The following is a 57,671-nucleotide window of genomic DNA, read 5'->3' as shown; positions in this document are numbered from 1 at the left end:
GCCATTTATATTTGTACAATTGGCTAATCATAAAGTGAAAAATACTGAACCTGTTTTTAAAGATGAATGGGCTTCTTTACGTGAAGCACAATTAATGACATTGAAAGTGCCAAATACAGGTATGGCTGTAACTATAGACATTGGCGAAGCCAATAACATTCACCCAAAAAACAAGCAAGATGTAGGTAAACGATTGTTTTTAGCTGCTAATCATATTGCCTATAATAACATTACAGATACATATTCTGGCCCTATTTATCAATCTATAAATGTTATTGGTAGCGAAGCTGAAATTAGCTTCACACATATTGGTAAAGGGCTAATAATTAAAGGTGATACACTGACTGGCTTTGCTATTGCTGGTGCAGATAAAAAGTTCTACTGGGCTAATGCCAAGGTGAAAGATGATAAAGTAATTGTAAGTAGCAGTTTGGTGCCAAATCCTGTTGCTGTAAGGTATGCCTGGGCTAGTAATCCCGATGCTTTGCTTTATAATATTGATGGCCTGCCTGCATCACCATTTAGAACTGATGATTGGTAGGTCAATAATATATATTAAAGATTGTAGCTCAAATTGAATTAGACAATATCTCAATAGTATTCATAAAAAAGACTGCCAAAACTGGCAGTCTTTTTATGTTACTCAAAAGAGTAACACATTTTTAAACCGTAACTATTAACCTTTTTCAATAGAGGCCATTTTAGCCCTTTTATCTTTCATCTTTTTAGCCCCATAACCAACACCTGCTGCTACTAACAAAGAAATACCACCATCAATTGGTACATTTTCAGGATCTTGAGGCAATGTTGGTGGTGGTGTCTCTTGTGAAAAAACAGTAATACTGCACACTAGTAATACAAATAATATTAGTGAACCTTTAAATATTTTAATGTTATTTTTCATGTTTTATTTTTTAAAATTTTGCATTGTTACATGCGGTTAATAATTTTTTATTACTTGTAACTTATCAATAGGTGTAAAATCAGCTTGTTTTAAGCGCTTATTGCTTTATAAAAAACAAGGTCTTAATACCACCTTCATCAGTATATTGAAGCAAATAATTACCTGCCTTTAAAGCATTGCTTAGCGCAAATGATGTCTGTTGCACATTACTATTAACAACTATTGTTTGCAATTTTATGCCAGCAATATTTATCACTGAAAGGGTTGCCTTGCCCTGTGGCACACCGTGTACTATAGTGATATTGCTAGTAGCAGGGTTGGGATATATTAATAAGCGATTACTAGCTTTACTTTTAATAACAACTATAAAACTGTATTGAAATGAGCCGTCTTTGTCAATCATTTTTAGTCGATAATATGCAACATCTTCTGTAGCATTATTATCGGTAAACGAGTAGCTGTTTACAAGATTGTTATAAGCATTTACTGTAGCTATTCTATTAAAACTGATGCCGTTGTTGCTTTTCTCAACACTAAAATTGCTCACGTTTACCTCATTGGTTGTTTTCCAATAGAGCTGAGCCGAACCACCTTGCAAGGCAGCAGAGAAGCTTATTAAATTCAACGGTAGATAATCTGTGATACCTTCAGGATCGTTAGGTAACGTTGGCGGGTCATCACTTTGAGCATAACTAGATGCTAGAAACAAACTGCAAACTAATACCAGAGTCGTTTTTAAAAATAATTGACATTTCATTATTGTAGAATTGAAACTTAAAATATTAAGTACCGTAGGTTATAGTTTAACCAATTTCATTACAACCATTGGCTCATTATCGTTAAACAAGCGTACCATGTAAGTACCAGATTGTAAAGAGTTAAGTTCGCCCATTCTTGTATCGCCTTGATATACGTTTTTAAACATACCTGTAGATACCACACGACCACTTAAATCCACAACCTGCCAGTTAGCAACTTGAGCATCGCTACCAAAATGTATAGCAAATTGATTGTTGCTTGTAGGGTTACTTAATAGATAGGTTTTACTTGTTGCAACTTCATCTATTACACTTGTAAGCTTTTTGCGAACTTCTAACTGAAATCTACCTTCTGATTTAGACAAATCATCAGTAGTTACTTGGAAGCTGTGAGATAGGCCTTCTTTAATCAATACCGCAGTGCCTAAATAATTATCTACAAGATAGGCTTCGTTGTTTCTATCCAATGCTTTAGGCATAGACACATCAAAGCTGTAAGTACCTAATCGTAAATTTTTAGTACCTAGTTTATAGGAACGTATTTCTGCATTTTTGGGTAAATCTGCACCGTTAAAAATGGCATATCTAGTGCCTTCTTTATCTACAATAGATAAATCGTGTGTACCACTAGCACCTAAATCATAGGCATCTAAGTCATTATCAAAACCTTCGGTTGCTTTACTAAATCTACCCCACACAAACACCACTTCATCTGTAAATGTATTTGCGCCTTTAAGGCTTATGCGTATAGAGTTATAATTATCATTAGCACCCATTAGTGTAACACCGCCAGAAGTACTACCTACAGCATCAGTTGTTTTATCCGCATCTCTAACGACTAAGCTTGTACCAGCATTAGCTGCACGTACAAAAAATGCCGCACCGTTTTCAATTACATTGCTACCACCATTGATACCAGTACCACTACCAGCCACATAACTTGCAAAAGAGTAGGCACCAGCACCTAATGGGCGCACACGGTAAATAGTATTAGAATTAAGTACGCCATCATTTGCTGGATTACTAACAATTGAGTTAAAACTAATGTTAGATAAAAATGGATTTGCAATTAAATTCCAACCATTACCACCAGCTGTTTTAGATAAAGGAATGTTTTGATCAACAGTATTTATAAACCCTGTTAGGCTTAAAACAATAGGCGAAGCACTGTTTCTACTACCATAAAATAGTAAACCTCTGTCTGGTGAAATACTGTCGTTATTAGTAGTAAAAGATTTCCAACCAGCATTTGCACCGCCAGAACCTGCCCCATATTGCCCATTATCTAAGGTATCGTTAAAATAATACGCTTGTGCAGGCGAAGCTGTAAAACTGTTCATATAAATTTGAAAAAGAGTAGAAGTGCCATTACCTGCATACAATTTAGTAGGTGCAGCAGTAGATAATGGAATACCAATAGTGCGCCATGCCGCATTGCGACCTATGAAGCGCTGCATAGTTACACTATTTTGAAAAAGAGACCCAGTACTAGAAATACTGCCAATAGAACCTGTACCAGTTGTATCAGACTCAACTAAAAAGTTACTATTATGTGAAGTTATAAATCGTGCAGCATCTATTAAATTAAGCCTTCCAGTTGGCTTTATGGTAAACTTTGTATATGAATTTTGAGTTCTTAGGGTTAAACTATCACCTAGGTTTACAGTAGCACCATTGTTAATTGTAAAATTCGTAGGGTTAGCGCCAGAAGTTGGAGCGCCTATTAAAAAATTGGGGTTAAGTACAGTTGTACCGTTTAAAGATCTATCTACTTTAATGGTTGTATTACCGGTAAAGTTTATATTAGTATTTGAAGTACTAGTAGCAGAAGTACCATTTGGTCCAACAACAAATTGAAGTGTACCACCTGCACCTGTATTAGCAGCACTAGTAGCTAAGTTTACATCACCATATATAGTTGTGTTTAACGGTCCATTATACCCTGCAGCAGTTTGTGCACGAAGAAAAACTGAGACATTTGGGACAGCTGCGGTACTTCTTAAGTTAATTCTGTTAAAACTATAGGCAGAATCTAATATGATATTATTATTTAAATTGGTGAGTGTAATTAAAAGGGTATCAGTATTTATTGTTAGACTGTCTAAAAACATTGTTGGAAAAGGGCTACTATTGGCAAACACAGTATTGCTTCCAACCCTCATACGCTGTATATTCAATCCACCATACGTTCTACCCATAATATACATAGAGCTAAAACTTTGAATGTAAAAATTATTTGAAACGCTACTATTATTACCAGTATTAAATCTACTACCTCTTAAAAATTGCGCTATACCAGAGCCCCATGCAGTAGCAAATGGATTAACAAGTCCAATTAAATTAGAATTTGAACCTGTGTTATTGTTAAAAATTGACCCACTTTGAAATACGACTTGATTTAATTGTGATGTATCTGCACCTGACCCAAACGGGGTAAGACCAGCAGTTGTATTATTTCTAGTATTTACATTACAAGTAGCACCACTTGCAAAAACCCACGAGGCAGAATCGCTACCTTTAAGTTGATTCACTTGACTACTAGAAATAGAATCTTGTGAAGGCGCATTGCCAGAGTAGAAACCACTAAGATGGATTGTTTTACCATTTGGTACAACAGCTCTATTATTGGCTAATACCTTTATAATAATACCAGAATTGGCAACAGAAGTTCTCATTGAATTGAGAGTTAAAGAATTAATACTTCCGGTAAAACGCAGTGCATTTAGGCTATACTCACCAGTAGTGGTACCACCTAAATTTATGGTTGATACAATAGCAGTTGGCGTTGCATTTTTAATAGCAAAAAATACGTTAGCGCTTCCAGCAAAAGTAATTACTCTAGCACTTGCATTGCCGCCATTAAAATAAACAGGGCCAACTACGGTATTATTAAAAACTACTGTATCGCTAGATGTAGGTATAGTAGTTGCACTATTGTCAGAAGTAAGTTTCCAATTGGCAGCTGTATGCCACATAGAATCGCCACCTGATACAGGCGACCAAGTTTTGCTTTGCGCTTGCACCACAAGTATGCTAGGCAGCAAGAAACAAATAAATAAGTACATTTTTTTCATGTTGTGTTTTTTATTGTGATTGATAGTTGAATAATTATTTTTTTCTAATTTCTAGCTGAAATCTTCCCTCGGCTTTAGATGCTGCATCTGTATTTACTTGAAAGTTGTGTAACAAACCTTCCTTAACCAATATCTCTGTACCTAAATAAGTATCTATAAGGTAGGCTTCATTAGTTTTATCTAAAGCTTTAGGCGTGGAAACTGCAAAAATATATGTGCCTAATTGCAGGTTTTTTACAGCTAGTTTATACGTACGTGTTTCGGTATTTTTTGGTAAATCAGTACCATTAAAAATAGAGTAGCGAGTGCCTTTAGTATCTATAATGGCTAAGTCGTGTGTACCACTTGTACCTAAGTCGTATGCATCAATATTTGCATCAAAACTTTCTGTTACTTTATTAAATCTGCCCCATACAAATACGACTTCGTCAGATTGTTTATTGACACCATTAAGGCTTATTTTAATACTGTTGTAATTATCTTTTGCACCTAATAAAGTAACTCCACCTGAAGTTGTGCCTACAGTAGCATTAGTTTTATCACTTTGTCTTATTACCAGGATTTTATCAAAGTCTGCTGCTTTTACAAAAAACGCCGCGCCATTCTCTATAATTTTAGAGCCGCCATTAACGCCCGTACCAGTACCAGCCACATAACTACTAAAAGAGTAGCCACCACCGCCTAAAGGATTAACACCATATACAGTATTAGCACTAAGCACACCAGCATTTGCTGGATTTTGTGTGATATTTTCAAAATCTATATTGGATACATAAGGGTTAGCTATCAAGTTCCAACCTTTACCATTTGGTATTTTAGATAAAGGAATTGATACATCACCATTACTAAAAAAACCTGTGAAACTTACAGTTTGGTCGCCTATGCCTCTGCTACCATATATTAGTAAGCCCCTGTATGGTTGTATGCTATCGTTTTCGGATGCCATTTTTGTCCATCCAGCATTTACGCCTGCACCTACACCATATTTGCCATTATCTAGAGTGTCGTTAAAACTGTACGCATGAGACTGATCGAATATGTTATTTAAGAAAATATTAGCAGCGTTAGATAGACTATTACCGCCCTTAACTTTTGTAGAAAGAGAAAACGGTATACCAACTAATCGCCAAGCGGCGTTACCTTTTATAAAACGTTGTACTGTACCACTATTAATAATTGTACCATTGCTCTCACCTATAGTACCTGTACTAGCTGCACTAGATTCAATATTGAAATTATTATTATGATTTGTTGTAAATACAGCGTTATCAATAAGTGTGAGCTTACCAGTAGGTTTAATAGTTAATGTAGAATATGAGCCACCCGTTCTTAGTGTTAAACTATCCCCGAGATTTAATGTAGCACCATTATTAATAGTAAAATTGGTAGGCATTGTAGTACCACCAGTTGGGCTGCCAATAATAAAATTAGGATTTGTAACTGTAGAGCCTTTTGTAAGTTTTATAGTAGTATTGCCTGTAAAATTAATATTGGTTTGCGCTAGTGAACCACCCGTAGAATTAGGACCTACAACAAACTGAAGTAAACCAGCAGTGGTATTAGAGTCAGTAGCAATTAAATCTATATTGCCAGAAATATTAACACTAGTAGCAGCTGTAGCACCAGCGATGGTACTACCACGTATAGCAAAAGTATTACTAGGTGTTGCTAGCATACTCCTTATTTTTATATAATTAAAACTAAACGTAGGACTAGCAGGCGTTGTAGCATGACCTACTAATGTAAGGTTAAAAGCCTGCTTATTATCTACAATAAAGCTATCTAAAAATGAAGTGGTAGTAGTAGAACTATTTGTGTATACCGATGGCGCTCCCGTAGCAATACTCATATTACCTACTATAAATCCGCCATAGGTTCTACCCTGCCAATAATTAGAAAATGTAGTAGAAGCAGAACCAGAAATAGCAATAGTAGTTGCACCCGTACTTACATTAAACTTACTACCACTTAAAAACTGCGCATTACCAGCACCACTAGCCGTGTTAAAAGGATCAAGAAAGCTAGAAGTAACATTATTTAAAGAAGAACCACTTTGAAACACAATACCATTAGTTGCTGAACCTGCAAATATTGTTGAGCTGCCTGTACCATTATTTCTTTGGTTTACAGTAACTGCACCACCATTACTAAATATTACAGAACCTGCATCAATACCCACTATTTTATTAACCTGGCTACTAGAAATAGAATCTTGCCCAGGAAGGGTTGAAGCATTACCACTTAAATGGATTGTTTTATTGATGGTTGCTTTGTTTCCAGTTAATATAGTTAAATTAATACCACTGTTTGCGGCAGAACTTCTGTTCGTATTTAGGGTTAAAGAATTAGTTGTACCTATAAAACGTAGTGCGGTATTGTTATAGTGTTGAGGTACTGTACCGCCTAAACTAATAGTACGTACTGTACTAGCAGTAGCACCTTTTAGTGCAAACATTACATTAGCACTTCCTCTAAAATTTATCAGTTTTGCATTTGCATCTGCATTAAAATAAACAATTAGCAAACTAGTATTAGTAAAATTAACACTGTCGGAAGAAGTTGGTACCAGATTAGTGCTCCAGTTACCCGCTGTGTTCCAAGTTGTATCACCAGCAGCGCCGGTCCATGTTGTTTGTGCTTGCACTGTTACAGCTGTTAATAGTATACAAACAAATAGGTAAACCTTTTTCATATTATTTACATTTTTGTATCGTGATTGATTAATAGATTGTGCATCTAAGAGAGCAGCTTAAAAAAAGACGTAAGTAGTTGCGAAATCGTTAGAGAACAAGCATTATTATCTATGCAATATTCATTCTTAAACTACGAAACATATGGGTGTGTATTAACCAAAAAAGCGGTGCAAACTGACCAAAATTCTGCTTCAGTCTTAAAAAAAATTTAATAAACTAATCAAAATGGCGGACAAACGGAAACGATTACGTAAAGCGTGCTATATAACCTATAAATGCAAATTGCCCATACCAAATTGGTATGGGCAGTTATGTGCTTGAACAACGATTCTAAATTTTAATCTTTCTGCTTCATATATTCAGATGGTGTAACGCCAAATTGTTTTTGAAAAGTCTTTCTGAAATTTTTAAGATCGTTAAAGCCTGAACTGTAAGCAGCCATACTAACAGTATATTCACCAGTTTTTAATAGCTGAGCGCTTCTTTTTAATTTAATAAGACGTATAAAATCTGAGCCTGACATGCCAGTTAATGCTTTTAGTTTTCTGTAAAAGGTAGAGCGACTCATGTTCAATTTAGTTGCTAGCTCATCTATTAAAAATTCATCTTTTTCTATATTTTCTTCTACATATCTAATGGCGTTTTTAATAAATTCTTCATCAAATGAGCTTACTTCAACCTCACTTGGTCCTAAACTAAGTTTTTGCGTAAATAACTCTTTTAGCTTCTTTCTAGAACTGATGATATTTTTAATATGTGATAATAGAAGCGCTGGTTTAAAAGGCTTACCGAGATAAACATCTGCACCTAATTTAATACCTTCTATATGCGATGAATCATCTGACTTTGCCGTTAATAATATCACAGGTATGTGCGATGTTCTATTGTCATTTTTTAGTGTCTGGCAAAACTCGTAACCATCCATTTCTGGCATCATAACGTCACTTACTACCAAATCTGGTATGGCTTTAAAAGCTTTTTCAAGGCCTTCTTTGCCATCTTTGGCCGTAATAACATTGTAAAATTTACCTATTGTTTTACACAGATATTGATTTAAATCGTCGTTATCTTCTATTATAAGTACTATTGGCAACTCTTTACTTTCTGCCTCTTCTTCATCATCTAATATAATATCGTCTTCTGCGTCATCCGTTTCTACAATTTTGCCACTAGAAGCATTTTGCTCTGATAATGGCAGTTTTATTTTGAAAATAGAGCCTTGAGGTTGATTGTCTGTTAATTCTATCTCGCCTTTGTGCAATTCAACCAAGTCTTTTACAAACGCTAAACCAATACCTGTACCCACATATTTGCCAGGTTCAGCCTGCGTAACTTGGTAAAATCTATCAAATACTTTGGCCTTATCTTCTGCTGTAATGCCTTTACCTGTATCGGCTACTACAATTTCGCATACATTATCATTACCTTCAATCTGCGTTACCGATAGCTTTATTTCGCCGCCAGATGGTGTAAACTTAAACGCATTAGACAATAAATTGTACATAATACTTTCTACCTTTTCTTTATCTATTGATAGGTAAATTTCTTTTTTATTGGTACTAAATGTAAAGTGAATGCCTTTCCTATTTGCTTCTTCATCGAATGTTGCATGTATAAATTTCAACATTTTTACAATATCATTAAACGCTGCATTTAGCTTCAATGCATTAGTTTCTGCTTTATGAAAATCTAATAATTGATTAATAAGACTCAGTAATCGCTTCGCCTGATTTTGAATTTTATGTACGGTTTCTTTTATAGTTGAGTTAAGCTTATCATCTTCAATTAAATCTTCAAGTGGGCCTATCATTAAAGTAAGCGGTGTTCTAAACTCATGCGAAATATTTGCAAAAAACTTATTTTTTACATCTGCAATTTCTTTCTCTTTTTGGTAGTTAATATTGGCAATTTCAAGTTTATTCTTAAGATTAATACGATTAAGTTTCATGTAGCGAGAAAGCCACAACAAGCCACCAATAATGAGGAAATAAATAGTATAAGCCCACCATGTTTTCCATGGTGGTGGCAAAATGGTAATTTGTATTGTTGCAATATTGTTGCCCCAAATTTGATCACTATTAGAACCCTTAACCTTAAATGTGTAAGTACCAGATGGTAAGCTTGTATAAGTTACCGTTCTATTCGATCCTGCATCTACCCATTTTTCATCAAAGCCTTCTAATATATATTGGTATTGATTTTTATCGGGTGCATGATAATCTAACGATGCATAACTAAAAGCAATGATATTCTCTTTGTAAGAAATTTCAATTTTATCTGTGAGAAATACTGCCTTTGATAATATAATATCATTTTTTACAACTTTACCTACACCTACATCTTTATTGTTTACTTGTAAGTTGGTAATATAAACTGGCGAAACATAGTTATTTAAACGAATACTATCTGGAAAGAAATAAGTAATGCCATTAATGCCACCAAAAAGCATTTCGCCATTTGGTTTTGAAAATGAAGAATTTTCTGAAAAAGCGTTAGAACCAACACCGTCTCTTGTATCAAAATTTCTAAAGCTGTTACTACTTTCAATAAACTTTGTAATGCCTCTATTAGTACTCATCCACACATTATTCTCACTATCTATTAGTATAGCATGTATGTAGTCGTTAGGAAATCCTGCAGTTTGAAAATAACTCTTAATCTCTATTTTACCAGAACTAGTAAATGATACTTTATTTAAGCCCTGCTGTGTACCTACCCAAATATTGCCATAGCTATCTTCAGCCATTGTAAGAATGGTACTATTTGACAATCTATTGCCATTACTTGTTGCAGAAACAAGTTCAAAATTATCTTTTTGCCTATTGTATAAATGCAAACCATCGTATGTACCCACCCACAAATGGTTTTTTCTATCTACTAGCATGCAACTAACCCTATCATTTTGTATCGCACCAGCTATACCTATTTTTTCAGGATAACGTTTAAAAATGGGCATATCACTTTTAAAACCTACTACTCTGTTAAGCGCATTTTCTTGCGTACCTACCCAAATAATGCCGTTCTTATCTTTTACAATTGCCGAAACCTTAGGACCACTAATAGATGTGCTATCATCCTTTAGTTTCTTTACCAAAATGGTTTTGCCATTGCGTTCGTAATCTTTAAATATTGCCAATCCATCGCCTGTACCTACCCACAAATCGTTGTTATTTTCAAAAAAACAGATTGTACGTATAGTATTACCAACTATATCTTTTCTAGTAAAATTTTTCTTATCTATTGAAAAACTTAAACCACCCCCTCTAGTACCTAGCCACAAACCACCATTTTTACCCTCGTAAATGGCAGATACATGCGTATTTCCTGCGCTTGCATTATCAACACCAAAACTTGCTATGGTATTAAACTTTTTTCTATAAGGGTCTATTTTGCATACACCACCACCATCTGTACCTATCCAAATAATACCAGACTTGTCTTGCATAATGGATAAAACGATGTCATAATCTTTGTTAAAAACGTTGAGTGGCTTTATAGCAAAGTTTTCAAATCGCTCTTTGGCAATGTCAAACTTTCTCAATCCAGCACCCCATGTACCCACCCATACTTGTTCATCTTTATCTATAAATACCCGATAAGTATTATTAATAGCAACACTATTTAGCAAAGATGTATCGAGGTATTTCTTAAATGTTTTTGTATTTATGGTATATTTTATCAATCCATTTTTCCAACTACCTAAATAAAGATTTTGCGATTGTTTATCAATGGCAATAGAAGTAACAAAAAATTTAGTATCGCCCAAATCCACCAAATCTATTCTTTTAGTAACAGGATTGTATTGATAAAAACCATAATTGGTGCCTACCCAAATACGGCCTTGTTTGTCTTTAGCTAATGCAGATATTGATAGTGATTTATCAACAACTGTAAATTTTCCTTTACTTAAAATGTATAGCCCATGCAATGCACCAATAAATAAATCGCCATTGTCATCTACCAAAAGAGATTTTATCTCCTGAATTTTTATTAAATCGGTAGCGTTGTAATGTGTAATAGAGTCTGATAAAATATCATACCTATTTAATCCACCAATTTTATTACCTATCCATAACGTGTTTTTGTATTCTGCAATTACCTCTACCGCCTGATTAGAAAGATTGTTGCTTGATAAAGGTGTAGACCGCAAAGTGGTAATATCGTAACCATTGTACCTATTAAGCCCACCTCTAGTACCAAACCACAAAAAGCCATACGCATCTTGGTGAATAGCGGTTACTTCATTATTTATTAAACCATTGTCAATGGTAATGTTGTTGCCTGTGGCAGTTTGCGCAATTACAATGCTGTAATTACTTAATACGATACTAAATAGAAGTTGAACTCGAAAAAGGATTTTTTTCTTATACTGAAGCATAAAGGCTATTAAATGGCTAGCAAAAAGTCAATATTGTTAATCGTTAGAACCTAATTTGTAATAACGAGTAAAACAAGATTAAGTTGTCTATAATATTAATAAGCCCTCAAGTTAAAATTTTAAATTAAAAAGAAGAAGTGCTTTAATACTAATTGACTGATACGCCCCCCTGAAATGAATTGTTGCCCCCGCAAACACTGATTAATTAACATGAACCTTTGAAGCATTAAGATCCGAGTTTTTTACTCGCATACGAACCAATACAAAAGACCATGTGTAAAAAATTAAGATTAAAGCGATTAGCCAAAGTATTGTGCTTCACTATGTCTACTAGCTTTATTACTGCTACTACAGCTTTCTCTCAATCTTCTAGAACCATAACCGAGCTAAAAACTGATTGGCTATTTATAAAAAAGGATATTGCAAATGCTGCCGAAACATCATTAAACGAAAAAGACTGGAAAAAAGTAAATGTACCACATGATTGGGCTATCAGCGGGCCATTTAGTGTAGAGAACGACCTACAAAAAGTACAAGTAACAGAAGATGGTGAGCAAAAGGCCACCTTGAAATCTGGCAGAACCGGCGGCTTGCCTTATATGGGTGTAGGCTGGTATAGAAAACATGTGGTAATAAACAAAGAAGCTAAAAACAAAAATTACTACTTAGAATTTGATGGCGCCATGAGCAACGCCAAAGTGTATGTAAACAGCCGTTTTGTAGGCGAATGGCCTTATGGCTACTCATCTTTTAGCTTCAACATTACCCCATTTATAAAACTTAATGCTGATAATGTAATAGCAGTAAGGCTAGAAAACTTTACAGAAGCCTCAAGATGGTACCCTGGCGCAGGTATTTACAGAAATGTGCGCTTGGTACAAAGCAATCCTGTGCGAATTGCGCCTTGGGGCACTTTCATTACCACACCTAAAATTACAAAAAATGCAGCGCAAGTAAATATTGAAACGAAGCTTGAGTTTACCAACGGAAAAATAAGCGACTATAGCCTAGTTACCTGTATTTACAACCACCTCAATGAGAAAATTGCCACCAATACCATTAGCGCAGCAAGTAAAAAGAATCTTCAAAACTTAACCATTAAGGACCCGCTTTTTTGGACGGCTGAAAAACCACAACTGTATTATGCCATTAGCACCATTAAAAAAAATGGACAAACAGTTGATGAGTATAGAACTGAATTTGGAGTAAGAACAATTGCATTTACCCCTGAAAAAGGTATGCTTATAAATGGAGAAGTAGTAAAACTAAAAGGCGTTTGTCTGCACGATGATTTTGGTCCACTTGGTATGGCTGTCAATAAATCGGTGCTTGTAAATCGACTAAAAATGCTGAAAGAGATGGGTTGTAATGCCATTAGAGGCACACACAACCCTCACACACCAGAAATGCTAGAATTGTGTGACCAAATGGGTTTTTACTTTATAGACGAAGCTTTTGACGAATGGAAAAGCCCCAAAGTAAAAAATGGCTATCACCTAATATTTGATAAATGGGCGCAAAAAGATGTTGAGGCTATGATTCTGAGAGACAGAAATCATCCAGCCTTAATTATGTATAGCATTGGTAACGAAGTAAAAGAACAAGGTGAAAAAGATGGTGCTGTTGTTGCTAAATTTCTCACCAAAATTTGCCACAATCTAGATTCTACAAGACCTGTAACCGCAGGCTTTAACAATATGAACCAAGCTATTATTAATGGCCTAGCAGATGCGGTAGATATTCCAGGGTGGAACTACAAACCAGAAGCTTATGCAAAGCTTCATGCACAGCACCCTAAATGGGTAATTCTTGGTAGCGAAACAGTTTCAACTGTTAGCTCAAATGGCGCTTTTAAATTACCTGCAAAAACTGGTAGTATGAAATTGTGGCCAGACAATCAATCTACTGCTTACGATTTAGAATATTGCAGTTGGTCGCAATTGCCAGATACCGAATGGAAATTTCAAGAAAATGACTTTGTTGCAGGCGAGTTTGTATGGACCGGTTACGACTATCTAGGCGAGCCTACACCTTACGGTTCTAGCTGGCCTAGTAGAAGCTCGTACTTTGGCATTATAGACTTATGTGGTATTCCTAAAGACCGCTATTATTTGTACCAAAGTAAGTGGACTAATAAAAAAGTATTACACGTATTACCACATTGGAATTGGAAAGGTGAAGAGGGAAAAATAGTACCTGTATTTGTGTACACCAATTACCCTTCTGCTGAAGTTTTTATAAACGGTATTAGTTACGGTAAAAGAACTTTTAACAAAGAAAATTTATTAGACAGATATCGGTTAAGATGGGAAAACACAAAATATGAAGCAGGTGAATTAAAAGTAGTAGCCTACGATAAAGATGGAAAAATAGCAGAAACAAAAAACATAAAAACGGCCGCACAACCAAGCCAAATAACCTTAAAGGCAGATAGAACAAGCCTTACAGCAAACGGTGAAGACATTGCATTAGTAACCGTAACAGTTACCGATAAAGATGGTAATTTATGTGCACTAGCAGATGATTTGATACATTTTGAAGTTACTGGCGCCGCTACTTTAAGAGCAGTAGGCAACGGTGATGCAACAAGCCTTGCCTCATTTGAAGTGATGCAAAGTAAGGCATTTTATGGAAAATGTATGGCTTATGTTCAATCTAAAACTAGCGAAGGCGATATCACATTAAAAGCTTGGGGCGAAAATTTAGCACCTACAACTATTGTTTTAAAAGCTACAAAATAAGCAACATGTGTAAGTTTTATTGTGTTAATGTAGCGCTATTTTTGCTTTTACTTTGCCAGTCTATATCTGCTCAAAAAAAGGCCCAGCCTAATGTAATTATTATTTACACAGATGATGTAGGCTATGGTGATATTGGCTGCTATGGAGCAACTAAAATACACACACCCAACATTGATAGAATTGCCAAAGAAGGCATCATGTTTACGAATGCACATGCTACATCTTCTACCTGCACACCCTCAAGATATGCGATGCTTACAGGTGAATATCCTTGGCGAAAAAAAGGCACAGGTATAGCCGCAGGTGATGCTGGTTCTATTATTGATGAAAATCAATTTACCCTTGCTAAATTATTTCAAAATGCTAAGTATCAAACAGCTGTTATTGGCAAATGGCATTTAGGCTTAGGTGGTAACAGTGGCCCAAATTGGAACGGCAGTATTAAGCCTAACCCAAATGAATTAGGCTTTCAATATTCGTTTATAATACCTGCAACACCAGACCGTGTACCTTGTGTGTATGTAGAAAATGACAAAGTAAAAAACCTTGACCCAAGCGACCCGATTGAAGTTGATTACAAAGCACCAATAGGCAATGACCCCATAGGTACAGAACACCCTGAGTTTTTATTAATGAAAGCAGACAAACAACATAGCGGTACTATTATAAATGGTGTAAGTAGAATTGGGTACATGAAGGGTGGTCATAAAGCCTACTGGAACGATGAAACAATGAGTGATGACCTTACCAGTAAAGCATTACAGTACATTGCTGGCAATAAAGCAAAGCCATTTTTTCTCTATTTTGCTATTCAAAATATTCATGTGCCACGTGTGCCAAACCCTCGTTTTGTAGGCAAAAGTGGTATGGGACCAAGAGGTGATGCGTTACTTGAATTAGATGACAATACTGGTAAAATTCTACGTACTTTAGATAGTTTAAAACTCACTAAAAACACCCTTATTATCTTCTCAAGCGATAATGGTCCAATAATAAATGATGGCTATGAAGATAATGCACAGCAAATGCTAAACAATCACAACCCAGGTGGTGATTTTAGAGGTGGTAAGTATAGCAAGTTTGATGCTGGTACAAGAGTACCTACGCTAGTTAGATGGCCAAATGTTATTAAACCTAATAGCATTTCAAATGCACTGATTGGGCAAAATGATTTTATCGCTTCCATGGCAGCCTTACTAAAGCAATCTCTACCTACAGCTTCAGCACCAGATAGTGAAAACATGTTTGAGGTTTTACTGGGCAAATCGCAAAAAGGTCGTAATGCTTTTGTAGAACAGGGCTTAACAGGATTTGCCATTATTCAAGACGATTGGAAATATATTCCTACTTCAAATGGCGGCCCAATGATGAAAGATAAAAACATGGAGACAGGTAACAACGCTAAGCCACAATTATATAATCTTAAAAGTGATAGTGGCGAACAAACCAACTTGGCGGCGCAATATCCTGACAAAGTAGCTGCACTATCGAAATTACTAGCTGAGATTCAAACCTCTAAGAAATAAATACCTAGTGCTTATATAAACCATTGCAATATGAAAGTAACACCACTGTATTTACTAATAACACTGCTTTTAATACAAGTTGGTTACCATTTGCAAGCACAACAAAATACTATTACAGGCCCTGCCAAAAAGCCCAATATCATATTCTTTTTGGTTGATGATATGGGCTGGCAGGATTGTTCTGTACCATTTTACAAAGACACTACCTCACTTAATAAAACCTATCGTACACCTAATATGGAACGGCTTGCAGCCATGGGTGTAAAGTTTACAAATGCTTATGCCAATTGTGTATGTACACCATCAAGAGTAAGCTTACAAACAGGTATGAATGCTGCGAGACATCGTGTTACTAACTGGACATTTTATACGAAAGATCACCCTACTGACGAACCCTATAATGGCATTACATTTCCTGAATGGAACTACAATGGTTTAAGCCCTGTAGCAGATTCGCCACATACTGTTTACGCAACAACTATAGCAGAAATATTACGCAACAATGGCTACTTTACCATACATGCTGGAAAATCGCACATGGCCTCTTTTCCTACATTAGGTTCTAACCCTATCAATCTTGGCTATGATGTAAATATTGCAGGTTCAGCTATTGGCGGGCCTAACAGCTACCTTGGTACAGAAAATTTTGGCAACGATGTAAAAGCTGGTGCAAGAGCTGGCATTCCTGGTTTAGAAATGTATCATGGCAAAGACATTTTTTTATCTGAAGCGTTAACGTTAGAAGCAAAAAAAGCATTAGATAAAGCTCGTTTGCTTAAAAAGCCATTCTATTTGTACATGAGCCATTATGCAGTACATGCAAAATATAAACCTGATAACAGATTTTACCAGTATTATCTAGACAAGGGATTAAGTACCGAAGAAGCCATGTACGCATCGCTACTAGAAGGCATGGATAAAAGCTTAGGCGATTTGATAAACTACCTTGAAGAATATAAAATGATGAAAAATACCATCATCATTTTTATGAGTGATAATGGTGGGCTTTCGTTAGTGCCGCCACGAGGTGGCAAGCCATTTACACACAACTTACCGCTTAAATCGGGCAAAGGGTCTGCCTATGAAGGTGGTACTAGAGAACCCATGATGGTGTATTGGCCAGGTATTACAAAGCCTAATAGCACCAATAGTCAGTACGTCATTATCGAAGACTTCTTTCCTACCATTTTACAAATGGCAGGTGTAAAAAACTACCAAACAGTACAAACTGTAGATGGTAAAAGTATAGTGCCCTTTTTAAAAAACAATAACAAACGAGATACTAGCAGGGCTATCATTTGGCACTTTCCTAACAACTGGGAAGAAGGTGCTAGAAAAGCTAAACAATATAAAATGGTAGCAGAGAATGAAGGCATGGGGCCTTACAGTGCTATACGAATTGGCAACTGGAAACTCATTTATTTCTACGGGCTTCACAAAACCGAATTGTACAACTTGAAAGATGATATTGGCGAGCAAAATAATCTAATTACTCAATATCCTGATAAAGGCAAAGCCTTAATACAGCAATTGAACAAGATGCTTAAAAATGAAAAAGCACAATTTCCAACCGATACCCAAACAGGTGCATTAATGTATCCAGAAATAATAGCTGATTAAGATTTAGTATTTTTTAAATTATTGCTTTAGTTTCTTATATTGTCCTATGCAATAAACTTTCAATTGGCGAAAAACAGCATAACTTACGTAACAACTTATTTATTTTTATACACTCTTATATAATCAATATAGGCCTTATCTATGCCGCCACTTTTAATAAATGTATTTTTGCGTATATCACCATCTACCCAATTGTTTTCACCAAAACAACTACCAGAAAAAATAATAAATTCAGCTACATGCGGTATTAACTTAGGGTCTTTCATTTCTCTTACTATTTTTCCATCGTAGTAAAACTTCAAATATGTAGCTGCCCATTCAAAGCCGTAGGTATGGTATTCCTTTTCATGTATTGCTGGTGTATTTATAAGCCCACCGTTAGATTTATGTGCTGGCTTTGCATAACCATCCCAGTGTAACCCTAAAGAATAAGCATCGGCTTTTGTTCCTTCAATAATGTCTATCTCGGCACCATCATTTGCTGTGCCATCAATGCCTTCGGGTTCTTTCATACCATTTCCTACTGGCATCATCCAAAATGCCATTTGATGCCCATTTGGTTTTACTATGTGCATTCTCGTTTCTAAAAACCCATAGGTTAGTGCATACTTACCTTTAGAGTTAAAACGACCAGCATAATATGAAGTATCGTTAATTTTAGTCGCTTTACTGTAATAAATATATATGTTACCATTTTTTTCTTCTACTTGATTGTTATCGGAAAATAAAGTAACGTCAACTCTTTTTTTAGTAGCATTTTCAACAGTCCATTTGTTAGCATCTACTGTATTATCGTTAAATTCATCGGAAAAAACCAATTTCCAATTATTCAAGTTTACTCCATCCGTTACTACATTATTTATCAAAGGCTTTGCAGTGCTTGGTGTTTGTGCATCTACAAACGAATAAGCAGCCTTTGGCAGCTTTTTATTTGCGCTACAACCTAATAGTATTATTACAAACAAAGTAGCTGTTAATATTGATTTCATTCCGCTAACTTCTTTTTTGTATGTTCCTTGATTAAATTAATATTTAGTTTTTTAAAAACTGTTACATCCCAAGTGTCTTTCCATTCTATTACAGGCAGCCCATTTTTAAAAATTAGTGGTAACCAAACGTACAAGCCATTAATGGGCATGTCTGGTTTCCAAATATCAAACATGGCTATGTAAGCATTTTTTTGCCCTTCAACCTTTAGTATATAATTAATTTGCCCGCCAAATGTCTTGTCTGCATTAATACCATTTTGTGGATTTAGACCTGAGCATGGGTTACCTAAATCAGTAAAAACACCATTTAAAGAATCGGCAACAAAAGCTCGAGTTTTGTTAGGTTGCCAACCTGTAGAGCCTGAGCCAAGTAAATAGTATTTATTGTTGTGAAAAATAACCGCTGGCGCTTCGGTATGTGAAGTAATACCTTTAGCTGGCTCGTATTTTTCGGTAGCTAGCATTTTACTAGCCTGAAGCTGACCTATAACAAAGGTTTTGTCGGGCTTTCTTACCGTTAAGTGATACAATTTTTTGTCTGTGTTTTCAAACATAGCAAAATCGCCAGAGCCGTATTCTGAATTTGCCCCTAAAAATTTATGTTTAAATGTAAATGGGCCACTCGGCATTTTACTGGTGGCTACACCAATGTAGCCTTTTAAGTAACCAGTGCCTCTTGGGTAATATTTAAAATAAGCAATAAACAGTTTTTGTTTTTCATCGTACACCACTTTAGGACGTTCAAGAATACAACCATAGGCAAGATCGCTGGTTGTATCTTTGTATTTTACCGATAAAACGATGCCTTCATTATCCCAATTCATTAAATCTTTTGAAGAATAGCAGTGAATACCACCATCAGCAAATTGGGCTTCAGATTTCCCAGCAATTTTATGCTCACCATACCAATAGTATTTATTTTGATAAAATAAAACATTGCCGCCGTGTGCATTAATAGCAACACCATTATTATCTAGCCATAATTTACCAGGGGCAAAAGCCTTGTTTTTACCTAATGATTGTGCTTTAATTGATGTAAAAGATAACAGTATTGTAGTACTAATAAAAATAAATAATTTCACGTGTGCTATTTTATAAATAAGAGAGCGGTTTTCATTATTCGTCAATAAGATTTTAACTATTTTTCTTGATCAGAATAATGTTTTGTACTTAAAGACTTTAATTTTTCAGCAGCATACTCAGGTGTAATATCTCTTTGAGGATTGGCCAGCATTTCGTACCCTACCATAAACTTTTTAACGCTGGCACTGCGTAACAATGGCGGATAAAAATGCATGTGCCAATGCCATTCAGGATGTTGTTCACCATCAACCGGTGCTTGGTGCATACCTGCTGAATATGGAAATGAAATATTAAAGAGGTTATCGTATTTGGCTGTTAATTGCTTTAAAATTTTGGCAAAAGACGTTTTTTCAGAAACATTAAATTCAGTTATATGTTGCACTTGTCTTTTACTAATAATCATTGTTTCGTAAGGCCATGTTGCCCAAAAAGGTACTAACGCTACAAAATCATTATTCTCTACTACAATTCGTTCGTTCTTTTTTAATTCTACATCTAAATAAGCTGATAAAAGGCTATGCTGATACTTTTCGTAATATTTTTTTTGTTGCTTGGTTTCTTTTGCTACTTCCAATGGTATAGACGAAGATGCCCATATTTGCCCATGTGGATGTGGATTACTACAGCCCATTACTTCACCTTTATTCTCAAATATTTGTATGTATTTTATTGCAGCGTTCGCTGCCAGTTCTATGTATTCATTTTGCCACAGCTCAATCACTTTTTCAATATTTTCTATCTCTAATTGTGGTAAAGTCAAATCGTGCCGCGGCGAAAAACAAATCACTTTGCAAATACCACTTTCACTATTGGCAACCAATACATTATTTTCGTTCACTGTACCATTTGGTGTATCAGCCAAAAGAGATGAAAAGTCGTTGGTAAACACAAAAGAATTTTCATAATTAGGATTAACGCTGCCATCCATTCTTTTGTTTCCAGCACATAAATAACAAGTTGCATCGTAAGTAGGCCGATTATCTTTTGGCACATCTTCAACTTTCCCCTGCCAAGGTCTTTTCATTCTATGTGGCGAGACCAATAACCATTCACCTGTTAAAATATTTAATCTAGTGTGCGAGTGTTCCTTTATATCAAACATAATTATACATTTATTATTTGAGTGCCATCTTCAATAGAAGCTACGTAATACGATAAAGGCAGGCCTGTGGCTGCTTCGTAATCGGGTTTTAAAGCTGCAATTAAGGACTCAATAGCTGCTTCTTTTATCAGGTTTATGGTACAGCCGCCAAAACCACCACCCATCATTCTAGCACCAATTACCGCATCGTTATTTTTTACATAATTAACCAACCAATCCAGCTCTTTGCAGCTTACAGCATACATACTTGTTAAACCTTCGTGTGTGGCATACATTTTTTTACCCAACGATTGTATATCGTCATTTTGTAAATCAATACAGCTAGTTACCAAACGATTAATTTCTTGTACTACAAATCGGCTTCGTTTATCAATTAAACTATCTTTTGGCAATACATATTTATCTAGCATTGCTTCGGTAACATCTCGTAAAGAATTAACGGCTGGCTCATATTCCTTCACCCATTTTACAGCTTGGCTACATTCGTTACGGCGGGTATTGTATTCTGATGAAGCCAACGAATGTTTTACGTTAGTATTTAGTAATAATACTTTTATGCCATCAAGCTTAAAGGGTACATATTCATATTCTAGTGAACGACAATCCAATCTAATCACATGGTCTTTTTTGCCCATCATCGATGCAAATTGATCCATAATACCACACATTACACCAGCAAATTCATGTTCTGCTTTTTGTGCCATTTGCACCATGGTTAGGCGATCTAAATTGGTATGTAACAACTCATTTAAGGCATAAACAGTCGCACATTCTACCGCTGCCGACGACGATAAACCAGCACCTATTGGTACATTGCTAGTAAGTATAGCATTAAAGCCTTTTACGTTCACGCCACGTTTTAGAAACTGTGCTACAGAACCCAAAACATAGTTAGGCCAGCTAATATCAGTAATTGGTTTAAGGTTGGTAATACTACTTGTAAAAGTTTCATGAATATCCTGAGCTATTAAATGTATTTCATCATCGTTTCTAAAATTGATAGCTAAATAAGCAGCTTTATCTATAGCTGCTGGCAGTACAAATCCTTCATTATAATCTGTGTGTTCGCCAATGATATTAACCCGCCCTGGCGATTTTACAATTATTGGTTCTTGCTGAAACGTTTGTATAAAAAGTTCCTTCAAATTTTTCAAGGTAGCACTCATTAGTTTATTTTAAATCATCACATTCAAGCAGAACATATTGTATACTTTACATGCGCAAGTCTGCTTTAATTTTCAAAATCAATATTAGAACATCTTTAAAATGTAAGGGGGGCTGAATGAATCAAAAGACGGTAACTATTAGTTCAGAAGCAGAATAATTTTTTTGCAAACACAATAATGCATTTTGCCATTTCAAATATTGAAGTTTATAAATATTGAGTATTTAGTTTGCTAACTTATTCTTTAAACCTTGTTGACGGTAGCTTTGAAGAAACAGAAGGCTAAAATTAAAAAAAATGCCTTATCTGTAATTGTAAAATTGACCTAAATGCACCTATAAAATGAACGTATTTGCCGCTATGCTGTGTGCAGTAAACCTTAATTTTACAGATAGAATTAATTAATTCTATTATAGATTTTGCTACCATTATTTGTATCTTGAAGAAATGCTCTCTTTGCCATACTTTATAATGCAATATTATATGCACTAACAAAATTATTATATCGAAATGAGAGCAACCAACTACAATATTAATTCAATATAAATGTTTTTACCCTTTTAAAAAATGCCATACTTGCTAAAATACTACTTCAAATACAAAAAGAAGTATTTATACAATATAAACATTAACTAACAATTGTTATTCTGCTCATGAAAAGAAAACCCACGCTGTTTATTAGAAACATTGTCGTACAACTAAGTTTTTCTATTGTCAATTTTTCACCAAAGCGGTTGTATGCATTTGCGCTTGTAAGTCCATTATTTATTGCCAGCCTTTCTATTGCTCAAACCACATCTATTTCTGGTAAAGTTACTAGCGATAAAGGGGGCAATGTAGAAGGTGTTACGGTGCGTGTAAAAGGTGCTAATACTGTTACACAAACAGATGCTAAAGGTAATTTTACTATTAAGGCCGCTAAAGGGCAAACCTTACTTTTCACATCGGTATCTTATACCGATTATGAGGTTGTAGTTAAAGACGCCAAATCTTTAACTGTAAACTTAGTTACTAAGGTAGATGAACAAGAGGAAGTAATTGTAGTGGGCTATTTGCAACAAAGAAAGCCCGATGTATCTACGGCAGTAACAGTTGTTGCGCCTAAGAATGCTGAAAAAGGTGGCTATTCTAATTTTCAACAAATAATAGGTGGTAGAGCAGCAGGGGTGAATGTGATGGAAAATAACTCAGAACCTGGTGGCGGCATTAGTATTGAGATTAGAGGCGTGAGCTCTATATCTGGTTCTACACAACCGTTGTACGTCATTGATGGTGTGCCTATTGAACAACCGAATATGAACTTGAATGGTAGTAGCTTGATATCATCATTTTTTGGAAATAACCTTACAGCAAACCCTCTATCCATGCTAAACCCAAACGATATTGAGAATATTGAGATTTTAAAAGATGCAGCAGCTACCTCTTTGTATGGTTCTAGAGGTGCAAATGGTGTGGTAGTAATTACCACTAAAGCTGGTAAAGTAGGCAAGGCAAAAATTGTTGTAAATGTTAATCAAGCAGTAAATAATCCACAAAAGAAAATTAATATTTTACAAGCCCAAGACTTTGCTGCTTTCGCAAATGAAGCGTGGGCTGTAAGAAAACTTAGAGGTATTACTACCAATACAGCCGATACACCTTATTTAGCGAGAGAAGTTCCTTTATTAAATAACTACGATCATCAAGAAGAACTATCGGGTTCGTCTGTTACAAGAGATGTGTCTATCAATATAAGTGGTGGTGCTTTTGGGGGTGCCAAATATTATGTATCTGGTCAATATTATGAACAAGGTGGTGTTATTCCTGGAACATATTTAAAAAGATATAGTGGTAGGGTTAATTACGAAATACCGGTAGCCTCTAAATTAACCTTAAACGTGAATTTAGGCGTAACTGCAACTGATAGATTTGGCTCGCCTACACAAACTTTAACTTCAAGGGCACTTAACTGGTCGCCAACTACTCCTCTTTTAAATCCAGATGGAAACTTTAATTTTCTGTGGGATTATCGATATGGCAACGGTGACGCAACATTTCTTGACCCCACTTATGGAAATGTATTTTACAATTCACGATTTACAAAGTCTGAAATTAATACAGCATTAGGGGAAGTAACTTCTAGTCAATCTAGGCTTAATCCGTTATTACTTACATCAGAAAGAGGGGTTAAAAATGCAAATACTTCTACCCAAGTTTTAGGTACAGTTAGCTTAAAATATAAACTTAATAATGATTTGAATATTCAAGGAAAAGTCAGTATTAATCAATTTAATTCTTTGCTACAAACGTTTATCCCTATTGAAATTCCGCTGCCATTTACTAATTATAGAGGCGAGGCTAATGCGGGAAATTCACAAAACAATAGTTTTTTGTACCAGCTAAACTTAAATTACAGTAAAAAACTGAGTTTAAATCATACTATCAATGCAGCATTAGTATTTAGTGCCGAAAAGTTTTTACAAACATCGCAGAGAGCAGTTGTCGGCAATTTTATCAATAACAATACAAGCTATTTTAATTTGAGTTCTGGTACTCCACAGTCTACTACGTCTGATTATTCTGCTTACCAATTAGTTGGAAATGTACTGCAATTTAATTATTTGTACAAGAAAAGTATAGTAATAAACCTTTCAGCAAGATACGATGGTGTATCTAAATTTATCGAAGGAAGTAAATTTGGTTTGTTTCCAGCATCAAGTATAGCATGGAAAATTGATCAAGAAAAATGGTTTAAATCAGTAAAACGAATAGTCAATGAAACTAAAATTAGGGCAAGTTGGGGGCTAGTTGGTAATCAAGCTGTAAGTGCATACCAAACACAATATACCCTCGTGCCTAATTTTAACGTTTGGGGAAATGGCTTTACAACAGTTGGTTTTTCTTCTGCACGTCTTGGGAATCCTAATTTAACATGGGAGTCAACAAGTAACTCCAATTTAGGTATTGACTTAAGCTTATTTAATAACTTCATTACAGCAACGGTTGATGTATATCAACGAAGGACAAAAAATCTTTTATTGCAAGTTAATACTCCAACTTCATCTGGGTTTTCATCAATGGCTGATAACGTAGGTACATTACTAAACCAAGGTATTGATGTAACGTTAGGAATTAGAATTATAAATAAAAGAAATTTCAAATGGCGGGTTGAGGGAAATATCAATTTTAATAAAAACTTAGTTGAAAAACTTAGAACTGATAGTCCAGATGAATTTTATACTGGTGGAAATTTATCAAACAATATACCAACCTTACGTATTGCCGCTGGTCGTTCTTTAGGCGAATTTTATGGTCTCAAATCTTTGGGTTTGTGGGATAGTGCAAGTTTAGCAAATGCCTCTGTAGGGTTAAGGGGGGCCGCAAGAGAAGGCGAGAGAAAATACGCAGACCTGAATGCTGACGGCTTGTTGAATGATTTGGATAGAACATGGCTAGGTAGTGCTTTGCCTAAAGGTTTTGGCGGTTTTAATACAACGTTTAACTATAAAAATTTCGAGCTGTCTGCTTTTTTCAGTTTTGCATATGGTCACAAAGTGTTCAACCAGTATCAGATAAATTGGGGTACAATGACGGGCTTAAATAATGTACGAAAAGACGCCTATGATAGCAGATATAGAGTAGTGTTACCTGGTACTGATCCTAAACTAGCAGATGAAATTAGAGAAAGCAATAAGCGAGCAACTGCTGTAACACCTGGCACTACTGCCGATCAAAGAGAATCAACGGATTATTTTATAGAAAATGCAGATTATTTTAGATGCAGGGATATAAGTCTTTCATACAAAGTTTCACCCAATATTCTTAAAAAATTAAAAGTACAATCATTGCAATTTTATGGAAACGTACAAAACCTTTTTATGATAACTAAATATACAGGTTTTAATCCAGAAATTGGAGCATCAACAGGTAATGGTTTTACTAGAGGAATTGACAATGGTGCTTCACCACTTGCTCTTTCGTATCGTCTTGGATTTTCTTTAACTTTATAATCAAAACAGAAATGAAAATTAATATATATTATACTTTGTTTGTTTTAATTTGCTTCACTTCTTGTAAAAAATTTTTGGAAGAATTACCAAAAGATCAAATTATACGTGATGCGTTCTACAAAACAGAAAGTGATGTTGAGTCTAGTGTTGATGGTATTTATAATGCCGCAAGATTCGAGGCTTCAAGTGGATTACCTGTAATGTTTCCATTAGAGCAAATTTCTGACGATGGTGCTTATTCTACTAATACCAATTTTGTTCCAGAGCGTTCGCAGTTAGATCTAATGACATACACGTCTGCTAATACTGTAATAGGCGGTATTTGGCGTCAATCATACTCAGTTATCGATAGAGCAAATAATGTCATCAAATATGCAAATGATAGTATAAAAATAAGGCCTAAAGTTATTAGGCTGTCTCAAGCTCAGGCAAGATTTTTTAGAGCTTTTTATCATTTTAGATTGCTCCAGATTTTCGGTGATATACCTTTAATGACGCAGCCATCCGACTTTGCTATTGCAAATATTTATCCCACACGAACTTCTATAAAAACTGTATATGATTCAGTAATTAACGATCTTAACTACGCTAAAGCAAATTTAGATACTAGTTATAGCTACACCAGTAATGATGGTGGTAGAGTCACGGTGGCTGCTGCAAAAGCATTGTTGGGTAAAGTATATTTAACCATGGCGGGCTACCCTCTTAATTATACACCTGGCTATCAATTAGCGATAGATGAGTTAAAGGACTTGATAGACAATAAAACAAAGTACGGTATAGATTTAAATACCGCATATTCTAATATATTTACATCCATCGTATCTACCAAGCAGATTGATAAAGAGCGTATTTACTACATAAGAGGTACTAGCGGTCTGTCAAATATTATACAAGCCTACACTAGAATGGGCTGGACTTTTAGATCCTTCAGATACAGTACACCTTCCAAGGATTATGCTGCTGATGCTATTGCAGCACGTAGGGTTTATGAAACAGGCGACTTAAGAAGAAATGTAAGTGTTAGTACTTTTACATTGTCAAACTTTAGTAGCTCATTAGTCAATAAATACAATTCTACAAATAACGATGATGCAAGCGACGACCTTATTTTACTGCGCTATGCAGATGTATTGTTAATAACGGCAGAGTCGCTAATTGAAATAGGCGGTACGACTAATTTAGATGCAGCATTGGTAATTATAAACAATGTAAGAAGAACACACGGTGGTACTACTATTGCTGCACTTACATATACCAATCAAGCAGACCTAAGAACCAAACTAAGGCAAGAACGTAGACGTGAATTTGCATTTGAATGTAACCGTTGGTTCGATTTAAAACGTTGGGATATTTTAATTCCTACGGTAAAAGCCTCATTAGCTGATTATTACAGTAAGCCATTAACTGACTACGATTTTTTAGATAACCCAGATCCTAATAAATATAAAGTACTGCCAATTCCTATTCAGGAAATAGCAAACAACCCAAACATCACGCAAAACCCCGGTTTTTAGTGATCATCATTAACAGGCATCTACCACCGATTGAAATATAGCGGTGGTAGTTTTTGTTTTACTAACGATGTTTTTATGAAAAAGATACTGTTGAGTATTGCTGTAATATTTGCTTCGCAAATGTTACTTGCGCAACTAACCATTTACTCGGGCTTGAATTTGCAAGGTACATCTGCTACATGTGTGTCACGCACCATTTACACAGGCACTAATATTCCTAATGGCCTTAATGATGGCGTCAAATCAATTACATTAGCCCAAGGCTTTATGGCTACAGTAGCAGAAAATACTGATGGTAGTGGTGAACGTTTTACCTACATGGCTACCAAAAGCACTCTCAGCGTTAATCTTGCTTTTGTTTTGCAAAACAAAGTATCGTTTATAAGGGTGCTTAAATTGCCTGCTGTTCATGTAAAAAAGAAAGGCTCTGCTAACACAGATAATACCATAACCGATGCACTTAACGTAACTTGGTTTTACGATTGGGGCTACAAAGATTATTCAACTGCTACAAGAGAATTTGCACCAATGTCATGGAATGGCAATGGCGCTACTGACGTGAATATTAATTCAGTCATTCAGAGAGATTCGCTTACGCATTACTTATCTTTTAACGAGCCTGATAATGATGGGCAAGCAAATATGTATGTATCTGCTGCTATACCCGCCTACAAAAAGTTATTGCGAGCCGGACAAAGAATGGGTTCGCCTGCCTGCACTGAATCGCAATACAGAGTTTGGCTAGATAGTTTTGCCACTGTTGCCAATGATCAGATGTTGAAAGTGGATGTGATTTGCGTACACTGGTACGATTGGGGTAATTACCTTTCTACGTTAAATGTTAATCCTACTGGTACAGAGGTATTTAACCGGTTTAAAAGCTATATAGATGCTGTGTATGATCGGTTTAAAAAGCCCATTTGGATTACTGAGTTTAATGCCAATGTTAATCGTCCACCAGCTGTACACGAAGCCTTTATGCGCTTGGCTTTACCTTGGTTAGATAGTGACCCACGGGTTGAGCGCTATTCGTATTTTTTTGGTAACGATTTGCCCGCACGCAATACCAATGGCACCTTAACCACAGGTGGGCAGATTTATGCAGACCATGCATCAGTAGAGGCTTATCCTGATAATATTTACGATACAAGACCAGCTTCACCAATTGAGCTAGCAAGTTGGGATCCTTCTACTTTCACTCAAGGTGGCCTTAATGTAGCCACTTTTGCCCCCACAGCACTCAATACAAATATGACAGCGCCCCTTGCTATAACAAGAGGTTCAGGTATTGATTTGCCATTTAGTACATCGCCTAATGGTTATTGGGGTGCTGCTAACTTTTCTACTACTACAGCTGCAACAGGTGTAAGTGCCAGCAAGTTTTTACGTTTCAGTTTAAAATCTAAAAATAGCAAAGCAGTCAACTATCATTCTATTGATAAACTCAACATTCGTATATCTAGTACAGGGTCTATTCAGTATCAAATTGACTATCAATTAAACAGCGGTAGTTTTTACCCATGTGCAACTATTGCAGGGCCTACAAGAACCACAGGTAATTATCTATTAGGGCCTATTGATTTATCTACCATTGCTGGGCTACAAGATGTATCAGCAACTAGTACTATCACTTTTAGAATTACCCCTTTTGATGCATCTAGCACAGGTGGGTCATTTTTTATAGGTAGTGGTACTGCCGATACCGACCCAGATTTAGTAATTACTGGCGGCTTTTCTGATGCGAATCTTATTACCAATGCTTTACCAGTTACATTGACAAGCTTTCAATTAAAGCGCAATAATAGCAGTACAATATTGTTACAATGGGCTACAAGGTCAGAAGTAAATTTTAGTCATTTTGAATTAGAACGCAGTAACGACGCTACAACATTTACAACACTTTCAAGGATAGCTGGCATTAATCAACCTAATGGTAGTAACTACAGCTATACTGATATATCAATAGCAAACACAACCAAATATTACCGATTGAAAATGGTAGATAAGGATGGAAGCATTAGTTACAGCAACGTACTTACAGATGTTTTTAATAATGTCGGTAATTCATTAATGGTTTATCCAACCGTATCAAGTGGTACTGCTGTAAAAGCAGTGTTTAAAGCTGTGGCCAAACCGTCGCAATTATATGTTGTAAGCAAAATTGGGCAAGTAATAAATACTTATCAATTACCGCAGGGAGTAAGCAACCAAAATATTGAAACAAGCACACAGAGTAAAAGTGCTCATTTTTAAGACTATTAAGCAATAATTGTATAACAAATGCAACTTTTATAAAGCAATAACTTGAGTGTTTTATAGATTTATTGAACTGATTTAAAACAGTATTCGCTAGAAAAAAAAAGGAATTTTAGTATAATAAAATAGAATTTATAACAATGGTGAGGCGCTAATAAAATTTATTAGCGCCTTTTTTATGTGGCAATTATTTGCTGCATCAAATGATGAATAAAACCAAACCAAACTAAATAGCTACTTGTAAGCCTCAATGTTTCGTACTTTTTAAAATTTGATTTACTTATTAGTTCGTCGAATATGCTCAACGCTTTTAAGCAGCAAGGTTTAAATAAAAAGAGTTGGTGATGTTTAAACGCTAAAAATTGACCTAAAAACCCCCTCAGTTTGAACATATTTAAGGCTATAAAGCTGAGGGACTAATTTAATTTTATCTACCGAGATAAAATTAAAAAAAGCAATGGATTTAAAAATATAAATCATGTATAAGCTATAAGTATATGTTTAATTGCTTGCTTATCTAAAAACTTTTCGACTCTTTTCTCTTGAAAAATCAATATCGTTTAATGATCATTTTTAATTAAAAAACAGTGATAAATAATAGATTAATGAAAAGCGTATTCCTTGGCGTATTACTTGTCTTAAGTTGCCAACTATCAAATGCACAGCTTGTAGTTTATTCAGGTTACAACTTACAAGGTACATCAGCTAACTGCATTGTTGATACAATTTATACGAATAATAATATCCCTAACGGACTCAATAACGCTATTAAATCCATCTCTTTAAATCAAGGATTTATGGCAACATTAGCCGAAAATGAAGATGGTACTGGTGAAAGATTTACCTACATGGCAAATAAGACAAACATAAACGTCAATCTTGCCATGGTTTTACAAAATAAAATCTCATTTATTAGGGTAATAAAATTGCCAACGCTTGTTATAAAAAAGAAAGGGTCAGCTAATCAAGATAATACGTACCATACAGACTTAAATGCAACATGGTTTTACGATTGGGGGCCTTACGATAACTCTACAAGTACTGTGAATTATGCACCAATGATATGGAGCAAACAACATACTAGTAGCGCAATTTTAGATGCAGTTATTGCAAAAGATACCTTGACACACTTACTTTCCTTCAACGAGCCAGACAATGGAAGTCAAGGTAATTTATTTGTATCAGAAGCTATTCCTTTATACAAAAATCTACTACGTGCAGGGCAAAGAATGGGTTCGCCAGCATGTACAGAATCGCAATACAGAGTTTGGTTAGATAGCTTTACAACAGTAGCAAATAGAGATAGCCTAAGGATAGATTATGTATGCGACCACTGGTACGATTGGGGCAATTGGTTAAGTACAGGAAATGCCAATCCAAGTGCCACAGATGTATTTAATAGGTTTAAGACATACGTAAATAATTTGTATGACTATTATAAGAAACCTATTTGGATAACTGAGTTTAATGCAAATGTGAATCGTTCACCAGCTGTCCATGAAGAATTTTTACGACTTGCATTACCTTGGTTAGATGCCAACCCGAATGTAGAGCGGTATGCGTATTTTTTTGGTAACGACTATCCTGTATATAGTTCGCCAGGTGTATTATCAATAGGCGGTCAAATTTATGCAGACCATGCTTCTGTGAATGCTTATTCAGAAAATATTTACGATACCAGACCTGCTTTTCCAGATACATTAGCTGGTTGGAATCCTTCAACTTTTACACAAGGGGGGCGAAGCGTTACAGCATTTGCGCCTACTACACTTGATGTAAATATGACAGCGCCATTATCGCTAACAAGAGGTTCTGGATTATCTGTTCCTGGCACTACTGCTTCAAATGGATATTGGGGGGCTACAGGATGGTCTAGCACCACCGCTAGCGCCGGTATTAGTGGTAATGATTTTCTTACATTCAGTTTAAAATCTAAGAATGGTAAATCTGTAAACTATCATTCAATTGATAAGCTGAACATTCGCATTAACGATATTGGTCCAATACAATATCAAATTGATTACAAGCTTGATAATGGTGCTTTTGCATCTTGCGCAACCATATCAGGACCCACAAGAACAACAGGCAACTATTCACTTGGTCCAATTGATTTATCAGGTATAACTGGGCTTCAAAACGTTTCGTCAAATAGTACTATTACATTTAGAATTACACCATTTGATGCATCATCAAGTACTGGTACTTTTTTAATTGGTAGCGGCACTAGCGATACGATACCAGATCTTTTAATCTTAGGTGGGTATAGTGATGAAAATATTATTACACCATTGGCAACTAATGCCGATCTATCAACCTTAACACTTAGTGCAGGCTCTTTATCACCAGTATTTGCAGCAGCAACAACCTCTTACACAGTTACAGTAGCAAGTGGTACAAGTTCAATTACTATAACGCCTACCAAAGCAAATGTTAATGCAACAATAGAAGTGCGAGTAAATGGTAATAGCTATGCTAGTGCAACAAGTGGCAGTGCATCAAACGCTTTAAACTTAAATGGTGGTAATAATACCATAGAAGTTCGTGTAACAGCACAAGATGGCACAACTATTAAAACCTATACTGTTACTGTAATTAGGCCATCTACCAATGCAGATTTATCTGCATTAACACTAAGTACAGGTACTCTAGCACCAACATTTGCAACAGCTACAACAGCGTATACTGCAACAGTAGGTTCTGGTACAAGTTCAATTACCGTAACACCTACACGTGCAAACGAAAAAGCTAAAATTGAGGTTAGCGTTAATAGTAGTAGTTATGTAGAAGTAAGCAGTGCAAGTGCATCTAACGCATTAAACTTAAATGTTGGTAGTAATGCGATAAATATTCGTGTAACAGCACAAGATGGTACAACTATTAAAACTTATACGGTTACGGTTACAAGACCATCTAATAATGTAGATTTATCTGCGCTTACAATAAGTTCAGGTACAATATCGCCAAGTTTTACTGCTGCTACAACCACTTACACGGCAACTGTAGCTAACAATGTAAGTTCTATTACTGTAACAGCTACCAAAGCAGAAACAAGCGCAAGTTTGGAAGCTAGGGTAAGTGTTAGTGGACAATCTGGTTTTGTATCTATTAATAGTGGTACTGCATCAAGTACATTAAATTTACCAACTATTGGTGTAAACCCAGTTCAAGTGCGTGTAACAGCACAAGATGGTACCAGTACAAAAACCTATACCATAAATGTAACAAGACTATCTGCTAATGCAGATCTATCAGCATTAACTATTAATTCAGGAACATTATCGCCAACATTTGCAACAGCTACAACTACCTACACCGCAAGTGTTACAAACGCTACGACATCTATAATGGTAACCCCAACAAGCTTAAGCCTTGTTGCCACAACAGAGGTTAGAGTAAATGGCGGCAGTTATACTACAGTAGCCCGTGCAACTGCATCCAATGCATTAAGCTTAAATGTGGGCAGTAATACAGTAAATGTGCGTGTTACATCGCAAGATGGATTGGTTACAAAAATTTATACAATTACTGTTACAAGATTATCTGCAAATGCGGATTTATCATCTTTAACTATTAGTTCAGGAACGTTATCGCCAATATTTACAGCGGCCACAACAGCCTATACTGCAACTGTATCTAACAGTACTAGTACCATTACAGTTACGCCTACCAAGGCAGATGCAAATGCTACAATACAAGTACGCGTTAATAATGGCACTTATACAAGTGTATCTAGTGGTATTGCTTCAAGCTCATTAAGCCTAAGTAATATTGGCTTAAACCCAATAGATGTGAGTGTTACAGCACAAGATGGCACTACAAAAACTTATACTATTACTATTACAAGATTATCTGCTAATGCAGATTTATCAGCATTAACTATTAATTCAGGAACATTATCGCCAACATTTGCAGCAGCTACAACAACCTATACTGCTAGTGTTGCAAATACCATTACATCTGTAACAGTAACACCAACTAGCTTAAGCTTAGTTGCCACCACAGAAGTAAGAGTAAATGGCGGCAGTTATATAACAGTAACACGTGCTACTGCATCCAATGCATTAAGCTTAAATGTGGGCAGTAATACAGTGAATGTTCGTGTTACATCTCAAGATGGATTAGTTACAAAAACTTATACAATTACTGTAACAAGAGCTACAAATACATGGATTGGTGGCACTAGTTCTGATTTTAGTAATCCTGCTAACTGGAGTGGCAATGTAGTTCCTACAGCTATTGACGATTTTGTTGTTGCTACTAGCGCTAATAATCCACAGATTACAAGTACACAATCGGTTAATAATTTTACCATCAATAGTGGTGCAAGCCTTACGGTAACAGGCTCATTAAAAATAGCAGGTAGTATTACTAATAATGGCACATTAAATACGACTCTCGGTACCATAGAGCTAAATGGCAGTTTAGCCCAAACTATCCCTGCCAATGCGTTTAGCAGCAATACCATTCAAAATCTTATCATTAATAATTCGGCTGGTGTAACACTAGGCGGTACATTAAACCTTACAGGTGTGCTTACCCCAAATGCAGGCACATTAACTACAGGAGGCAATCTTACGCTAGTCTCAAACACTATTTCTGGCAGCGGCGCCATTGGGCAAGGTAGCAACAGTGGTGGTTATATTTCTGGTATTGTAAACGTACAACGTTACACACAGGCACAACGCGGTTATAGAACATTATCTCATCCTTATACAACGTCACAAGCCATTAACTTACTTACAAATAAAATACGCGTTACTGGATTAATAGCAAACAATGGCACGTACGGTGTAGCTGGTGGTGGTGCACAGATATTTAACTACAACCCTACTGCTACTATAGGTAATACATCTTCAATATTAGTACCTGTTACAGATGCTACAGATGCCACTAAATGGGCTGTGGGTAAAGCATTGTATGTTTTTATACGTGGCAATGGCGACGAAGGTAAATTAGGCCCTGGTGCTACAAACTATAGCAATACAATAAGCCCTGTAATACTAGACGTAAGCGGTGGCAATATTAATCAAGGTACCATTACTGTACCGCTTGCATATGGCAATGCTGGTACTGACAACTTCAATCTTATTGGCAACCCTTATCCTTGCCCTATCAATCTAAAAAATGTAACTGGCATTAGTAGTTATGGTACAGTGTATGTGTACAACCCTACAAAAAGTAATGGTATATTAGATGCCTACAATGTACGTGGTGGTTTTGAAACCTATGACAATGCAGGTAATCCAGATATTATCATTCCTAGTATGGGTGGTTTTTTTATTAAAGCAACTGGTAGTGGTCAAAGCCTAACGTTTCGTGAGAGTGATAAAACAACCAATGGCTCGCCTACCTATGCTGTATTTGGCAATACAAAAAATCCAAGTATTCAACTAAACATTAGTACTGTAAATGGTAATGTTGATGATTGGAAATTAGTTTTAAACGATGCGGCGTCAACACTAGCCATCGATACCTATGATGCACCAAAACTTAGCAATAGTGTTTTTAACTTTTACAGTCTATCAAGCGATAAAAAGCAGCTTGCTATTGATTATAGAAGTACAATAGATGCTAGTAACTTCACTATTCCTTTAGGTATAAATACCAGTGTAAGCGGTAGTTACACCGTCAATCTTTCGGCAATGAAAGATTTACCCAATACGCTGGTGCTACTAAGAGATAAATTTTTAAAAATAGAAAAGCTATTTAAGCAAGCGGGTGACAATTATAGCTTTGATATAACAAGCGATACTGCTTCAAAAGGTGAACATAGATTTGAGATAAGCTTACAAAATACAGCTACACTATCAACTTCAAACAGCAGTGATAAAGTAGCATTAAATATTTTTCCCAATCCTGTTAAAGACATTTTAAATGCACAATTAATAGCTGCTACTGATGGCTCGATAGAGCTAAATATTATAGACATGCAAGGAAAAGTTTTAAAACAACAAATAGTAAAAACTACAGTGGGCATTAATTCATTAAAGGTAAATACAACCGACTTGGTTAGTGGCACTTATATTTTAGTAACCAAGGGTATTAATGGTATTTTAAAACAACAGTTTGTGAAAGATTAAACACTATGTAAAACTGCATTAACAGTATAAACAAAAAAGTAGGCGATTCTTAACTGAATCGCCTATTTACATAACTCGACTTTTCTGACATAACAAAGGGTTTTTGTGTATCGCTATATCAGGACGGGACATTGTGAAAGTAAACAGATTCTTATAACCTTACAAAATTTTACCAATCATTTAATTTCTTTCCATGGCACGCAGCCATCTTTCTGGCATATCGTTATTACTGGCTATAATATAATCTAACTTGCTGCAAGCTACAAAACGTTCATCAGGTAATTGCATCCACCATCTACCTGTTTTTTTACTTTGCAAAAACACGGTTTCTACTTCTGCAAAAGCCAATGTGTACTCGTAAAAATTATTGCGATCTTCAAGGGCAGATTCTTGCTTGCTTTTGTACACACCATCCATAATGTACCATAGCAAATGGCTTATTTGTTTAGCTGTTAAATCGTGTTCATCTAGCGCAGCATTGTAGCCATAAATACCAATGGTGTTCATTTGCGCATTCATACCTGCGTATTGCATTAGTACACAGGCTTCTTCGCCAGTAAAACCGTTTGGTGTTAAATGATTAGCTGGTGCATGTGCATGTTGAATGGCTGCAATATCAAAACTTAGCATTTGGCTATTTCTAATGGCTGGCTCCATTTCTTCTAGGCTCTCTTTTACCTTACCTACACGGTAGCAATCAAAGCGCAGTTTGTCAATCGTTTCAAGCATTTGCGGATGTACAAAATAGCTTTGAAAGCCAATATGGTTGTAATGCTTGATGTAATTGGGTACACCTGTTAGCATTTCCATTAAAAAGTTATCATTTGGCAGTACGCTATCCATATTCAAATCTATCCTCGAGTCTACACAGCTTGCTTCTATTATCTGCTCAAGATTTGCGTAAGCACCATATTGTGCCAACGTAACATCGTGACTACCACCAAGTATTACCACACGTTTACCTTGTTCCATCAATTCTTGCACCACCGTTTTCAATGCTGCATAAGTATCTTGTAGTGTTGCGCCTACTTTTACATTGCCCACATCGGCTACAGTTACATTTTTGTGCCAGTGAAACAAATTGTAGAAAGCTGTACGCACCGCATCGGGTGCATCAGTATTGTTATTGCCGCCAGTACCACGCATTTCGCCACAGCCTACTAGCACCAAATCTGCTTGCGAAATATCTGGAAACTCATCTTCGTAAGCCTGAATATGTTTGCCCAATTGGGTGTCTTTATAGCCCTCATCATTACTAAGCATGTAACGATTAATGGGTTCTAAAAAATCTATAATGGTATGTACACTCATGCGATGCTAGTTTGTAACAAACATAATAAGCGATTACCTATGTTGCGTAGATGTGTATAATTATTGGCTTTATAGGCTAATTATGTACGAAGTGAAGTTAGAAAAGCACAGGGCAAGAAAGTAAAGAAGACAATATGTAATAGTCAATGTTCAATAAACAATTATCAACGTTTGTTGCAAAAATCCTGTTGCAATTTAAAATGCAACAACTAAAATGTTACAGTTGATGTGAGTTAAAAACTTAAATCCTACAAAGAATATGAACTTCTGCAATCGAAATACAATAATTTCCCAGCATAAATCTTTAGATATAATGAAAGAAGGAACATTTGTAAAAATCCCTTTGCAAGAAGGAAAAATTGCTTACGCAAGAATTATTATGAGAGGAAACTTTTCCTTTTACAAAATAGACAATGAGTATAACAATAATGAACAATTGCTAGATGCTATTGCAAATGCTAATCCAATTTTTACTACTAGTGTTTTTAGTAACGTATTTAGAGACAGTAAATGGGAATTAATTGGTTGGCGCTCATTGGAAGATAAAATTTTAAATAACCCACCAGTTTTTTTCAGGCAAGATATTGCTAATTGGGAAGATTGTAGGCTTGTTACGATTGAACCTGGCTATGAAAAGCCCATAACACAAGAAGAGTGTATAGGAATGGAAAGGGAGGCTGTTTGGGAATTTGAAGCAATAGAGGAAAGATTAAACGACTATTTTTCCAATAGGCCAAATAAGCTAACAGAAAGAGACAAAGTAAAATTTCATTATCCTTTTCAATTAGTGGATACGGATGGTGTATTTCAAGTTGTTGTACCAGTTGAGGAAAAATCTATTTGTGAAAAGTATCTACCCATTTTTGAAAAATATGGTTATGAAGGCAATGGTTATAGTTGGGAAGGTCACATTAAGTTATTATTAGAAAGAATTGATAGACCATTTTTACAAGAAATAGAATTTAATTCTGAAGCAGGCCTTTTTTGTGCAAATTTCAATAGCAAATTCAATCAGTTCAAGCTCATTCGTTTATTGCATCACATATTCAACGAGTTGGATATTCTTGAGAAATGGGTTGCAAAAGCTGATAGAGACTTAATTGATGATTAATCTATTCTAACCTCACTCAACTTATCCTTCACCTCACTCAATTTTTCAATCAGTGCCTTCGCTTTGTTGTAATACGCTAAAACACCCCAAGGATAAATGATATAACGCAACACATCAAGCGTTCCATTTTCATGAACAGTAATATCTGCTTGGCTTAGTGTAGGTAATTGTTTAATGGCTGTCTTTATTACATCGTTGGTTACATTAGATTGTAACTGCACAGCGCTTTGTTGTATGGCTTGGTATAAATCAAGGTAGTCTTGAAATGTAATAGTGCCTGTTTTTACAAATTGCTTGTTGGGTATTTTTTTAAGGTTGGTTTCTAAAAAAGATAGTATGGTATTGGTATCTGTGATAAAAGATGCGATGCTGATGCGAAGAATTTGCAGGTCTGTCATGTGGGTAAAAATAATAAAAGCCGTTTTAATATTCTTAAATTGCAGAAAGACATTCACTTACTTCTCACCGCTCACTAAATCTTATCTTCGTTACATGGCTTCACCGCAGCGCTATATCGCCCATTTAGATTTAGATAGTTTCTTTTTTAGTGTAGAAGCTATTCTTAATCCATCGCTTAAAGGCAAGGCGGTAATTGTGGGTGGGGCGAGTTTGCGTGGTGTGGTTACTACTTGCAGCTACGAGGCTAGGAAGTTTGGTGTACACAGTGCTATGCCTATGAAAAAGGCGATGGAATTATGCCCTCATGCTATAGTGGTGGGCAGTACAAGAGGCCAATACAGCCGCTATAGCCGCTGGGTGACTGATATTATTGCTACCAAAGCACCCCTGTTTGAAAAAGCGAGTATTGATGAGTTTTATGTAGACCTCACTGGTATGGACAAATTTTTTGACCCCTACCAATGGACAATCGATTTGCGGCAAGAGATAATGACGCAAACTGAACTGCCTATTTCTTTTGGGCTTGCTAGTAATAAAATGATAGCTAAGATAGCTACTGATGAAGCAAAGCCAAATGGCTATCTGTTTGTGCAGCCAGGTATGGAACAACAATTTTTGGCACCGCTACCTGTTAATAAATTTTCTGGTGTAGGCAAGCAAACCTATGAGACGCTGAAAAACATGGGTATTTTTTACATTGGCGATATTTTAAAATATCCTGTAGAAGTGCTTGAAAAAACCTTGGGTAAATGGGGCAGCGATTTGTATGTAAAAGCCCAAGGTATTCATACAAGCGAGGTGCATCCATTTCACGAAGCCAAATCTATTTCTACAGAAAATACTTTTGAAGACAATAAAACTGATATGGATTTTCTGCTAAGCGAGCTAGTGCGTATGACAGAAAAAGTAGCTTACGAGTTACGTCAAGATGAGAAAATGGCTGGCTGTATTGCTGTAAAAATTCGTTACCCAAATTTTGAAACTACAAGTAAGCAAACCACCATTGATTATACGTTTAGAGATGATGAACTGATACCAGCGGCTATGCAATTGTTCCATCAATTGTACCGCAAAGGACAACCTGTAAGATTATTAGGTGTGCGGCTGAGCGATTTTACCAATCATGCACTGCAAGGCAGTTTGTTTGACGATAACGAGAAGAAAAATAACCTGTACAAAGCCATTGACGGCGTGAAAAATAAATACGGTAAAGCTGCTTTAAAAAAAGCAAGAACCGTAACCAAAGAATAAAATGCCACAACGGTAGAACGACAAAAAGTAACAGTAGCGTGATAAATTGACACCGTATTTTTTAAAAAAAGACACTACGTAAAAAATCACATAAACGTTGAAGTACATTGTGCAACTTTGTGATGTAATGTTTTTGTGGCTATTAAAATTTTAGCTTTATGAAACGTCGTTTACTAGTTATTGCCTTATTGGTTTATGTTTCTGCTATCATGGGAAAAGTGAAATTACAAAAGCTGGTTACAAAATGAAAAAATTACTGATAATAGGGTTGGCTTGTGTGAGTTTAAAAGCCACAGCACAAGATGGTTACAGCGCAATGCTTGCAAAAACAGCTATGACTTTATGGGCTGATACAAGTGCTGCAAGCCCAAATAGGTTGCCGCAGAAATGGAGCTATGAACAAGGCGTTTATTTAAAAGGTATCGAAGGCTTGTGGCTGCAAACGGCTGACAAAAAATACTTTGACTACATGCAAAAATGCATGGACTTTTTTGTAGATGATAAAGGTGTGATAAGAACCTACAAAAAAGAAGATTATAACATAGACAATGTGCTATGTGGTAGAATTTTATTGACACTTTTTAAAGTAACTGGTAAAGAAAAATATTATAAAGCTGCGGCTACATTGCGTGACCAACTAAACACACAGCTACGTACCAAAGAAGGTGGTTTTTGGCATAAGAAAATATACACGAACCAAATGTGGCTAGATGGCTTGTATATGGGTGAGCCTTTTTACGCTGAATGGTCTACAACCTTTGGTGACACGGCATCGTACAACGACATTGTAAACCAATTTGCTTGGATGGAAAAGCATAGCAGAGATGCAAAAACTGGATTACTCTATCATGGTTGGGATGAAAGCAAAAAGCAGCAATGGGCTAATAAAACCACTGGTGCTTCGCCAAATTTTTGGGCAAGAGCTATGGGCTGGTATGGCAATGCATTGGTAGATGTGATAGAGCAAATGCCTGAATCTTACAAGAAAAGAGATACGCTGGTAAATATTTTAAAACGCTTTGCCGCGGCGGTACAAAAAGTACAAGACCCTAAAACCGATTTGTGGTACGATATACTAGATAAGCCTACAGCAAAAGGCAACTACTTAGAAGCTTCTGCAAGCTCAATGTTTGTATACGCTTTAGCAAAAGGTGTGCGCTTAGGTGTATTGCCAGCATCTTACTTGGTGGTATCTAAAAAAGGGTATGATGGTATTTTAAAAACATTTATTGAAACTGATGCCAATGGGCAAACCAATTTAAAAGGTACAGTAAGTGTGAGTGGCCTTGGTGGTAAGCCTTACAGAGATGGTAGCTACGAATATTACATGAGTGAGAAAGTAGTAGTAAATGATGGTAAAGGTGTAGGTGCGTTTATTCAAGCCGCTAATGAAATGGAAGCAATACCTGCATTGGCAATAGGTAAAGGCAAAACGGTAACCCTTGATCATTACTTTAATAGCGAAGTGAAAAAAGATATTACTGGTGTAGAAAAACCGTTTCACTATGTGTGGGAAGAAATGGATAATAATGGCTTCTCATTACTAGGCCATGTGTTTAATAGTTATGGTGTAAAAACAGAAACGCTATTTACAGCACCTACTGCGAGCAATCTTAAAAAATCAGACATTTATATTATTGTTGATGCAGACAATTACTCAGACAATCCTAAGATGAACTTGGTAAATGAGAAAGATGCTGCTAATGTATATGAATGGGTGAAAGCTGGTGGCGTATTGATTTTGCTGCACAATGATAAGCCGAATGCTGAATTTGAACATTTTAATATTTTGACTGAAAAATTTGGTATTCACTTTAATGTTGATAGTCGTAACCAAGTAACAGGTTCTCAATTTGAAATGGGGACTTTCAATTTTACTCCAGAACAACCAATTTTTTCATCACCTAAAAAAGTGTACTTAAAAGAGATAAGTACGCTTAAGCTTACAGCGCCTGCTAATAGCATTTTTAACGATAAAGGTGATGTGATAATGGCTGTAAGTAAAGTAGGTAAGGGTGCTGTATTTGCTGTGGGTGATCCTTGGTTGTACAATGAATATACTGATGGTAGAAAGTTGCCTGCTGACTTTGAAAATTTTAAAGCAGCTAACGATTTAGTGAAGTGGGCTATTGAACAATCTAAAAAGAAGCGTGCTAAGTAATAGTTAATGATAAGAAGCAGAAACATAGTAGTTATTGGTTTAAGCGTAGTGCTAGTATTACTGCAAAACGTAGTGGTAGCACAAGATGCTTTGCCAGATAATATGCTGATGTTTCAACGTAGTTATGGTGGCTGGCCAAAACATTTTCACGAAAAGGCTATCAATTACCAATAAACATTTTCTGAGGCTGAGAAAGCGGTAATAGCAAGTAACTTAAAATAAACAATTTTATGAAACCCTTTCTGGATGAGAATTTTCTTTTAAGAACCACTACAGCGCAAAAGTTGTATCATGAGTATGCAAAAGAAATGCCCATAATAGATTATCACTGCCACTTGCCACAACAGCAAATTGCAGAAGATAAAAACTTTGAAAATCTTACACAAGTTTGGCTATACGGTGACCATTACAAATGGCGTGCAATGCGCACTAATGGTGTAAACGAAAGATTTTGCACAGGTGATGCTACCGACTACGAGAAGTTTGAACAATGGGCTGCTACTGTGCCTTACACGCTACGTAATCCTTTGTACCATTGGACGCATTTAGAATTGCAGCGCTACTTTGATGTGCATGAAATTTTAAATCCAGCATCTGCTAAACGTATTTACGACGAATGTTCTGCAAAGCTGCAAACACCTGCATATAGCGTTAAGAATATTCTACGCAAAATGAACGTAGCTACTGTCTGCACAACTGACGACCCTATTGATGATTTAGCTTTTCATCAACAACTAAAAGATGATGGTTTCGAAATTCCTATTCTGCCAGCGTTTCGTCCAGATAAAGCAATGGATGTAAGCAATCCAGAGAAATTTGTTGCTTACGCAAAAAAACTTGAAGCAGCTAGTAACGTCAGTATTTCAAACTTTGATACTTTCTTAGCTGCATTACAAAGTCGTCATGATTTCTTTGCATCTATGGGTTGTAAAGTAAGCGACCATGGCTTAGAAGAGATGTATGCTGAAGAATTTACAAGCAGTGAAATTGAAGCCATTTTCACTAAAGTATATGCGGGCAAAGCATTGAGTTTAGCTGAGCAATTGAAATTCAAAAGTGCAATGTTATTGCACTTTGCTGAATGGGATTGTGAAAAAGGTTGGATTCAACAATTTCACCTTGGTGCTTTGCGCAACAACAATGGTAGAATGATGCAGACGCTTGGCCCAGATACAGGTTGGGATTCTATTGGTGACTTTAAACAAGGTCGTGCTTTATCTTCTTTCTTAAGCAAGCTTGACACCAATAATAAATTGGCAAAAACCATTTTGTACAACTTAAACCCAGCCGATAATGAGTTATTCGCAACCATGATAGGCAACTTTAACGATGGTAGCACACCGGGTAAAGTTCAGTGGGGCAGCGGTTGGTGGTTTTTAGACCAAAAAGATGGCATGATTAAGCAAATGAATGCTTTGTCAAACATGGGCTTGCTCAGTAAGCTTGTAGGTATGTTGACTGATAGCAGAAGCTTCTTGTCATTTCCTCGTCATGAGTATTTTAGAAGAATATTGTGTAACCTTCTAGGCGATGAAATTGAAAATGGCGAATTGCCAAACGACATTGCTTGGACGGGTAAAATAGTACAAGATATTTGCTACTACAACGCTAAGAATTACTTCGGTTGGTAGAATATTACATATTTCTTGAAAAATTGAAATATTAATGTGTTATTTGTACTCATTACTTAATTGCGATTGCTAATTTTTCCACATCATGGTTGCCACAACTACGTTAAAAAAGATATCCGAAATGCTCAATATCAGTATTTCTACTGTGTCAAGAGCACTGAAAAATCACCCAGATATTTCAGAAAGAACCAAACAAAAAGTAAATGATTTAGCTACTATGCTAGATTATGAACCCAATCCCTACGCTATTCAACTAAGCGCTAAAACAAGTAATGTTTTGGGGTTAATTGTACCTAAAGTAAGCGATTTGTTTTATACTTCTTTTATAGATGCAGTAGAAGAAGAGATTAGAAAAAATGGATACTCGTTAATCATTTTAAAATCTGACAACGATGTAAACGTAGAAATTAATCATGTAAAGTTTTGTAAGAAACAACGTGTTGCAGGCGTATTTGCTAGCGTAACCCCCGATACAGATAGCCTAGAAGCATTTGAGCGATTAAAAGAAGTAGAAATACCAGTTATATTCTATGACAGAGTACCTACCACAGAAAAATTTGTACGTGCTTGCTTCGATGATAAAGCTGCAGCCATTTTAGCCGCAGAAACCATTTTGGCTAAGAAAAAGAAAAAAGTGTTGGCAATTTTTGGCGACACACATATTTCTATTACACAACACCGTTTAGAAGCTTTTAGAGATGTCTTTAAAAAACATAAAAGCTCGAATAAATTAACTACAGCACATTCAAAAACATTTGATGAATCTATTGCCTTAGTAATCGAACATTTTAATAGTGAATATAAACCCGATACCATTTTTTGTATGAGCGATGAAATAATGGTAGGGGTAATGAAAGCCCTTCAAATACTACAATTGAGCGTTCCTAAACAAGTGAGTGTTATTACAATTAGTAACGACGGCTTTTACCCAAAACTCTATCATCCTGAAATTACTTATGTAGAAACTAGTGGTTATAAACTTGGTAAACTTGCATTTGAAATAATGATTAATGCCATAAAAGGCGATAAAACGATTCAGGAATATGATGTAGACCCAATTTTAGTAGAAGGTGGCTCATTAACTTAATCATCAATACAAAATATATTTCCAAGGCCATTACTTACACCCGTAGTAGTGGTTTTTTTGGGCAAATAAGCCATCAAATATGCTGATAATCAGCAAAATGTAAACAACAATCGTTTGCAAAAAATTAGTAGTAGTTAGGTAATATTGTACAGCACTTATCTTTAGTTTCTAACGATAAATAATTTGCTCTAAACATGTCTAACACTAAGCCCCATCTTACGTTTGCGCAAATCATCAATATGAATGTCGGATTCTTTGGCATTCAATACAGCTTTGGCTTGCAACAAAGTGCGGTGAATCCTATTTATGATTTTTTAGGTGCTAAGCCTGACGAAATTCCCTGGTTAAACTTAGCGGGGCCTTTAACAGGTTTATTAATACAACCAATTATTGGTGCCCTCAGCGATAAAACTTGGATACCCAAACTTGGTAGACGTAAACCGTACTTTTTTATAGGCGCATTAGTGTGCAGCATCGCACTATTTCTATTTCCTTACAGCAGTTCATTGTGGATGGCTACTGGCTTACTTTGGTTATTAGATGCTGGTAACAACACAGCAATGGAACCATACAGGGCCTTTATTGCTGACAAACTTGATCCACAACAACAGCCTACTGGTTTTTTAGCACAAAGCTTTTTTACTGGTTTTGGCCAAACACTCGCTAACGTATCTCTTTTCATTTTTCCAATGATTTTTATTGGCAAAACAGGCAAGCTACCTACATGGGTATTTGCCTCGTTTATACTTGGTTCTATTTGTTCTATTGGTTCAGTATGGTGGAGCTCTAAAACCACAGCCGAGATACCGCCTACAGAAGATGAACTACAAAAAATGAATGAAGAACCGCTAAACGTTCTCTCACCTTTTATAGATATTATCAAAGCCATAAAATACATGCCAATGGTTATGTGGCAGCTAGCATTGGTATACTTATTTCAGTGGTATGCCTTGTTTTGTTATTGGCAAAATTCTTCTAAAAGTGTTGCACTATCTATATGGCACGCTACACCACAAAGCAATAGCGAGTTGTACGAAAAAGCAGTGGCTTGGACTGGCTTGGTAAATGGTTGGTACAATGTGGTTACTTTTTTAAGTGCTTTCGTTTTGGTTTGGTTTGCAAGAAAATACTCACCAAAGCTGGTGCACTTTGGCTGCTTAATAATTGCTGGTATTGGCCTTTTAGTATTTCCTTTTATTGAAAATAAATATCTGCTATTTCCAGCTATTACTGGCTTTGGTATTGGTTGGGCTAGCATGATGGGCATACCATATTTAATGGTGGTCAGCCAAGTACCAAAAGAAAGATATGGTGTGTACATGGGCATTATCAACATGATGATTGTAATACCAATGTTCATTCAAACAACCACATTTGGCTACATACTTAAACACTTTTTAAACAATAACCCTAGTAATGCCATAGCATTTGCTGGTGTGTTTTTATTAATAGCTGCTTTACTTACATTATTAATTAAAAGCAGCAAACCAAACGCTGATGAAGTAATCATGCAAGGTCGTGGTCATTAACAATTTAATTTAAAGAAGGGGAACAATGAAAATACTTTGTATAGGCGAGGCTTTGATAGATATGATTTGTACCGATACAAACACTCCTCTATCTAAAGGCGAGCATTTTTTAAAGAAAACAGGTGGTGCACCTACCAATGTTGCAGCAGCAATTGCTGCTCTTGGTGGCAAAGTGGCATTGGCTGCAAAAGTGGGTAGAGATCCATTTGGTACACAGTTGATTGATGTGATGAAAGACTTTGATGTTGATACAACTTTCATGCTGCAAGATGCATCTCATTTTACTACCATCGCTTTTGTATCGTTAATGGATAATGGCGAACGTGACTTTGTATTTAGCCGAGGTGCTGATGGTCAACTAAGTGAAGCAGATATTGCTAGCATCAATCTTGATGACTACAATATTGTACACTTTGGCTCAGCAACTGGTTTTCTAGAAGGGCCTTTGCAGCAAGCTTATACAAGCCTTTTACAAAGAGCTATTGCACACAATTGTTGCATCAGTTTCGATCCCAACTATAGGCACTTATTATTTAAAGACAACACAGAAAGCTTCGTTCAGCAAAGCTGGTATTTCCTTAAAAACTGCCACTTTTTTAAAGTAAGCGATGAAGAGGCAATGCTATTGACCAATACTAAAACGGTAGATGAAGCTGCTACAGCATTATTACAACAAACAAAGGCCACATTTGCCATTACACTAGGTAAAGCTGGTACAATGCTAGGCTTAAACAAAAGCACAGAAATAATACCAAGTATTCCTATAAAACCAATAGATACAACAGGTGCAGGCGATGCTTTTACTGGTGCAGTATTGTATCAATTAAAAGACATGAACTTGAGCACCATCAAAGCTTTAACCCTATCACAATGGCAGCATATTATTGCCAATGCCAACAAGGCTGGCGCAAGAACTTGCGAATACATGGGCGCAATGGAAGCTTTTAAATTTTTAAACAATCAAATTCTGCAATAGAAAAGCTATTGGTATGTATAATTATCAAATTCATCAAAATATAAAAGCTTACGTAAAAGAGTTTCAGTTAGATATTACTGACCTAAACAACTACTTCTACACAAGCTTTATTGCCAATGTTTCTGCCATTCAAAATCTGTATAATCAGTTGTATGGGCAGCACCAACATGCCGATACACATTTCAACGATTTATTAAAAACCATTACCAAGGCCTACACCAATCGTAGCAAGGCTTTAAAGCAAAAAGATGCTAGTAAAAGCGCCAAGGGCAACTGGTTTTTAAGTAACGATATTACTGGCATGAGTTTGTATGTTGATCGCTTTGCGGGCAGCTTGCAAAACATGAATGACAAGCTAGATTATTTGAAAGATTTGGGTGTGAACTTACTTCACCTGATGCCTTTATTTAAAAGCCCTGCTGGCGAAAGCGATGGTGGCTATGCGGTATCAGATTTTAGAGAAGTAGATGAACGTTTTGGCACTTTAAAAGACTTGCAAGCATTGCAAAAAAATATGCAAAAGCAAGACTTTTATTTGATGCTAGACATTGTTTTAAACCACACCTCTCATAAGCACGAATGGGCAGAAAAAGCTAAGGCTGGCGACAAGTATTATCAAGACTTCTTTTACATGTTTGATGATAGATACTGGCCAGATGAATTTGATAAAACCATGCCTGAAGTTTTTCCAGAAAGTTCGCCAGGCAGCTTTAGTTATGTACCTGAAATTAACAAATGGGTAATGACGGTTTTTCATAGCTATCAGTGGGATTTGAATTATACGAATCCTGCTGTGTTTTTAGCTATGCTTGACACCATATTTTTTTATGCCAATTTAGGTGTAGACATTTTACGAATAGATGCGCCTGCCTTTATTTGGAAACAACTTGGTACTACTTGTCAAAACTTACCGCAAGCGCATACTTTACTGCGTTTAATAAAACAATGTGTGCAAATAGCGACACCAGGTATGGCGCTTTTAGGCGAAGCCATTGTAGCACCAAAAGCCATTATGGAATATTTTGGCAAAGGTGAATTTACAGCTAGAGAATGTGATTTCGCCTATAACGCTACACACATGGCTTTGCAATGGGATGCTTTGGCCACAGGCGATACAAGAGTAATGCTTGCTGCACAACACGAAATTTTACAAAAACCCTTTGGCACATCTTGGATTACTTACACACGCTGCCACGATGATATTGGTTTGGGTTATGATGATTATATGATTCAACAAGCTGGCTTCAATGCTTATAGCCATCGCATGTTTTTGAAAAATTATTACTCTGGCAATCATCCTTATTCGAAAGCAACAGGTGCTTTGTTTGCCTTTAACCCTAAAACACAAGATGCTAGATTGAGTGGCTCTTTAGCATCGCTTTGTGGGCTAGAAAAAGCTATTAATACCAATAACCAACAAGACATTACCGAAAGCATCAACAAAGTAATTATGATGCAAGCGCACAGCCTTTTTTTAGGTGGTGTACCAATGTTGTTTTATGGTGATGAAGTTGGCTACACCAATGATTACTCTTACTTGCAAGACGAAGGAAAAGCTTATGATAATAGATGGATGCACCGACCAATTATTGACTGGCAAAAGAATGAAAAAGCAAAAGACACTGCTACTATTGAAGGCAAAATTTTTGCTGCTACCAAGCACTTAATTAGCATTCGCAAAAGCCTAAACGCAATTGCCGATTATAGCAACTTACAATGGCTAACGCCTCACAATATTCACATAGCTGCGTACATTAGAAATCAGGGTGAAAAGCGAATTTTCTGTGTGTTTAATTTTAGCAATAAAGATGCTTATCTTACTTGGTTTGCATTTAAAGAAAAAGGTAATCCACCATCTAAGTTGTACGACCATTTTTCTAATAAAGAATTTAAAATTGGTAACGATAACGAGTACTTAATTGTACCTGCTTATGGCTTCTTTATAATAGAAGCATTGTAACCACTATTTAAAGCTTCGTATTAGTTACTGGCCGCAGGTTGAATGCCTTGATGTTGATGTTCCGGTAACGTCATTTAAATACTCCTCTTGCAACTTTTATTAACCCTAAACCTAGTGTGCGAATTGAGAACCAATGTCTACTGTTGGCATCTAATTTTTTTGAGGCAGCTTGTATGTGTTTATCAACTGTTTTGCTAGTTACCGATAACATACTCGCTATATCACTTTGTTTTGCATTAACCGCAGCATATAAAGCTGCAATTTCACGTTCTCTTTTTGTAAGCTTAATACTTGACAATTTTGCTAATTCAGCTTTACGCTTAGCTACCAATTCTGCGGGGTTAAAAGTGTAATTCTTATTTTCGCTCGCATTTAATATGTGTGGGTCAATATAATAGTTACCAGCGGTCACTTCTGCAATAGCATATTTTAAGTTAAAATACTCGACATCTTGTATAGTGGCAAATGCACGTAGGTTGGGCAGCAATTTTACAACATAGCCTTTAGCCCCACATGCTAGCATATCTTCTACGGATTCTCTATCGGTATAGCTACTTAATGCAATAATAGCTACCTCTGGATGATACTGTGTCATATAATCAACACAAGACACCCCATCCATTACAGGCATCGATATATCCATAATTACCATATCTGGCAATAGACTATTGGCACAATATTGTAAAAAGGCAAAGCCATTATGGGCAATCGTAGCCACTCTACAATTAGGTATTCGAGCTACATAAGTACTTACATAATCAGCCTGTAACAGGTTGTCTTCCACAATAGCTATTGTAAGCATAACCTTTAGTTTGGTGTTTATAGTTCTATGTTCTTCCCTTCGTGTCACTTTGCCTTTCAGCATTTTAAAGATACAGAATATGGGGTATATACCCCATTGTTTACACAAAAAATTGCTTATATTTTAGCAAAGCATATAACTAAAGCCTAATTAATTGAACTACCATTTCTCACATGCATACTAGCATTTACAAATATCATTTTAACAATCAAATTAAAACATCGGTAAGCAGAAAATACACATTTATAAATGGTACACATACACCAATTGGCCATAAATGCATACTTCCAAAACACATATGTACATTTTTAAACCGGCAGTGTGCATTTGTAGTAAAACAATATCCATTTTTTAGAGATTTATGTACATCTACAATGGCTACATACATATTTATGCTGCATAAATGTGCCTTTACAAAGTATAAATGTATCTCTCACTTTTATAAAATATTGATTATCAATAATTTAATTAAACTAGGTAATAACACTTATTATATAACCATCAAAAATCAATCATTATGAAGTACGATTACATCCCAGTGACTGACAGTGCAAAACTTTCATGGGCACAAAACTTTGAAGACAAATTACCAGTACACGCAGCAGCTTTAGGGCTTACAGCGGCAGAGGTAACAGCGCAGCAAGACACTTTGAAAGCTATTAAAAAAAGTATTAACGATAAGGTAGCGGCGCAAGCAGCTACTAAAAAAGCAAAAGCAGATAGTGACAAAATCGTTGCTGACAGTATTAGAGACATTCGTGGTACAGTAAGAGGCTGGAAAGAGAATCCTAATTACACCGATGCTATTGGTGCTGACTTACAAATAGTAGGTACAGATAGCAGCTTTGACCCAAAAACTTTTAAAACCATACTTACTGCCGTTGCATATCCCGGCAGAGTAGAAATTGGGTTTACCAAGGGTGAGAGCGAAGGCGTAAATGTGTACACACGCTTAAAGGGCCAGGCTACTTGGCTAAAACTAAGTTTTGACGCTCACCCACCTTATGTAGATAACCGTCCACTAGCCGTAGCCAACGCCCCTGAACATAGAGAGTATATGGCTATAGGTGTACTAGACGATGCAGAAATAGGGCAAAGTAGCGATATAGTAGAAGTGGTATTTGGTGGATAAAATTATAACAGACAACAACAAATTTAAAAACAAATAAAACTAATCTTTATGAAAAAGACAACTATGTTACTAACAATTTCTTTGCTTGCATTTATTACTTTATTTGCTACCGAAAGAAAAAGTAAAATACCAAGTAATTATACTGACTGCAATTATGGAATAAAGAAGATAAATATTGTAAAAGCTACATTACCACATTCCAGAAAGCCCAATAACTACCTAGAGTATGCAAGAAAGAAAAATTTTGAGGGTAAAGATTCTGCAAAGGCGTATTTGAACAGATCAAGTGTAAATTCTTATGACCCCTATTTACCATTAACAGGTGGCACATTAACTGGATTATTGGAAGGTACAGATGCTCATTTTTCTGGATTAGTGGGTATAAGTACAAATGATCCATATAGTAAACTGCATGTCAAAGACGGTGATATTTTTATTGAGAGTGGAAACCCTGGATTATATCTATTGAACACAGACGGTTCTGGTGACTTTCAAATGGGGGTTGCATCAGGGACAGGCGCATTTAGCCAATTTGCGCAAAATAGAGATTTTGTAATTTCTAAGGTAAATACATTTGGCCATTTTTATGTAAGTAATATGTATGGTGGTGACATCGTTTTTACAACAGGTACTTCGGGTTGGGGTTCGGAAAGTAAAGTGATGACAATTTTTAACAATGGAAAAGTAGGTATTGGAACAGGCACTACAAGCCTTGGAACACATACTTTTGGCGTTAATGGAAGCGCTATTTTCACTGAGGTAGTTGTTAAAACAATAGGCACATGGCCAGACTACGTATTTAAAAATAACTACAAACTGTTATCACTAGAAGATCTTGCTAAATACGTGAAACAATACAACCATTTGCCTAATGTACCTTCTAGCAGCGAAATGCAAAATGGCGATGGTATTGAACTTGGGCAGATAACTAATAAATTACTAGAAAAAATAGAAGAGGTTACCTTGTATTTGATAGACCTTAAAAAGGAAAACACGGAATTGAAAAAAGAAATTGAACTCTTAAAAAGGAATTTACGAAGTAATAAATAATTACAAGACTTAAATCAATTTATACACTTCAAAACTTTTTTTATGAAAGTCAATTTAAATAAAATTCTACTGGGAATTTTGTCTATAATTTATACATGTAGTTGTTTTACACAACAGTATATACAAGTAAGACTAAAAAACGATTTCTCAATCCCAATGAAAAGTATTAACGGTCAAATTAGAAATAATAAACAAGAACTCCTAAACACGTATAGTCTTAAGTTTAAAGATGACCAACTAACTGCAATTTTTAAAGATTTTACAATTACAAATTTTGAGAAATCTTACCCATCTGTTAGTAAGGTACAGCATAAAAATGCTGAAATACTAAATCGAGTTTATACAATAAGAGTAGATAAAGACTTAAAGAGTTTATATACTAAGCTAAAGTTAGCTAAGTCATTAGACCTAGAAGATGTGGTTTACAACTATGACCCTATTTCGCTTAGCCCGACTAACCCAAGCGATTATTTTGCAGGTTATAATATTAAGAATTATCCAATGGGTACCACCAACTTACATTTAGATTATATCAACGCTAAAAAAGGTTGGGAATTAACTAGGGGACTAGAATGTGTCACTATTGGTATTGTAGATGCTTCCTTTCAGCATCATGCAGACTTAGATAGTAAAGTTCTTAATTTAAGTAGCCTATCAAGTTCTGTTTTATATCCATCCAGTGTAGAAACGCATGGTACAAAGGTTGCTGGTGATGCTGCTGCAATTACGGATAACAATTATGGTATGGCTGGGGTAGGCAATAAAGTAACACTACGTTATTATCAATGGACATATAATGGTATTTTACAAGCAGCTATCGATGGCTGTAAGGTTATTAACTGTAGCTGGGGCAGCGCTAATTATTATTCATCTTATAACCAAGCAATTATTGATATCGTACATGACACATACGGTGCAACTATTGTAGCAGCGGCAGGTAATAATAATACAGGTACACCTACTGATTACTTCTATCCAGCATCATATAATCATGTAATTTCAGCGACCGCTGTAGGTCACAGATTCCCAATTGGTAGCTACAATCCCCCTTTCCAGCCTTATGAAAACTGGATGGATTGCCATGAACAATACATTGGTAGTACGCTTACTTCAAATCATAATGATTCTGTAGATATATGTGCACCTGGTTATGATGTGTCGGTTTTAATTCCTAGCGGTAATGGATATGGTAATGGTTTAGGTAGTGATTGGGGAACATCGCTTTCATCCCCATTAGTTGCTGGTGCCGCTGCTCTTCTTTATTCACTAAATCCCAATTTTACACCAGATCAAGTAGAATATTATTTAAAAGCATCAGCAAACAATAGTATTTATAGCATAAGTCAAAACTCAAGTTTTTCTGGAAAGCTAGGTGCTGGTAAATTAGATGTGGGGGCCGCTGCCTTGTTAGCATCGGCAAATGCGTGCCAACCAAACTTTACTGATATTGTATGGAAATCTGGAAGTACGGTTATTAATAATAATGATTACCCTACTTATATAATCTCTAATCCAACACTATCGTTTAGCATTAATCCATCTTCAGTTACAAGCGGTTCTACTGTAGAATGGGAATTTATATCAGGTAACGATGTGGTAACAAAAACAGGTACAAACGTTAACATCACTTGGGGGAGTGATTTTTCTACAATGATTGGCAACTATCAACGTAAAGATGTTGTACCCCTTGAAGTATATGTAAGACAAGGAACATCTTGTTGTTATAGCGCTTATTACAAAGAAAAAGGATATTCAAGCTTAGTGCCATCAGGTAGCTCTGATGGACCTTACCCGCTATATAATTGTAATGGCAACTTATTTTTAGCGAACGATGGAATACTATCAGGCAATTATAAAGCCGCAAATATTTATGCTGGCTCTACTTATGGCAACAGTGCTTCTTTAACACAAACAACACCATATTCTATTGTAACAAATTTAGCTGCTGCCAATGAAATTAGATTAAGCCCAGGCTTTAAGGCAACTGCCTTAGTTGGCCCTGGTTATGGATATTTTCATGCACTTATTTCTTCTTCATGTGCAATACCAACTACGGGTAGTTTTTCTATTTTTACCCCACCTGCTCAGGGCAAAGTTGAAACTGATAGTTTAGTTACACTAGAAGAAAAAAAATCCACTTTAAAAATTATAAGGTCTTATCCAAATCCAGCTAAAATCATTTTGAATTTAGATTTTCAAGTAAGCGATATTGGGATTGTAAATATTGTGGTGGTAAACAGCCTTGGTAAACAAGTTGCAAATTTTACCACAAATGCACCAACAAATAATGCATTACTACATGAACAAATTGACATGTCCAAATTCTCAAATGGAATTTATAATGTGCAAATATCAAACGCAAAAGAAACAGTCTCAATAAAAATAGTAAAATCGGATTAGTAAGGTCCTGCCAGTTGCAGAGAAAGCCTTTTGCCAATTAATTTAATTGGCAAAAGGCTTTTTTTAATTAAAAGCTTAATTTGCCTACTATTAACTATAATCTAAAATGGACGGTTTAAAACATATAAAAGGGATAAATTCATTACGTTTCATCGCTTTCGCAGTAGTATTTTTATACCATACAATTCCTAATATGAAATTTGGCTACTTCGGTATTGATTTATTTTTTGTTATATCAAGTTTTCTTCTTACTAAACTTGCATTTGATGAAATAGAAATTACTGGGGATTTTTCCAAAAAGAATTTTTTTATACGACGTAGTTTAAGAATATATCCTTTGTATTATATGGTTATTCTTTTTTGCTTTTTGGTAATACCTATCTTAAAGAAAAGTAGCACCCCCTTATTAAATCATTGGATGTACTTAGTATTCCTATCCAATTTTGATACATCAAATAACCCATTTCCGTTAAAACTGCTTTGGTCAATTGCGGTAGAAGAACAATTTTATTTACTTTTCATTATGATAAGTCCCTTGTTTAGAAAATTCTTGTATTTAGTTGTTGTCTTCATGATTTTAACTTCGTTAACCCTCACAGCAATCCTTTTAAAAATAAACGTAAATATATATCCTTTACTTTCTACTTACCTCTTAGACTTTTCAGTAGGCATGTTCTTTGGCTACATTTTTTTTAAGCAAAAAAAAATAAACAATCTGCTAATATATATCTATCTCTTAGTTGCTCTTCCTATATTATTTTATATTTTCACACAAAATGACTATATCGATAATTATTTAAATCTGCCAATGTGTATTGGATTTGGGCTAATAACTTACATAACGGCTTCAATATCTAGAAGTGAATGGATCAATAGACTATTATTTTTTCGGGTCTTAGAGTATTTAGGAAAGTATACATACGGACTTTACGTTTTAAGTGGTTTAACAATTACATTAGTTATTGGTTTCATTCCTTTAAAAAGCAATATCATGTCAATGTTATTAAAACTATCTTTGTTAATACCTGTAACTTTTATTAGTTATCACTTTTTTGAAAAGCCATTTTTAGAATTAAAAGAGCGATTTCGCAAATAGATACATTTGCATAAATCTTCATCTTATAGATATTCAAAAAATCCACCCAGCAAAAATATTCCCCAAGCTATATCTTTTCACCTCTCTTTTGCTCAATTGCTTGCTCCATTTCACCCTGTTCTCAACGTTTGCGCCTTCACCAGTAGAATTATATTCTGCCAATAGTGTGGTCTTTTCATTTTCAAGCTTACGCCTTCTTTATAATGGAAGCATTGTAACGATTAATTGAAAGTTACAGGTTTACCATACCTACAATTACTTGTGATTAAAACCAAAAGCACGTTTACTTTTTTTAATAAACGTGCTTTTTTGTATAACTGTTGTTACTACTAATTATGCGTTTTTACGCTCACCAATTTGTTGACGCCACATAGCGTAATACAAACCTTTCTCTGTAAGCAATTCACTATGGCTACCAGTTTCTACAATTTGTCCTTTTTCAAGTACATAAATTCTATCTGCATGCATGATGGTACTTAAACGGTGCGCTATCATTACAGTAATCTGATTTTTTTCTTCTGAAATAGTCCTAATGGTATTAGTAATTGCTTCTTCAGTAATAGAGTCTAATGCAGAAGTTGCTTCATCAAAAATGAGTAAATGTGGCTTTCTGATAAGCGCTCTAGCTATTGACAAACGTTGCTTTTCACCACCACTTAATTTCAAACCACCCTCACCAATCATGGTATCTAAACCTTTTTCTGCACGTGACAATAAACCTTCGCAACTTGCTTTATGTAATGCATCTAACAGGTCTGTTTCAGTGGCATTTGGTGCAGCAAATAATAAGTTTTCTTTAATAGTACCACTAAACAATTGTGTGTCTTGTGTTACAAAACCAATTTGTCCACGTAACTCGTCAAAGTCAATATCGTTACCGGCATTACCGTTGTAAAAAATGGCACCTTCTTGTGGGCGATACAAGCCTACCAAAAGTTTTACCAATGTACTTTTACCGGCACCACTAGGACCAACAAATGCAATGGTTTCACCCAATTTTACATCAAAAGAAATATTTTCTAAGGCTTTGTAAGAAGCAGTATTATGTTGGAAAGAAATATTATCAAATTGCAACTCTTCAATATCACCAACTTGCAATGGATTTGATGGTTTAGGATCAATTGGTTTCTTCATTAACACATCAAAATTGTTGATGGATGTTTCTGCTTCTCTATAAGATGTAATGATGGTACCGAGTTCTTGTAATGGCCCAAAAATAAAGAAGCTATAAAACTGCATTGATATTAATTGCCCTGTACTTAGTTTACCATGAAACACAAACCAAGTTAAGATAAACAGAATACAGATTCGTAGAAAATGAACTGTTGTGCCTTGCAAAAAAGCGATGCTACGAACACGTTTTATCTTAGATAATTCTAGCCCTAAAATCTTATACGTATTCTCATTTAAGCGCTTTACTTCCTGTTGCGTTAAGCCTAAACTTTTTATCAACTCAATATTTCGTAAACTTTCAGTAGTACTACCAGCTAATACTGCCGTTTCTTTTACAATGTTCTTCTGAATAGCTTTAATTTTTTTACTTAAAATACCTACTAATAAAGCCAATACAACTATGCCAATAAAATATACCACAATCAAACTCCAATGAATAGTAATGGTAACAGATATTAAGAATACAATACCGACAATAATTGGAAACAAAACATTGATAAAATAGCCAATAAACTGAGAGCTATCTTGTCTTACTTTTTGTAAAATATTCAATGTTTCGCCGCTACGTTGGTCAGCAAAATCTTGGTAGGGCAAACGCATTGAATGTTGCAAACCATCGGTAAATACTTTAGCACCAAATTTTTGTACTACTCTGTTTACTACATAATCTTGAAAAGATTTTGCAATACGAGATACCATCGCTACACCTATAGAAGCCAACATTAAC

34 protein-coding genes (2 of these 34 cut by a window edge) are annotated in these 57,671 nt (G+C 35.7%); 21 read left to right on the top strand and 13 right to left on the bottom strand.

What is annotated here, in order from left to right; genetic code table 11:
• On the top strand, positions 1 to 541 hold the end of the coding sequence (locus ACT9TX_RS00450; protein WP_481336071.1) for a sialate O-acetylesterase. 953 nt of this gene lie to the left of the window's left edge; only the last 541 of its 1,494 coding nucleotides appear in the window; the start codon falls outside the window, past its left edge; the stop codon is at positions 539 to 541.
• Between the two features lie 135 nt (positions 542 to 676).
• Here the strand turns inward: ACT9TX_RS00450 and ACT9TX_RS00445 are convergent, their stop codons facing one another.
• From ACT9TX_RS00445 to ACT9TX_RS00425, 5 genes are all read right to left on the bottom strand, one after another.
• A complete protein-coding gene (locus ACT9TX_RS00445) occupies positions 677 to 904 on the bottom strand; it encodes a PID-CTERM protein-sorting domain-containing protein (RefSeq protein ID WP_481336069.1) in 228 nt (75 codons plus the stop codon).
• A gap of 97 nt (positions 905 to 1,001) precedes the next feature.
• Positions 1,002 to 1,661, bottom strand: a complete 660-nt coding sequence (locus ACT9TX_RS00440) for a T9SS type A sorting domain-containing protein (RefSeq protein WP_481336067.1) — start codon at positions 1,659 to 1,661, stop codon at positions 1,002 to 1,004.
• A 39-nt stretch (positions 1,662 to 1,700) separates the two neighbouring features.
• A complete protein-coding gene (locus tag ACT9TX_RS00435) occupies positions 1,701 to 4,736 on the bottom strand; it encodes a T9SS type A sorting domain-containing protein (RefSeq protein WP_481336065.1) in 3,036 nt (1,011 codons plus the stop codon).
• Between the two features lie 34 nt (positions 4,737 to 4,770).
• Positions 4,771 to 7,428 carry a beta strand repeat-containing protein gene (locus ACT9TX_RS00430; protein ID WP_481336063.1) on the bottom strand — a complete coding sequence of 886 codons (2,658 nt, stop codon included), beginning with the start codon at positions 7,426 to 7,428 and terminating at the stop codon, positions 4,771 to 4,773.
• A gap of 338 nt (positions 7,429 to 7,766) precedes the next feature.
• Positions 7,767 to 11,807 carry a hybrid sensor histidine kinase/response regulator transcription factor gene (locus tag ACT9TX_RS00425; protein WP_481336062.1) on the bottom strand — a complete coding sequence of 1,347 codons (4,041 nt, stop codon included), beginning with the start codon at positions 11,805 to 11,807 and terminating at the stop codon, positions 7,767 to 7,769.
• A gap of 323 nt (positions 11,808 to 12,130) precedes the next feature.
• Here ACT9TX_RS00425 and ACT9TX_RS00420 point away from each other — a divergent pair, with 323 nt between their 5' ends.
• Genes ACT9TX_RS00420 through ACT9TX_RS00410 form a run of 3 tightly spaced genes read left to right on the top strand, consistent with a single transcriptional unit; the run spans position 12,131 to position 17,694 of the window.
• Positions 12,131 to 14,548, top strand: a complete 2,418-nt coding sequence (locus ACT9TX_RS00420) for a glycoside hydrolase family 2 TIM barrel-domain containing protein (RefSeq protein WP_481336061.1) — start codon at positions 12,131 to 12,133, stop codon at positions 14,546 to 14,548.
• Between the two features lie 5 nt (positions 14,549 to 14,553).
• A complete protein-coding gene (locus ACT9TX_RS00415) occupies positions 14,554 to 16,074 on the top strand; it encodes a sulfatase family protein (protein WP_481336059.1) in 1,521 nt (506 codons plus the stop codon).
• Between the two features lie 30 nt (positions 16,075 to 16,104).
• Positions 16,105 to 17,694 carry a sulfatase gene (locus ACT9TX_RS00410; protein ID WP_481336058.1) on the top strand — a complete coding sequence of 530 codons (1,590 nt, stop codon included), beginning with the start codon at positions 16,105 to 16,107 and terminating at the stop codon, positions 17,692 to 17,694.
• 95 nt (positions 17,695 to 17,789) lie between these two features.
• Here the strand turns inward: ACT9TX_RS00410 and ACT9TX_RS00405 are convergent, their stop codons facing one another.
• The 4 genes from ACT9TX_RS00405 to galK are packed head-to-tail and all read right to left on the bottom strand — an operon-like array spanning position 17,790 to position 22,034.
• Positions 17,790 to 18,683 carry a glycoside hydrolase family 16 protein gene (locus tag ACT9TX_RS00405; protein WP_481336056.1) on the bottom strand — a complete coding sequence of 298 codons (894 nt, stop codon included), beginning with the start codon at positions 18,681 to 18,683 and terminating at the stop codon, positions 17,790 to 17,792.
• Positions 18,680 to 19,765: a family 43 glycosylhydrolase gene (locus ACT9TX_RS00400; protein ID WP_481336054.1), complete on the bottom strand. Its 1,086-nt coding sequence runs from the start codon at positions 19,763 to 19,765 to the stop codon at positions 18,680 to 18,682. Before ACT9TX_RS00400 ends, ACT9TX_RS00405 begins: the two co-directional genes overlap by 4 nt.
• Positions 19,766 to 19,821: 56 nt before the next feature.
• The gene (locus tag ACT9TX_RS00395) at positions 19,822 to 20,868 is read right to left on the bottom strand and encodes a UDP-glucose--hexose-1-phosphate uridylyltransferase (RefSeq protein ID WP_481336053.1); all 1,047 of its coding nucleotides are present in this window, start codon (positions 20,866 to 20,868) and stop codon (positions 19,822 to 19,824) included.
• A 2-nt stretch (positions 20,869 to 20,870) separates the two neighbouring features.
• Entirely contained in the window at positions 20,871 to 22,034 is a 1,164-nt protein-coding gene (gene galK, locus ACT9TX_RS00390) for a galactokinase (protein ID WP_481336052.1), read from the bottom strand.
• Positions 22,035 to 22,686: 652 nt separating this feature from the next.
• Here galK and ACT9TX_RS00385 point away from each other — a divergent pair.
• The 4 genes from ACT9TX_RS00385 (at position 22,687) to ACT9TX_RS00370 (ending at position 35,875) form a co-directional block, all read left to right on the top strand.
• Positions 22,687 to 26,022 (top strand): SusC/RagA family TonB-linked outer membrane protein, encoded by a 3,336-nt coding sequence (locus ACT9TX_RS00385; protein WP_481336051.1) that lies wholly within the window; start codon positions 22,687 to 22,689, stop codon positions 26,020 to 26,022.
• A gap of 74 nt (positions 26,023 to 26,096) precedes the next feature.
• The gene (locus ACT9TX_RS00380; protein WP_481336049.1) at positions 26,097 to 27,539 is read left to right on the top strand and encodes a RagB/SusD family nutrient uptake outer membrane protein; all 1,443 of its coding nucleotides are present in this window, start codon (positions 26,097 to 26,099) and stop codon (positions 27,537 to 27,539) included.
• 75 nt (positions 27,540 to 27,614) lie between these two features.
• Positions 27,615 to 29,792 carry a glycosyl hydrolase gene (locus ACT9TX_RS00375; protein WP_481336047.1) on the top strand — a complete coding sequence of 726 codons (2,178 nt, stop codon included), beginning with the start codon at positions 27,615 to 27,617 and terminating at the stop codon, positions 29,790 to 29,792.
• 608 nt (positions 29,793 to 30,400) lie between these two features.
• Positions 30,401 to 35,875, top strand: a complete 5,475-nt coding sequence (locus ACT9TX_RS00370; protein WP_481336045.1) for a cadherin-like beta sandwich domain-containing protein — start codon at positions 30,401 to 30,403, stop codon at positions 35,873 to 35,875.
• Positions 35,876 to 36,055: 180 nt separating this feature from the next.
• On the opposite strand, the gene ACT9TX_RS00365 is transcribed toward ACT9TX_RS00370, so the two are convergent.
• On the bottom strand, positions 36,056 to 37,186 hold the full coding sequence (locus ACT9TX_RS00365) for a formimidoylglutamase (RefSeq protein ID WP_481336043.1): 1,131 nt from the start codon (positions 37,184 to 37,186) through the stop codon (positions 36,056 to 36,058).
• A gap of 313 nt (positions 37,187 to 37,499) precedes the next feature.
• On the opposite strand from ACT9TX_RS00365, the gene ACT9TX_RS00360 reads away from it, so the two are divergent.
• A complete protein-coding gene (locus tag ACT9TX_RS00360) occupies positions 37,500 to 38,297 on the top strand; it encodes an Imm51 family immunity protein (RefSeq protein ID WP_481336042.1) in 798 nt (265 codons plus the stop codon).
• Here the strand turns inward: ACT9TX_RS00360 and ACT9TX_RS00355 are convergent.
• Positions 38,294 to 38,695, bottom strand: coding sequence for a hypothetical protein (locus ACT9TX_RS00355; RefSeq protein WP_481336040.1), 402 nt, complete (start codon positions 38,693 to 38,695; stop codon positions 38,294 to 38,296). The two genes, ACT9TX_RS00360 and ACT9TX_RS00355, sit on opposite strands and share 4 nt — an antisense overlap.
• A gap of 94 nt (positions 38,696 to 38,789) precedes the next feature.
• Between ACT9TX_RS00355 and dinB the strand changes: the two genes are divergently transcribed.
• From dinB to ACT9TX_RS00315, 8 genes are all read left to right on the top strand, one after another.
• Complete coding sequence (dinB, locus tag ACT9TX_RS00350; RefSeq protein WP_481336038.1) at positions 38,790 to 39,947, top strand: DNA polymerase IV; 1,158 nt, start codon at positions 38,790 to 38,792, stop codon at positions 39,945 to 39,947.
• A gap of 244 nt (positions 39,948 to 40,191) precedes the next feature.
• Positions 40,192 to 42,108: a glycoside hydrolase family 88 protein gene (locus tag ACT9TX_RS00345; protein WP_481336036.1), complete on the top strand. Its 1,917-nt coding sequence runs from the start codon at positions 40,192 to 40,194 to the stop codon at positions 42,106 to 42,108.
• Positions 42,109 to 42,114: 6 nt separating this feature from the next.
• Positions 42,115 to 42,282, top strand: a complete 168-nt coding sequence (locus ACT9TX_RS00340; protein ID WP_481336035.1) for a hypothetical protein — start codon at positions 42,115 to 42,117, stop codon at positions 42,280 to 42,282.
• 56 nt (positions 42,283 to 42,338) lie between these two features.
• On the top strand, positions 42,339 to 43,739 hold the full coding sequence (gene uxaC / locus ACT9TX_RS00335; protein ID WP_481336034.1) for a glucuronate isomerase: 1,401 nt from the start codon (positions 42,339 to 42,341) through the stop codon (positions 43,737 to 43,739).
• A gap of 85 nt (positions 43,740 to 43,824) precedes the next feature.
• Complete coding sequence (locus ACT9TX_RS00330; protein ID WP_481336032.1) at positions 43,825 to 44,826, top strand: LacI family DNA-binding transcriptional regulator; 1,002 nt, start codon at positions 43,825 to 43,827, stop codon at positions 44,824 to 44,826.
• Positions 44,827 to 45,065: 239 nt separating this feature from the next.
• Positions 45,066 to 46,355 (top strand): MFS transporter, encoded by a 1,290-nt coding sequence (locus tag ACT9TX_RS00325; RefSeq protein ID WP_481336031.1) that lies wholly within the window; start codon positions 45,066 to 45,068, stop codon positions 46,353 to 46,355.
• Between the two features lie 25 nt (positions 46,356 to 46,380).
• Positions 46,381 to 47,331, top strand: coding sequence for a carbohydrate kinase family protein (locus tag ACT9TX_RS00320; RefSeq protein WP_481336030.1), 951 nt, complete (start codon positions 46,381 to 46,383; stop codon positions 47,329 to 47,331).
• A gap of 13 nt (positions 47,332 to 47,344) precedes the next feature.
• Positions 47,345 to 49,291 carry an alpha-amylase family glycosyl hydrolase gene (locus tag ACT9TX_RS00315; protein WP_481336029.1) on the top strand — a complete coding sequence of 649 codons (1,947 nt, stop codon included), beginning with the start codon at positions 47,345 to 47,347 and terminating at the stop codon, positions 49,289 to 49,291.
• Between the two features lie 70 nt (positions 49,292 to 49,361).
• Here ACT9TX_RS00315 and ACT9TX_RS00310 read toward each other — a convergent pair whose 3' ends face one another.
• Positions 49,362 to 50,093: a response regulator gene (locus ACT9TX_RS00310; RefSeq protein WP_481336028.1), complete on the bottom strand. Its 732-nt coding sequence runs from the start codon at positions 50,091 to 50,093 to the stop codon at positions 49,362 to 49,364.
• A 517-nt stretch (positions 50,094 to 50,610) separates the two neighbouring features.
• On the opposite strand from ACT9TX_RS00310, the gene ACT9TX_RS00305 reads away from it, so the two are divergent.
• The 4 genes from ACT9TX_RS00305 (at position 50,611) to ACT9TX_RS00290 (ending at position 55,771) form a co-directional block, all read left to right on the top strand.
• Positions 50,611 to 51,225, top strand: a complete 615-nt coding sequence (locus ACT9TX_RS00305) for a hypothetical protein (RefSeq protein ID WP_481336027.1) — start codon at positions 50,611 to 50,613, stop codon at positions 51,223 to 51,225.
• 48 nt (positions 51,226 to 51,273) lie between these two features.
• Positions 51,274 to 52,275: a hypothetical protein gene (locus tag ACT9TX_RS00300; protein ID WP_481336026.1), complete on the top strand. Its 1,002-nt coding sequence runs from the start codon at positions 51,274 to 51,276 to the stop codon at positions 52,273 to 52,275.
• A gap of 156 nt (positions 52,276 to 52,431) precedes the next feature.
• Positions 52,432 to 54,675, top strand: coding sequence for a S8 family peptidase (locus tag ACT9TX_RS00295; protein WP_481336024.1), 2,244 nt, complete (start codon positions 52,432 to 52,434; stop codon positions 54,673 to 54,675).
• A 106-nt stretch (positions 54,676 to 54,781) separates the two neighbouring features.
• Positions 54,782 to 55,771 carry an acyltransferase family protein gene (locus tag ACT9TX_RS00290; protein ID WP_481336022.1) on the top strand — a complete coding sequence of 330 codons (990 nt, stop codon included), beginning with the start codon at positions 54,782 to 54,784 and terminating at the stop codon, positions 55,769 to 55,771.
• A gap of 333 nt (positions 55,772 to 56,104) precedes the next feature.
• Here the strand turns inward: ACT9TX_RS00290 and ACT9TX_RS00285 are convergent, their stop codons facing one another.
• Positions 56,105 to 57,671 carry the 3' portion of an ABC transporter ATP-binding protein gene (locus ACT9TX_RS00285; protein ID WP_481336021.1) on the bottom strand. The gene runs 215 nt beyond the window's last position, so 1,567 of the gene's 1,782 nt are visible here — the last part of the coding sequence; the start codon falls outside the window, past its right edge; the stop codon is at positions 56,105 to 56,107.

The sequence above is a fragment of the Parasediminibacterium sp. HNIBRBA5674 genome (assembly GCF_056745525.1).
This window is presented reverse-complemented; position numbering and strand designations above follow the sequence as displayed.

Bases quoted from the DNA above. Each gene is read 5' to 3' on its own strand.
- ACT9TX_RS00445 (WP_481336069.1), bottom strand. From the start codon at position 904: ATGAAAAATAACATTAAAATATTTAAAGGTTCACTAATATTATTTGTA.
- ACT9TX_RS00440 (WP_481336067.1), bottom strand. From the start codon at position 1,661: ATGAAATGTCAATTATTTTTAAAAACGACTCTGGTATTAGTTTGCAGT.
- ACT9TX_RS00435 (WP_481336065.1), bottom strand. From the start codon at position 4,736: ATGAAAAAAATGTACTTATTTATTTGTTTCTTGCTGCCTAGCATACTT.
- ACT9TX_RS00430 (WP_481336063.1), bottom strand. From the start codon at position 7,428: ATGAAAAAGGTTTACCTATTTGTTTGTATACTATTAACAGCTGTAACA.
- ACT9TX_RS00425 (WP_481336062.1), bottom strand. From the start codon at position 11,807: ATGCTTCAGTATAAGAAAAAAATCCTTTTTCGAGTTCAACTTCTATTT.
- ACT9TX_RS00420 (WP_481336061.1), top strand. From the start codon at position 12,131: ATGTCTACTAGCTTTATTACTGCTACTACAGCTTTCTCTCAATCTTCT.
- ACT9TX_RS00415 (WP_481336059.1), top strand. From the start codon at position 14,554: ATGTGTAAGTTTTATTGTGTTAATGTAGCGCTATTTTTGCTTTTACTT.
- ACT9TX_RS00410 (WP_481336058.1), top strand. From the start codon at position 16,105: ATGAAAGTAACACCACTGTATTTACTAATAACACTGCTTTTAATACAA.
- ACT9TX_RS00405 (WP_481336056.1), bottom strand. From the start codon at position 18,683: ATGAAATCAATATTAACAGCTACTTTGTTTGTAATAATACTATTAGGT.
- ACT9TX_RS00395 (WP_481336053.1), bottom strand. From the start codon at position 20,868: ATGTTTGATATAAAGGAACACTCGCACACTAGATTAAATATTTTAACA.
- galK (WP_481336052.1), bottom strand. From the start codon at position 22,034: ATGAGTGCTACCTTGAAAAATTTGAAGGAACTTTTTATACAAACGTTT.
- ACT9TX_RS00385 (WP_481336051.1), top strand. From the start codon at position 22,687: ATGAAAAGAAAACCCACGCTGTTTATTAGAAACATTGTCGTACAACTA.
- ACT9TX_RS00375 (WP_481336047.1), top strand. From the start codon at position 27,615: ATGAAAAAGATACTGTTGAGTATTGCTGTAATATTTGCTTCGCAAATG.
- ACT9TX_RS00370 (WP_481336045.1), top strand. From the start codon at position 30,401: ATGAAAAGCGTATTCCTTGGCGTATTACTTGTCTTAAGTTGCCAACTA.
- ACT9TX_RS00365 (WP_481336043.1), bottom strand. From the start codon at position 37,186: ATGAGTGTACATACCATTATAGATTTTTTAGAACCCATTAATCGTTAC.
- ACT9TX_RS00360 (WP_481336042.1), top strand. From the start codon at position 37,500: ATGAAAGAAGGAACATTTGTAAAAATCCCTTTGCAAGAAGGAAAAATT.
- ACT9TX_RS00355 (WP_481336040.1), bottom strand. From the start codon at position 38,695: ATGACAGACCTGCAAATTCTTCGCATCAGCATCGCATCTTTTATCACA.
- dinB (WP_481336038.1), top strand. From the start codon at position 38,790: ATGGCTTCACCGCAGCGCTATATCGCCCATTTAGATTTAGATAGTTTC.
- ACT9TX_RS00345 (WP_481336036.1), top strand. From the start codon at position 40,192: ATGAAAAAATTACTGATAATAGGGTTGGCTTGTGTGAGTTTAAAAGCC.
- ACT9TX_RS00340 (WP_481336035.1), top strand. From the start codon at position 42,115: ATGATAAGAAGCAGAAACATAGTAGTTATTGGTTTAAGCGTAGTGCTA.
- uxaC (WP_481336034.1), top strand. From the start codon at position 42,339: ATGAAACCCTTTCTGGATGAGAATTTTCTTTTAAGAACCACTACAGCG.
- ACT9TX_RS00330 (WP_481336032.1), top strand. From the start codon at position 43,825: ATGGTTGCCACAACTACGTTAAAAAAGATATCCGAAATGCTCAATATC.
- ACT9TX_RS00325 (WP_481336031.1), top strand. From the start codon at position 45,066: ATGAATGTCGGATTCTTTGGCATTCAATACAGCTTTGGCTTGCAACAA.
- ACT9TX_RS00320 (WP_481336030.1), top strand. From the start codon at position 46,381: ATGAAAATACTTTGTATAGGCGAGGCTTTGATAGATATGATTTGTACC.
- ACT9TX_RS00315 (WP_481336029.1), top strand. From the start codon at position 47,345: ATGTATAATTATCAAATTCATCAAAATATAAAAGCTTACGTAAAAGAG.
- ACT9TX_RS00310 (WP_481336028.1), bottom strand. From the start codon at position 50,093: ATGCTTACAATAGCTATTGTGGAAGACAACCTGTTACAGGCTGATTAT.
- ACT9TX_RS00305 (WP_481336027.1), top strand. From the start codon at position 50,611: ATGAAGTACGATTACATCCCAGTGACTGACAGTGCAAAACTTTCATGG.
- ACT9TX_RS00300 (WP_481336026.1), top strand. From the start codon at position 51,274: ATGAAAAAGACAACTATGTTACTAACAATTTCTTTGCTTGCATTTATT.
- ACT9TX_RS00295 (WP_481336024.1), top strand. From the start codon at position 52,432: ATGAAAAGTATTAACGGTCAAATTAGAAATAATAAACAAGAACTCCTA.
- ACT9TX_RS00290 (WP_481336022.1), top strand. From the start codon at position 54,782: ATGGACGGTTTAAAACATATAAAAGGGATAAATTCATTACGTTTCATC.